Origin of the sequence: Streptomyces sp. NPDC051243 (assembly GCF_044455405.1) — a bacterium.
Taxonomy (GTDB): Bacteria; Actinomycetota; Actinomycetes; order Streptomycetales; family Streptomycetaceae; genus Streptomyces.
Genome location: NZ_JBITES010000027.1, coordinates 57,672 through 105,733, shown reverse-complemented (window position 1 = coordinate 105,733; position 48,062 = coordinate 57,672). Strand labels below are relative to the sequence as shown.

The window sequence follows — 48,062 nt, the reverse complement described above, 5'->3', positions numbered from 1 at the left end:
CCCCCTGGACCCACCGCCTCGGCCTCGATGCCCCCGCACTGATCAACATGTACGGCATCACCGAAACCACCGTCCACACCACCTACCACCGCATCGTCGACCAGGACCTGGCACCGTCCGCGGGCAATCCCATCGGCCACCCCCTCGCCGACCTCACCATCCGACTCCTCGACCGCCACGGCAACCTCGTCCCCCTCGGCGTCCCCGGCGAGATCCACGTCGGCGGCCCCGGAGTCGCCCGCGGCTACCTCCACCAACCCGAACTCACCGCCCAACGCTTCCTCCCCGACCCCTACGGCCCACCCGGCGCACGCCTCTACCGCAGCGGCGACCTCGCCCGCCGCCGCCCCGACGGCAGCCTCGACTTCCTCGGCCGCGCCGACGACCAGGTCAAAATCCGCGGCTACCGCATCGAACTCGGCGAAATCGAAACCACCCTCACCACCCACCCCGCCCTCCGCGACGCCGTCGTCCTCGCCCGCGAAGACACCCCCGGCGACAAACGCCTGGTGGCGTACTGCGTGCCGGGATCCGACGCGACGCCGCCCTCCGGTGCCGAACTGGCCGCCCATTGCGGGCGGACACTGCCGGACTACATGGTCCCTGCGGCGTTCGTCACGCTGGAGGCGATCCCGCTCACCGCCAACGGCAAACTCGACAAGCGCGCCCTGCCCGCTCCCGGCCAGGACGCCTTCGCCCGCTCGGTGTACGTGGCGCCCCGCAACCCCACCGAGGAGCGGATCGCGGCGGTCTGGCGCGATGTCCTCGGGGTGGACACGGTCGGTGTGCACGACGGCTTCTTCGACCTGGGCGGCGACTCCATCAAGGCCGTCGCCGTCGTCGGTGCCCTGCGCGAGGAGTTGCTGGATGTCTCGGTCGGTGACGTCTTCACCTGCCGCACGGTCGGTGAGCTGGGCGAACTCCTCGCCGGGCGGGCCGGACTGGCCACCGGCGACGCGCTGGTCGAGCCGTTCGCGCTGATCTCCGACGAGGACCGGGCGAAACTGCCCACGGGCCTCGCCGACGCTTATCCGATGTCCCAGGTGCAGACCGGCATGGTGGTGGAGATGCTGGGCGGCGGTGACTCCTACCGCAGCTTCATCTCCTACCGGATCTCCGACAGCCACACCTTCTCGGCGGAGGCACTGCGCGAGGCGGCCAGGACGGTCGTCGGCCGGCACGAGATGCTGCGCACCTCGTTCGACCTGCAGTCCTGCTCGCTGCCCATGCAGTTGGTGCACGCCGAGGTGGAGGTTCCGGTCACCGTTCACCGGCTGGCCGCCACGACGTCCGGGGCCGACAGCGACGCCCCCACCGCGGAGCTGATGGGTCTCCTCGCCGCCGAGCGGGACGCCGAGTTCGACCTGGGCCGCGCTCCTTTGCTGCGGGTGGCCGCCTACGTCGGGCCGGACAGCGAGGCGGGCTGGTGGCTGTCGATCGCCCGGCCGCACGCCATCACCGAGGGCTGGAGCCACAACTGGCTGCTCGCCGAGCTGATCGGTGTCTACCGCAGGGTGCGTGACGGTGAGCGGCCGGAGCCGTACGACGCCCCGGCCGTCCGCTACGCCGACTACATCGCCGCCGAACTGGCGTCCCTGCGCTCGGAGGAGGACGCGGCCCACTGGCGGGACGTGGTGGACACGCACACCCCGTTCACCGTGCCCGACGGCTGGGAGCCCGAGAGGGGCGCGGGTGAGAGCTTCGACGTGCGGGTGCCGCTCGACGACATCGAGGGCTCGCTCAGGGACCTGGCGACCCGGCTGCGGGTCTCCGTCAAGAGCGTGCTGCTGGCCGCGCATGTCAAGGTCATGAGCCAGCTCACCGAGTCCCCGGCGTTCCAGGTCGGCCTCGTCTGCGACGCCCGGCCCGAACTGGCCGGCGCGGACCGGGTGTACGGCATGCACCTGAACACGGTGCCCTTCCCGGTGGACCGCTCCGCGCGCACCTGGCGGGAACTGGTCACCCAGGTCTTCGACCGCGAGGCCGAGCTGTGGCCGCACCGGCGCTATCCGTTCCCGGCGATGCAACGCGACTGGCACGGCGGCCGGCTGGTCAACGTCGCCTTCAACTACGTCGATCTGCCCCGGTCGCAGGCGACCGCCCCCGGCACCGCGGCGGACGGCGAGGCCCGCGCGGACGCCCGGTTCGGCGTCTCGCAGACCGAGTTCGACATCACCGTGCACTGCCGCGCCGACCGGCTGAACCTGACGACGAACACGGCCGTCCTGAGCCGGACCGACGGCGAGCGGCTGCGCGGGATGTACCGGGCCGTACTGGAGGCCATGGCCGCCGATGCCGACGGCGACGCCCGCGCCACGTATCTCCCCGAAGGAGAACGCGACCTCCTGCTGGACGAACTGACCGCGACCGGACGTGAGCCCGTCACCCTGGGTGTGCCGGAGGAGTTCCAGCGCCGGGCCGTCACCGCGCCGGACGCCGTCGCGGTGGTCACCGACGACTCGGTGACCACCTACCGGGAGCTGAACGAGCAGGCCAACCGGCTCGCTCACCGGCTGCGGGAGCTCGGCGTGGGACCGGATGTCGTCGTGGGCATCTGCCTGGAGCGCTCGCTGGAGCTGGTCGTGTCCGTGCTGGCGGTGCTCAAGGCGGGCGGCGCGTATCTGCCGCTCGACCCGGAGGCGCCCGCCGAGCGGCTCGGCTTCATGCTCGACGACGCCACCGTGCGTCTGGTGCTGACCCGTCGCGAACTGGCCGACACGGTACGGCGGGACGATGCCGCTATCGTCCTGCTGGACGACGAGGAGACGGTGTCCGGGCAGCCGGCCATCGACCCCGACCCGGCCGGTGCCGAGGACGACCTGGCGTACGTGATCTACACCTCGGGTTCCACGGGACGGCCCAAGGGCGCCATGGTCCGCCGCGACGGCATGGGCAACCATCTGCTGGCCAAGATCGAGGACCTCGGTCTCGGCCCGGCGGAGAGCGTGGTGTTCAACGCCCCGCCGGCCTTCGACATCTCGGTGTGGCAGATGCTGGCTGCGCTGGTCACCGGCGGCCGGGTCCGGGTCGTCGACGGGGACACCGCGCTGGACCCGAGCGGCCTGTTCGGGCGGGTCACCGACGAGGGGATCACCGTCCTGGAGGTCGTGCCGTCCCTGCTGCGCACCAGCCTGGACTTCTGGGACGCCGGGGCGCCCGCGCCCGGACTGCCCCGGCTGCGACGGCTCGTGGTGACGGGTGAGGCGCTGCCCGCGGAGCTGTGCGACCGCTGGCTGGACCGCTATCCGGGCATCCCGCTCGTCAACGCCTACGGCCCCACCGAGTGCTCGGACGACGTCACGCACGCCGTCGTGTCCGCTCCGCCGGGCGAGGGCCGGGTGCCCATCGGCGAACCGGTCAGGAACACCCGGCTGTATGTCCTGGACGCGTGCCTCCAGCCGGTCCCCGTCGGAGTCGCGGGCGAGTTGTACGTCGGCGGCGACGGTGTCGGCCGCGGCTACCTGGGCCGGTCGGCACTGACCGCCGAGCGGTTCCTGCCGGACCCGTTCGGGCCGCCCGGTGCGCGGCTGTACCGCACGGGCGACCTGGCCGCCTGGCGCACCGACCGTGCCCTGGACTTCCTCGGCCGCGTCGACGACCAGGTGAAGGTCCGCGGCCACCGCATCGAGCTCGGTGAGATCGAGGCGGCGTTCGCCACGCATCCCGGGGTGCGCCAGGCCGTGGTGGTCGTACGCGACGAGCGGCTCGTCGGCTACTTCAGCCCGCTGGACGAGGGCACCCTGTCCCCGGCGGAACTGCACGAGTGGCTCGCCAGGACCCTGCCGGACTACATGGTGCCGGCCGCGTTCGTCCGGCTGGCGGCGGTTCCGCTCACGCCCAACGGCAAGGTGGACAAGCGTGCCCTGCCCGCGCCGGACGACGAGTCCTTCGTACGGGGCGAGTACGTGGCCCCGCGCACGGACAGCGAACGGCGGATCGCCGAGATCTGGCGGGACGCCCTCGGGGTCGAGCGGGTCGGGGTCCGCGACGGCTTCTTCGACCTGGGCGGCGACTCCATCCGCGCCGTGGCCCTCGTCGGCGCCCTGCGCGCACAGGGCGTCGACATCGCCGTACGGGATGTTCTCGAGGCCCGTACCGTCGAGCGGCTGTCCGAGCTGATCGCGGACCGGGAGGGTCTGGCGCCGGCCGAGCAGGTCTTCACCGAGCCGTTCGCGCTGATCTCCGGGGCCGACCGGGCGAAGCTGCCCGAGGGCGTCGTCGACGCCTATCCGGTGGGCCGGACCCAGCTCGGCATGCTCATCGAGATGATGGACGGCCGGCGCGGCTCGTACCACATCATCAACACCTTCCGGGTGGCCGACGACAAGCCGCTGGACCCGGACGCGCTGCGGCGGGCGGCCGCGGCCCTGGCGGCACGCCATGAGGTGCTGCGCACCTCCTTCCGGCTCACCGGCTTCTCCACGCCGCTGCAACTGGTGCACGCCACGGCTGAGATTCCGGTGGACGTCCACGACGTGCGCGGGCGCTCCGCGGAGGAGCTCGATGCGGCCCGCTTCGAGCTGGTCAGGCAGCAGCGCGCCGAGTCCTTCGCGATCGACCGGGCGCCGCTGTTCCGGATCGTCGCGCACGACGAGGGCGACGACGCGTGGTGGGTGACCTTCACCCAGTCTCACGCGATCACCGAGGGCTGGAGCTACCACCAGCTGCTGGTGGAACTCCTCGACTGCTACCGGGCGTTCCGCGACGGCGGGCGGCCGGAGCCGTACGAGCTGCCGCGGGTGCGGTTCGCCGACGCGATCGCCGCGGAGCTGTCCTCGCTGCGCTCCGCCGACGACCGGGCGTACTGGCGGCGGATCACCTCCGGGTACGTTCCCGTGACGTTTCCCACCGAGTGGTCGGGCGACACGGACGAGCTCATCTATCGCGAGGTGCCGTTCGACGACCTCGGCGAGCGGCTCAGGAAGTTGGCCACGTCGGCCCAGGTGTCGCTGAAGAGCGTCCTGCTGGCCGCCCATATGAAGGTTCTGGGCCAGCTCACCGATGCGCCCGCCTACCACTCGGGACTCGTCGTGGACACCCGGCCCGAGGCCCTGGGCGCCGACCGGGTGCTGGGCATGTACCTCAACACCCTGCCCTTCGCGGTGGACCGTTCCGCCCGTACCTGGCGGGAGCTGGTCGGCCAGGTCTTCGACCGCGAGGTCGAGCTGTGGGCGCACCGCCGCTACCCGATGCCCGTCGTCCAGCACGAGTGGGGCGGCGGACGGCTCATCAACGCCTACTTCAACTACATCGACTTCCATCAGGTCGACACCGAGAAGGTCGCCACCGGGACCCGCATGACCAGCGCGACCAGTGAGTTCGACTTCACCGTCTTCAACCGAGGAGACCGGCTCTACGTGAACACCCGGGACAGCATCATGAACTCGGCCCAGGCGGGGCGGGTGGCCGGTATGTACCGCGCGGTCCTGGAGGCGATGGCCGCCGACCACGACGGCGACGCCCGCGCCGTGTACCTGCCCGAGGGCGAGCGGGAGCGGCTCCTGGAGCAGGCCGCCGCGGCCGGGGCCGCGGCGCACGGTGTGCCGGGGTCGGGCGGGGACTGTGTGCACGAGGTCTTCGAGCGGCAGGCGGCCCGGACGCCGGACGCGATCGCCGTGGTCGCGGGCGGTGAGTCGCTGACGTACGCCGAGCTCGACGCCCGCGCCAACCGCCTCGCCCACCGGCTGCGCGCCCTGGGTGCGGGACCGGAGCGGGTCGTCGGAGTGTGCCTGCCGCGCGGCGCCGACCTGATCCCCGCCCTGCTGGGCGTCCTGAAGTCGGGGGCCGCCTATCTGCCGCTGGACCCGGCCAACCCGGCCGACCGGCTGGCGTACATCCTGGCCGACGCCCGGGCTTCGGTGCTGATCACCGACGCCGCCTCGCTGGCCCTGGTCGAGGACGCGCACGACGGTCCGCTCGTCGTGCTCGACCGGGACCGCCGGACGCTGGCGGCCGAACCGGCGACGGCCCCCGCGGCCGGGGTGGTGCCGGACAACGCGATCTACGTCATGTACACCTCGGGCTCGACCGGCCGCCCCAAGGGGGTCACGCTCGCCCACGCCAGCATCGTGGGGCTGATGACGAGCGCTCAGGAGCACTACGCCTTCGACGAGTCGGACGTCTGGGCGATGTTCCACAGCTACGCCTTCGACGTGTCCGTGTTCGAGCTGTGGGGCGCGCTGCTGTACGGCGGGACGCTGGTCGTGGTCGATCAGGATGTGGCCCGTGCGCCCGACGACTTCCTGGACCTGCTCGTCGAGCAGGAGGTGACGGTCCTGTGCCAGACGCCGTCGGCGTTCCGCTCGCTGCTCGCTCCGGCGGTCGAGGGCGACCCGCGTGTCAAGCGGCTGTCGCTGCGGGCCGTGGTCTTCGCCGGCGAGAAGCTGGAGTTCGCCGAACTGCGGCCGTGGACGAAGCGGTTGAGCCTGGGCCGGGTGGCCCTGGTCAACATGTACGGCATCACCGAGACGACCGTGTACACGACCTACCACCGGATCACCAAGCGGGACCTCGACGCCGAGTCGGGCAACCCGATCGGCCGGCCGCTGAGCGGCCTCACCGTCCATCTGCTCGACGCGAGCGGGCATCCGGTGCCCGACGGATCCCCGGGCGAGATCCACATCGGCGGCCCGGGAGCGGCACGCGGCTATCTGAACCGGCCGGAGCTGACGGCGGAGCGGTTCGTACCCGATCCGTTCGGTGCGCCGGGGTCGCGGCTGTACCGCAGCGGCGACCTGGGGCGCCGCCGTCCCGACGGCAGCCTGGACTTCCTCGGCCGCATCGACCACCAGGTCAAGATCCGCGGCTACCGCGTGGAACTCGGCGAGATCGAGGCCGCCTTGGCGAGTCATCCGGGGGTCCGGGAGGCCGTCGTCACCGCGCGCGAGGACAGCCCCGGCGAGCAGCGCCTGGTCGCGTATGTCGTGCCCGTCGGCGAGACCCCGCCCGAGCCCGCGGAACTCCGGGCCCATCTCGGCCGCTCGCTGCCGGGGTACATGGTCCCGGCCGCGTACGAGGACATCGACCGGATCCCGCTGACCCCCAACGGCAAGCTCGACACCCGTGCCCTGCCCGCCCCCGGCCAGGACGCCTTCGCCCGGGCCGCCTACGCCGCGCCGCGCACACCGGTCGAGGAACGGGTCGCCGGCATCTGGCGGGAGGCGCTGGGCGTGGACCGGGTGGGTGTCCGGGACGGGTTCTTCGACCTCGGCGGTGACTCCCTCAAGGCCGTGGTGATCGCCGGCGAGATGACGGCGGCCGGGGTGGACGTCACGGCGCGCGAGGTGCTGGAGCACCAGACCATCGACGCCCTGTGCGCCAGGCCGGCCGCGGGGCCGGCGGCCACTCCCGCGGCGGCGGCCGTCGAGCCGTTCTCGCTGCTGAGCGAGGCGGATCGGGCCCGGCTGCCCGAGGGGCTCGTCGACGCCTATCCGCTGACCCAGGCCCAGAACGGCATGCTCGTCGAGATGCTGTCCGGGGACGGCCCGATGAACTACCACCGGGTCTCCTCGGTCCGCATCGGTGCCGCGGAACCGTTCTCCCGCGAACCGCTGCAGCGGGCCCTGCGGGAACTGGTCGCCCGTCAGGAGGCCTTGCGCACCGGCGTGGACACCGAGTCGTACTCCGTGCCCATGCAGTTGGTGCACGCCACGGCGGAGGTACCGCTGCGGGTCGTCGACCTCACCGCCGCGAGCCCGCAGGAGGCGGAGAGGGCCCTGCGGGAGGTGCTGGAGGCGGAGAGCCGCACCCCGCTGGAGCACGGGGCGGCGCCGCTGCTGCGGCTGGTGGTGCACCGCTTCGCGGACGGAGACTGGCAGCTCACCGTCACCCAGTCGCACCTGATCATGGACGGCTGGACGTTCGGGGTGTTCCGCGCCGAACTGCTCGATCTCTACCGCGCCTTCCGCGACGGCCTGGACCTCGCGCCGTACACGCCGCCGCCCGTGCGGTTCGCCGACACCGTCGCCGCCGAGCTGCGCGCCCTGGCCGACGCCGAGGACCGCGCCTACTGGAGCGGCGTCGTCGGGGAGCGCGCCCGGTTCGCCCTGCCCGCCGGCTGGGGCGACCCGGACGGCCCGGACGACCGGCACCGGGTCCAGGTGCCGCTGCACGATCTGCTGGAGGGTCTGCGCGCGGTGGCGTCCGACGCCGGGGCGCCGCTGAAGAGCGTCCTGCTCGCGGCGCATGTGAAGGTGCTGGGCCGGCTCACGCCCGAGCGCCGGTTCTTCACCGGTCTGGTCACCCACTGCCGGCCGGAGGCGCCCGGGGCGGACCGGGTGTACGGCACCCATCTCAACCCGCTGCCGTTCCCCGTCGACCTGTCCGCGACGACCTGGCGCGAGCTGGTGCGGCAGGTCCGCGACCGGGAGATCGAGGCCTGGCCGCACCGGCACTTCCCGATGCACGCCATCCAGCACGAGCTGGGCGACGGCAGCCGGCTCATCGACGTCCGCTTCAGCTACCACGACTTCACCGCGGCCGGTGCGGGCGTCACGGCTCCCTCGGCCTCCGGCGACAGCGGCGGCTTCAGCCGTATCGAGGTGCCGCTGGGCGTCTCGACCGTGGAGGGGGGCCTGCAGCTCAACGCCGACAGCGCCTTCCTCGGCCGGGCCGAAGTGGAGCGGCTGGCCGCCATGTACCGGGCGGCACTTGAGTCGATCGCCGCCGGTGGCGACGGTGACACCCGGACCGCCCTGCTGCCCCCGGGTGAACGGGAGCAACTGCTCGGCCCGTGGGCGAGCGCCCCCAAAGAGCCCGCCGATCCGGTCTCCTGGACCACGCCCGAGGCGTGGCGCGACCAGCTGGCACGGACCCCGGACGCGGTGGCCCTGGCCACCGACGACACGACGATGTCGTACGCGGAACTCGATGTCGCCGCCAACAGGATCGCGCACCGCCTGCGGGCGGCCGGCGTCGGCACCGAGACGGTCGTGGGGGTGCTGCTGGAGCGCGGCACCGAGCTGATGGCCGCCCTGCTGGGCGTGTGGAAGGCGGGCGGGGCGTACCTGCCGCTGGACCCGTCCTTCCCCGCCGGGCGCCTGCGCGACATGCTCGCCGACGGCGGGGCCGAGGTACTGGTGAGCGCCTCCGACCTCGCGGAAGCGGTGGTGTTCGACGGGCCGCGGGTGCTGGTCGACCTGGATCGCGGGGCGATCGCGGCCCTGCCCGGGACGGCACCCGAGCACGTCACGGACCCCGACTCGCTGGCGTACGTGGTCTGCACGTCCGGGTCGACGGGACGCCCCAAGGGTGTGCAGGTCACCCACCGGGGGCTGGCGAACTATCTGCGATGGGCGCTGAGCGCGTACCTGGCCGGTGGAGGCGGTGGCGCCCCGCTGTTCTCCTCGGTGGCCTTCGACCTGGTGGTGCCCAGTCTCTGGGCTCCGCTGCTGGCCGGACAGCCGGTACGGCTGCTGCCCGAGGAGACGGATCTGGATTCCCTGGGGCAGCGGCTGCTGGACGGCGGTCCCTACGGGTTCGTCAAGCTGACGCCCGGTCATCTGGAGGTCCTCTCCCAGCAGATCGCGCCCGAGCGGCTGGCCGAGGTGACGGACGTCGTCGTGGTGGCCGGTGAGGCGCTGCCGGTCCCGCTGGCCGGCACCTGGGCGCGGGTGCTGGGCGACGGACGGCTGCTGAACTCGTACGGGCCGTCGGAGACGACGGTGGCGAGTTCCGGCTGCGCCGTGGACCCGGTGCCCGCGGGCGCCCGCGGGGGCGGGACGGTGCCGGTCGGACGGGCCGTTCCCGGGGCCCGGATGCTGGTCCTGGACGCCGATCTGGAGCCGGTTCCGAGGGGGGCCACGGGCGAGCTGTACATCGGCGGGACCGGCGTGGCCCGCGGCTACGCCGGCCGGCCCGGCCTGACCGCCGACCGGTTCGTGCCGGACCCGTACGGCGAGCCCGGCGGCCGGCTGTACCGGACCGGGGATCTGGCGCGGACGCTGCCGGACGGGAGCGTCGAGTTCCTCGGCCGTACCGACCACCAGCTCAAGATCCGTGGGTACCGGGTCGAACCGGGCGAGATCGAGCGAGCCCTGACCGCTCACCCGGAGGTTGCCGAGGCCCGGGTCGTCCTGCGGGAGGGCACGTCCGCGGGCGACGGGCGGCTCGTCGCGTATCTGACGGCCACGCCGGGCGGGGCACCCGAGGGCGAGGCGTTGCGGAACCGGCTTGCCGACAGCCTGCCGTCGTACATGGTGCCGGGGGTGTTCGTGCGGCTGGAGAGGATGCCGCTGACCGCCAACGGCAAGCTCGACCGGGCTGCGCTGCCGGATCCCGACGAGGAGGTGTCCGCCCGCCCGCCGTACGTCGCGCCGCGCACTGCGGTGGAGCGGACGCTGGCGGCGATCTGGGCCGAGATCCTCCAGGTCGACCGGGTCGGGGTGCACGACCGGTTCTTCGAGCTGGGCGGTCACTCGATCGTGGTGTTCAAGGTGATCGCGGCGGCCCGCCGGGCCGGCGTCCCGCTCTCCCTGCTCACGATCTACCAGGACGACTCGCTGGAGGCGGTGGCCGCGGCCGCCGAGGCGGCGCAGGGTCAGGAGGCGTCCCCGGTCACGGAGGCGCCCCCGGCTCAGGCACCGGCGGCCGAGCGGTCCGCTCCGTCCGCCCCGTCCGCTCCGGCCCAGGCCCCCGGCCCGCTGCACGACATGCCGAACGTGCCCGGTGCGAGCATCGCCGTGATCCGGGACGGCGAGCTGGTGTCCGTCGAGGCCCACGGTGTCCTGGCGGCCGGCGGCAGCGACCCGGTGACCCCCGAGACCGTCTTCCAGGTCGGGTCGCTGAGCAAGCACATCACCGCACTCGGTGTGCTGCGGCTGGTCGACCAGGGAGTCCTGGATCTGGACGAGGACGTCAACGCCCGGCTGCGCGGCTGGCGGATGCCGGACGGCTTCCGCGTCACCCTGCGGCAGTTGCTCGGCCATCTCTCGGGTCTGGCCCCGACGCCGGTCGTGCACCTCCCCCGCGGGCAGCGCACCCCGTCGCTGACGGACCTCCTGCACGGCAGCGGGCCGGGGGTGAGTATGGGCGCCCGCGCCGAACTGGAGCCGGGACAGGTCTTCCGCAAGGCCAACGTCCACTACTCGGTGGTCCAGCAGGTGCTGGAGGACGCCACGGACCGGCCGTTCGCCGAGCTGATGGACGACGTGCTCATGAAGCCGCTGGGCCTGACGGGCAGCAGCTTCGACCCGGCGTTCCCCGAGCGGACGGACCGGCCCGTGGCCCTCGGCCACGACCCGGAGGGCCGGCCGCTCGACGGAGGCTGGCTGGTGCGGCCCGAGCTGGCCGCGGCCGGCCTGTGGACGACGGCGACCGACCTCGCCAAGGTCGCGCTGGAGATCCGCCGTGCCCGCCTCGCCCGGCCGCTCGCGCAGCTCACCGCCGACTCGGCCCGGGAGATGCTCACCCCCCAACACCGCCACAGCTCCTACGGGCTGGGCACGGTCGTCGACGACCTCGGCGCCGACGTCCAGTTCGGGCACGGCGGCGGGGGCGCCGGCTATCACGCCCTGGCCATGTGCCGGGTGGGGCCGGGCCGCGGGTTCGTCGTCCTCACCAACGGCGAGTCCGGGGCCGAGGTGGCCAAGCGCCACACGTCGCTCCTGGAGCCGGACGCCTCCGCAGACCGGTCCCGGTGAGCACCGCCGACGGGCCGGCCCACGCGGCCGGCCCGGGACGGCCCCACGGGCCGCTGCGCGCGAACCGCGACTACCTGTTGCTCTGGCTGGGCGCGGGCGTCGCGGTGCTGGGCGACCGCACGGCCGCCATCGCCTATCCGCTGCTGATGATCTGGCACGGCGGCTCGCCGGCCGACGCCGGTTTCGTGGGCTTCGCCGGGCTGCTGCCCATGCTGCTCGTGCAGTTGCCCGCGGGCGTGCTGGTGGACCGCCTGGACCGGCGCAGGACGATGATCGTCTGTGATGTGGCGGCGTTGCTGGCCATGGCCAGTGTGGCGGTGGCGGTGATCAGCGACCGGCTGTGGCTGGCCCACGTCATGGCCGTGGCCTTCGTCAGCGGCACGGCGTCGATCTTCTACCGGCTCTCCGAACGGGCGGCGGTCCGCAATGTGGTCCACCCGGACCATCTCCCCCCCGCCCTGTCCCGCAATGAGGCCAGATCCCGGGCCGCGGGCCTGCTGGGCCAGCCGCTGGGCAGTTCGCTGTACGGGATCGCGAGGTGGTCGCCGTTCGTGTTCGCGGCGCTGGCCCATCTCGCCGCCCTGCTGAGCCTGTTGTGCATCCGGCGGGACCTCCAGTCCGAGCGCCCGCCCACCGCGCTGCGACTGCGGGCCGAAATGGCCGAGGGGTTCCGCTGGTTGCTGGCGCAGCGCTTTCTGCGTGCGGCGATATCGCTGGTCGCCGTCACCAACATCCTGTTCCAGGTGCTGTCGTTGGCGCTGGTCCTGATCGTCAAGGAGAGCGGCGGCTCCCCGGCGACGATCGGTGTCATCGGTCTGGTGTCGGGCCTGGGCGGGATCGTCGGTGCCGTGTCCGGTTCACAGCTGGTGCAGCGGGTGCGCCCCGGCCGGGTGATGATCTCGATCTTCGGGGTCTGGACGGTGCTGATGCCGATGGTCGCGCTGACCCACGAGGTGTACGTGCTGGCCGCGCTGTTCGCGGGCACGTCCTTCGCCGGGGCGGTCCTCAACCTGCTGGCCGGGGTCTACCAGGTGCGGATGGCCCCGGACGAGATGCAGGGCCGGGTGGGCGGCGTCGCGGGCCTGCTGAGTTCGGGGGCCGGTTCGCTGGGCTCGCTGGCCGGCGGGTTCGCGCTGAGCTCCGTCGGAGCGACCAGGACGGTGCTGGCGGTGGGGGTCGTGATGCTGGCGACCTTCGTGACCACGGCATTGATCCCGGCGGTGCGCGGCGCCCGGCGCATCGACGAGGGCGACACACCGGCCGGGGAGGCCGGCGGGGCGATGACGGAACCGGCCGGCTCATCGTCCGATTCCGCGCGATAACCGCGATATAGCCGCAGTATTGGCCGGTTCAGCAAGATCTCCGCGTGGCGGGCAGCGGGCGACGCGGCCCTGCCCGCGGGGGTGCCCGGGCCCAGGTCCACTGCCGACCCATTGGGAGAGTCGATGAACCACCCGTCGGATCCGTCCGTGGCCGAGCCGCTGCACGAGCTCATCGCGCGCCGGGCCACCTCCTCCGCCCACGCCCTCGCGGTGGTGGCCGGAGGCCGTGCGCTGGCCTACGGCGAGCTGGACCGTCGCGCCAACCGGCTGGCCCACCTGCTGTTACGCGCGGGAGCCGGGCCGAAGGCGCCGGTCGGTGTCCTACTGAACCGAGGCACCCGCCTCGCCGTCGCACTGCTGGCCGTCTGGAAGACGGGCGCAGCGTATGTGCCGCTCGACCCCGGCCATCCCGCGGCCCGTACCTCCGCCCTGCTGGCGGACACGGGCGCCGAGGTGGTGGTGACCGGGCCGGAGACGGCGGAGCGGTTCACGGGCCGGACGGTGCGTGCGGTGGTGCTCGACGCCGACGCCGCGGCCCTCGACGGCCTGCCTCAGCACGCCCCGGCGGTCGAGGTGTCCGGCGCGCATCCCGCGTATGTCCTGTACACCTCGGGTTCCACCGGTCGTCCCAAGGGCGTCGTGGTCAGCCACGCCGGTCTCGCCAACCAGGTCGGCTGGCGGGTGCGCACCCACGGGCTCGGTCCAGGCGACCGCGTCCTGCACAAGACCCCGCTGACCTTCGACGCGGCCGGCTGGGAGATCTTCGCCCCGCTGGCCGGCGGCGGCACGGTGGTGATGGCGCCGGCGGGTGCCGAGCACGACCCCGCCCTGCTGGTCCGCACGGTCGACGAGCACCGCGTCACGGTCCTGCAGGTCGTGCCGTCGGTGCTGCGCATGCTGGTCGACGAGCCGGCCTGGCGGGACTGCACGACCCTCAGGCTGCTCTCCTCGGGCGGCGAGCAGCTGCACGCCGAACTCGTCCAGCGTTTCCTGCGGGCCCTGGGTGACCATGGCGCCGACGTCGAGGTGTGGAACACCTACGGGCCCACCGAGTGCACCAACGAGGTCACGGGCCACCGCTTCGACCCGATCCAGCGTTCCGGTCCGGTGCCCATCGGCACACCCGTCGACGGCATCCGCACGGTGGTCGCCGGTCCGGACGGGCATCCCGTGGAACCAGGCCGGCAGGGGGAGCTGTACCTCGGTGGCGTAGGGCTGGCCCACGGCTATCTGGACCGGCCCGGGCTCACGGCCGAACGCTTCGTGCCCGACCCGTCCGGACCGGCCGGCGCCCGGCTCTACCGGACCGGCGACCTGGTGCGGCAGCGGGCCGACGGCTCGCTGGAGTTCTGCGGGCGGACGGACCACCAGGTCAAGATCAACGGCGTGCGGATCGAGCCCGCCGAGGTCGAGGCCGCCCTCGCCGGTCACCCGGGCGTCCGGGAAGCGGCCGTCGTCCCGTACACGACGCCCCAGGGGACACGGCTCGCGGCCTATGTGCTGCGCCGCCCGGCGGGCGGCCCCACGGCTGCCGAGGAGCTGCGGGAGTTCCTCGCCGGGCGCCTGCCGAAGACCCATCTTCCGTCGCTGTACGTCGAGATGGCGTCGTTCCCCAGGACGTCCAGCGGCAAGCTGGACCGGTCGGCGCTGCCCGCCCCCGACGCGACGGGCGACCCGGAGGCGGCGCCCGCGACCGGGGCCGAGCGGCTGATCGCCGAGGTGTGGCGGGAGCTGCTGCGCACCGAGGACATCGGGGTGCACGACGACTTCTTCCAGCTCGGCGGCTCCTCCCTCCAGCTCACCCGGCTCGCCAACCGGCTGCGCACCGCGACCGGCCGGGACGTCGAGCTGCCGGAGCTGCTGCGCGCGACGACGGTGGCCGCGCAGGCCCGCCTGATCACGGCGGACGACGACGGCGCGGACCAGGACGTCGCACCGCCGGTGCGTCCGGTGCCGCGCACCGGCGGTCTGCCGCTCTCCCTCGGCCAGCGGCGACTGTGGCTGCTGGAACAGATCAACCCGCGCAGCCGCGAATGGGTGACCGGTCTGTTCCTGCGGGTGCCCGCCACCGACGGTGAACCGCTGGTGCGGCGCGCACTGGCCGAACTGACGGCACGTCATGAGGCGCTGCGTACCCGGTTCGTGCCCGACAGCGGCCCGGACGGTGAGCCGGCGCAGGTGATCGACCCGCCCGGGCCCATGGCACTGCGCCGGATCACGGCGCCGCGGGCGAGGGTCGGCGAACTCGTCGAGCAGGACGCCGCCGAGGGCTTCGACCTGGAACACGGCCCCGTCGCCCGTGCGCTGCTGATCGGCGAGCCCGGGCCCGGCGCCGCCGAGCAGACCCTGGTCCTGCTGATGCACCACATCGTCGGCGACGGCTGGTCGGCGACCGTGCTGCGCGAGGAGTTCCACGAGATCCTCGGCGCGCTGCGCGCCGGCCGCCGCCCCCAACTGCCCGAACTGCCCGTGCAGTACGCCGACTACGCCGTCTGGCAGCGCGAGCGGCTCACCGAGGACGTCGTGGCGCGCGAGCTCGGCCACTGGCGGACGGTGCTCGACGGGGCCGCCCCGCTGGCCCTGCGCACCGACCGGCCGCGGCCTGCCGCCCGGGACGCCCGTGGTGCCGTCGTCACCTTCGCCGTTCCCGCCGATGTCGCGGACGCGCTCACCGAGCAGGGACGCCGCGCGGGCGCGACCCCTTTCATGGTGCTGCTCACGGCGTTCACGACGCTGCTGGCCCGGTACACCGGGCAGTGGGACGTGGTGATCGGAACCCCGGTGGCCGGCCGGGAGCGGCCCGAGGTCGAGGGCGTCGTCGGATTCTTCCTCAACAGCCTCGTCCTGCGCTGCCGGCTGGACCCGGCCGCCCCCTTCGAGCAGGCGCTGGAGCAGGTCACGGAGGTCTGCAAGGACGCCTTCGGCCACCAGGAACTGCCCTTCGAGGAGCTGGTCGCAGAACTCGCGCCCGAGCGCGACCTGTCCCGTACGCCGCTCTACCAGGTGGCGTTCGACTACCACGGCGAGGAACTCACCGGCTCGGCGGCCGACGCCGACGAACTCGACGCCGTGACCGCGGTGTCGTCGATCGCGAAGACGGATCTGACGCTCTACATGCGCAGGCAGCCCGACGGCACCGTGGTCGGCGCCCTGGAGTACGCCACCTCGCTGTTCGAGCGCGCCACCGTGGAGCGGCTCGCGGGCCACTTCCGGCAACTGCTGAAGTCGGCCGCCGCCCAGCCGCACGGCCGCCTCGACACCCTGGATCTGCTGCCGGACGACGAGCGCGACGCCCTCTCCCGCCCGGGGCGGCACAACCACACCGCGGCGGCCGAGGTGACGGCGTCGGTGCCGGCGCTGTTCGCGGCGCGGGCCGCGGCGGTGCCGGACGCCACCGCGCTGGTCGCGGACGGCGCGACGGCGACCTTCGCCGAACTGGACGCACGGGCGAACCGGCTGGCCCAGCTGCTCCGTGAACTCGGGGTGGGACCCGAGTCGGTGGTCGGCGTCCTTCTGGAGCGCGGCATCGAGCTGCCGGTGGCGTTGCTCGCCGTGTGGAAGGCCGGCGCCGCCTACCTTCCGCTGGACGCGTCGTTCCCCGCGGATCGTGTCGGCCGGGTCCTCGCCGACGCCGGGGCACGGGTGCTGGTGACGCGCTCGGAGCACCGCAAGCGGCTCGGCGACGTCTTCGCCGGGCGGTTCGTGACCACCGACGGCGACGCGGACCTGATCGCGGCCCGGCCCGCCGCACCCCCGGAGCATCCGGCGCTGCTGGACCCCGAGCACGGCGGTGACCTGGACCTGTTGGCCTACGTGATCTACACCTCCGGCTCCACGGGCCGGCCCAAGGGAGTGCAGATCACCCATCGTGGGCTGGCCAACCATGTCCGCTGGGCGGTCGAGGAGCTGGCCCTGAAGGGCAGCGGCGGCGGCGCGGTGTTCTCGTCGGTGGCCTTCGACCTCGTGGTGCCGAACCTGTGGGCGCCGCTGCTCGCGGGACTGCCGATGCATCTGCTGCCGCAGGACCTGGACCTGGCCGAGCTGGGGCCGCGGCTGGCGAAGGCCGCGCCGCTGTCGTTCCTCAAGCTGACGCCCGGTCACATGGAGATCCTCGCGCAGCAGCTCGATCCGGAGCGGCTGGCCGAGCTGGCCGAGGTGATCGTGGTGGCGGGTGAGGCGCTGCCGGTTCGCCGGGCCGACCGGTGGGCCCGGACGCTGGGCGCGGGACGGCTCATCAACGAGTACGGGCCCACCGAGGCCTCGGTGGGCACCTGCGTCTACCCGGTGACGGCTCCCGTGAGCGGAGAATCGGTGCCCATCGGGCGGCCGTTGCCCGGCGTGACGATGCATGTCCTCGACGATCTGATGCGCCCGTCGCCGACGGGGGTCGTCGGCGAGCTGTATGTCGGCGGCCTCGGCCTGGCCCGTGGTTACGCGGCCCGTCCCGAGGCGACCGCCGCGAGCTTCGTACCGGACCCTTACGGACCGGCGGGGGCGCGGCTCTACCGCACCGGCGACCTGGTCCGGCTGCTGCCCGACGGGCATGTCGACTTCGTCGGCCGGCGTGACGGGCAGGTGAAGATCCGCGGTTACCGGGTCGAGCCGGACGAGATCAGGAGCGTGCTGGACACGCACCCGGCGGTCGCGGAAGCGATCGTGATCGCCGTCCGGGACGCGGACGGCAACACCGGGCTGGCCGCGTACTGGGTGCCCGCCCCCGGGAACGAAGAGCCGGCGCGGATGCGGGAGGAACTCGCCGCGCACGTGGCCGACCGGCTCCCGGACTACATGGTGCCGCGCGCGTTCACGCCCATCGGGCGCGTCCCGCTGAACGCGAACGGGAAGCTGGACCGGGCGGCACTGCCGGATCCCCAGGAGGCGACGGCGGACGACCTGGTCGAGCCGCGCGGGGTCGTGGAGGAACGGATCGCGGAGATCTTCGAGAAGCTCCTCGGCACCCGGGCGGGCGCGCACAGCCACTTCTTCCGCGGTGGCGGCAATTCGATTCTGGCGATCCGGCTCATCGCGGAGATCCAGCAGGCATTCGACATCGACTTCCCCACCCGAGCCGTCTTCGAGGGCGGCACCGTCGCCGAACTGGCCGAGGTGGTGGAGGCAGAGGTCCGGGCGGAGATCGATCAGATGTCGCAGGAGGACCTGGCCGCGGAGGCACTGGAGTGGGACGAGAACCCCTCGCCGAACGGCAACACGTGAAATCCCCGGCAGCGCACAGAAAGCGAGAACCCATGACCGAAGAAGACTATGTTTCCGCGCTCGTCAAGTTCATCGGAGAGGAATTCCTCCAGGGCGACGACCGGGACAACCTGAACGATGTGTCCCCGCTCATGGAATCGGGGGTCCTGGACTCGCTGCGGGTCGCACTCCTGCTGACCTATATCCGTGACGAGCTGGGCCTGTACGTCTCTCCCGCGAAAATCGACATCGATCATTTCAAGGACATCCGGACCATCGCCGGAATGCTGCACGAGCTGTCGCTGGAAAACAACGCCCAGGAGGAGAAGGCATGAAAGCCGACTTCGACGTCGCGATCATCGGTGGCGGGCCGGCCGGCTCGACCATGGCCTCCTATCTCGCCAGGGCCGGGCTCTCCGTCGTCGTGTTCGAGGGCGAGACGTTCCCGCGGCCGCACGTCGGCGAGTCGCTCGTCCCGGCGACCACCCCGGTGCTGCACGAGATCGGCGCCCTCGAGAAGATCGACGAGGCAGGGTTCCCGAAGAAGTACGGCGCCTCCTGGACCTCCGCCGAGTCACGGGACATACCGCGTATGGGATACAGCGGCCTCAGCCACGGCTGGACCGCCGACATCGCGTTCGTGGAACGTGACCAGCCCGGTGTCGACCGCGACTACACCTTCCACGTGGACCGCGGCAGGTTCGACGCGATTCTGCTGCGGCACGCCGACGAACAGGGCGCCACCGTCCTGAACGGCGCCCGGGTCCTGAAGGTGGACTTCGACGACCCCGAACTGGTGCGGCTGACCGTCCGGCTGGCGGCCAAGGAGACCGACTACACCGCCCGGATGGTCGTCGACGCCTCCGGCCGCGGCACGCTGCTCGGGCGTCAGCTCAAGGTGAAGGTCGCCGACCCGGTCTTCGACCAGTACGCCGTGCACACCTGGTTCGAGGGCCTGGACCGCACGGCGATCGCCGCCGACGCCGCCCAGGCGGACCACATCTTCGTGCACTTCCTGCCCATCAAGGACACCTGGGTGTGGCAGATCCCGATCACCGACACCATCACCAGCATCGGTGTGGTCACCCAGAAGAAGCGCTTTGCCGCCGCGGCCAAGGACCGCGAGGGGTTCTTCTGGGACTTCGTCTCCAGCCGGCCCGAACTGCGCGACGCCCTCAAGAACGCCGAGCGGATCCGGGAGTTCAAGGCCGAGGGCGACTACAGCTACGCGATGAAGCAGATCTGCGGCGACCGTTTCGTGCTCATCGGGGACGCGGCGCGCTTCGTCGACCCGATCTTCTCCAGCGGGGTGAGCGTCGCCCTCAACAGCGCCCGGATCGCTGCCCAGGACATCATCGCGGCACACGAGGCGGGCGACTTCGCCAAGAAGCGGTTCGAGACCTACGAGACCAAGCTCCGCCGTGCGGTGCGGTACTGGTACGAGTTCATCTCCATCTACTACCGCCTGAACGTCCTGTTCACCGCCTTCGTCCAGGACCCGCGCTACCGCATCGACGTGCTGAAGATGCTCCAGGGCGACGTCTACGACGGGGAGGAGCCCAAGGCCCTCGCGGCGATGCGGGAGATCGTGGCGGAGGTGGAGGGCAACCCCGGCCACCTGTGGCATCCCTACCTCGGCACACTCCGGGCCCCGGCGTCGGCACCCGGCTTCTGACCGAGCGGGCCGTCCGCGGGCGGCCCGCTCTTCACCATCACCAGGGGCGAGCATGCAGAGAGTTCACTTCACCGCGGCGGACCTGGCCCGCACCCGGCTGCGGAGCACGCTCGGCCCGGTCGCCGAGGGAGCCTTCGCGCTCGGTGTGCTGACCGGATCCGGCCATGCCGACTATGCGCGATGGCGGGACGAGGCCCGTCGCCGCCTGCCGTTGCAGACCCCGCCCTGGACGACCTCGGCCCGGCTGCCGCGCACCGTCGACGCCCCGGACGACCTGCTGTTCCTGCTGGAGCGAAGGCCGGTGACGAGCGGCGGGCCGCCCGTGGGGCTGACCCGCGCGGACGCGTTCCGGCTGGCCGTGGACGTGTGGCGGGCGGCGATCGCCCCGTACTGGGGCCGCATCGGCGAACGGCTCGAAGCCGAGTGCGAGGCACGCGGCCGGATCATCATGACCGGCGGCGTCGAGGAGCTGCTCGCCACCCTGCATCCCAGAATCGTGTGGACCGGCTCGGTCCTGGAGATACCCGACGGCCCCGACCGCGAGATCCGCCTCGACGGCCGGGGCATGTTGTTGTGTCCCTCGGTGTTCCTGCCCGGCAAAGTGGGCCGGGTCGTCGAGTGCGAGCCGGGCACCGGCATGGCGGCGCTCGTCTTCGCCGCCCCGTCCGCCGGCCACCGGGCCGCCGATCTGTGGGGCGGCCCGGAGCCCGACGTGCAGGCCCTCGGCGCCCTGGTCGGCCAGACCCGGGCGGCCGCGCTGCGAGTGCTGATGACGGCCGCCTGCACCACCGGCCAGCTCGCCGCCCGCCTGGGCATCTCGTCGGCGGGCGCCAGCCAGCACGCCGCCGTACTGCGCCAGTCGGGGCTGATCACCACGCGCCGGGTACGGAACAAGGTGCTGCACACGGTGACGCCGCTGGGCCTGGCCCTGCTCGGCGGCCGGCTGCGCGAGCGGACGCCGGTGGTCAGTGCTCCGGCCATGGCCGGAACTGCCTCAGGCCGTACAGCAGCGGGATCCGGTCACCTCGCCGGGTGACCCTGCGGATCTCCCCGTACACCGTCACATGGTCGCCCACCGGCTGGGCCGACAGCACCGCGCAGTCCGCGACGGTGTGCGCGTCCCGCACCAGATGCGGCCCCGCGGCCTGCGGGTCGGCCTGCCAGGCGACCTTGGCGAAGCGCTGCGGATCACCGGAGGCGAACAGCTCGGCCGTCGGCCGCGCGTCGGCGTGCAGCAGGTTCACCGCGAACGTCCGGGAGTCCAGCACCCCCTCCAGCGTGGGGCTGCCGGCCCTCAGGCACACCAGCAGCACCGGCGGCTCCAGCGACACTCCGCACAGGGACGAACAGGTCATTCCGCGCTGTACGCCGGCCGCGTCGGTCGCGGTGACGACGGCCACCCCCGTGGGAAAGCCGCTCATCAGCGTCCGGAACGCGTCGGGGGTCGCCGAGAGCTCGGTCCGGATGGTCGATTCGGTCATCGCGCTCCGCTTTCTGCCGTACGGCCGCTCGCGGGAAGCCCGCCGTGGCGGGCCCGCGCCTGCGGCCCCGCCACGGACATCGGGAGCCGGCCCGCCATGGGGCGTCAGCCCAGCTGGGTGAAGTAGTCGTAGGCCGCGGGCAACGTCCTGGTGAGCTGCTCGGTCTTCTCCCGGATCGCCTCGAACTCCAGCTGCGCCGCGGTGGGGTCGGCGAGGGCGAGCGCGGGGGACGGCTTGAGGTCGATGCCGCCCATGCCGAGCAGGATGCACATGTACGAGTACGGCGGCAGCCCGTGGTAGTAGGGGTACACCGTCTCGCTGTCCGGCAGCTGGGTGCGCCACTTCTCGATGCGCTCGGCGAGCCCGTCCGGCAGCGGGCGTGTCTTGGTGTCACGCCAGTACTGCGTGTCCGACCGCTTGGCCGCGGCGTAGTGCAGTGCCAGGAACTCCCTTACGCCGTCCATGACATGGGCGATGGCATCGTTGTACCGGTCGCGGTGGGTGGGGTGCCAGTCGGCGCCGGGGAAGTTCTTGGTGAGCTGCTCGATCGCGTGGTGGATGAAGAAGATGCCGGTCGACTCCAGCGGCTCGACGAACCCGCTGGCCAGCCCGATGGCGACGCAGTTGTTCACCCAGGAGTTGCGGCTGCGGCCGATGCGCATCCGGATGTGGTTGGCCTCGACGTCGGCCGCCGCGGGGCCGACGAACTCGCGCAGGGTGCGCTCGGCCTCCTCGGGGGAGAGGTAGTCCCTGGCGTAGACGTAGCCGGTGCCGACCCGGCCCGTCAGCGGGATCGTCCAGATCCAGCCGGCGTCCTGGGCGGTGGCCGTGGTGCACGGACGTATGCCGCGCCGCTCCATGTCCATCGGGACCTGGAGGGCGACCGCGCTGTCGTTGGGCAGGGTGTCCTGGTAGGAGATGAACGGCTCATCGAGGGCCTTGTTGAGCAGCAGGCCGCGGAAGCCCGTGCAGTCGACGAACAGATCACCGGTGAGCTCACCGTGCCCGGCCGTACGGACCGAGCTGATCCAGCCCCGCTCGTCGAGGTCCACCTCCTCGACGTCGTCGATCACATGCCGGACACCGCGCTCCACGGCGTACTTCGTCAGGTACTTGGCCAGCAGCGCGGCCTCGAAGTGGTAGGCGTACGGGAACTGGGTCTTGCCCTGGTGCTCGGACATCGTCAGGCCCTGCATTTCCTCCGCGTTCTCGTCGAACGGGGTGTCGAGCAGGGTGCCGTCGAGCTTACGGGGGCTGAGCCCGGCGTCGATGACCGAGGCCATCACGAAGCAGTCCTTGTCGAACCGCCCGGTGGGACCGTCCTGCAGCCACCAGTCGGTCAGCGGATATCCGTTGACCGACCGCATCTGCTCGAACGGGTGGTAGAAGTAGTGGCCCTTCTCACGCCAGTTCTCGAACCGCACCGCCAGTTTGTACGTGGCGTTGCAGGCCGGCATCCAGTCCTTCTCCTTGAGCCCCAGGAACTCGAAGAAGTGCCGGATGTCGCTGAAAGTCGCCTCCCCCACGCCGATGGTGCCGACTTTCCCGGACTCCACCAGCGTGATGTCGATCCGGTCGCCGAAGGCGGCCTTGAGATAGGAGGCGGTCATCCAACCCGCCGTACCGCCTCCCACGATCACGACTCTGTTGAGCATGCGCACTTCCCCCATCCAGTTGGGCCGCAAAGGCCGGACAGAATTCGAGATTAGGTTCGCGGCGGAACCCCCGGAAGGCCCTTAAGCGACCAGTGAAAGTCGCAGGTGATACGCAGTGCTTCGCCGACCGCAATCCGGTGCAATTCACCCGACCCCGCCCGGGCATTCCGGAACAGGGGTTTACGATCCAGGCGCACACTTTCCCGGAATCCCGAAGAAGGAGTTCTCGGATGTTACGCACCATCAAGACGGCCGGGGTCGCCACGGTGGCGACGCTGGCCCTGACGGGCGTCGCCGCCACCCCGGCGACGGCGTCGGTGTCGGCACAGGCGCGGGTGACCTCTGTCTGGACGGACTGCGACCACTTCGATTCCTACGCGGAAGGCTTGGGCTACCAGCCGGGCCAGACCATCGTCGTCTCGCACGAGTGGTTCGACAGTCTGATGGGGGACACATACACCGCGCCGGACGAGACGCTGACAGTGAAGGCCGACGGCACCTGGCAGACCAAGCACGAGTACCCCTCCTTGAACAGCACGTACTACGTCACGGTCAAGGACACCCAGGGCACGGAGCTGGGCTCCGACGACGGCGGCTACTGCGGTATCTGGTGACGCCGCTGACAGCGCACACGTTCCTCGGAACATCCCGACGGAGGAGTTCTCGGATGTTACGCACCATCAAGGCGGCCGGGATCGCCACAGCCGCGGCCCTGGCCCTGGCCCTGGCCCTGACGAGCATCGCCGCGACCCCGGCGACGGCGTCAGTGTCGGCACAGGCGCCGGTGACCGTGGCCCATCACGACTGCGACCACGCCGAGGTCGACGCGAGGGGCTTGGGCTTCCAGCCGGGCCAGACCATCATCGTCGAGCACACGATCCGCGACGATTTCGGGGGACCGTCCGAAACCCTGCCGAGCGACACCCTGACGGTCAAGGCCGACGGCACCTGGGCGACGCCCACGCGCGACGGGGGCGGCGCCGGCACCAGGTACATCGTCACGGTCAAGGACACCCGGGGCACTCAGTTGGACACCGACGACAGCTACTGCGGTATCTGGTGAACCGCTGACGGCGTGCAGACGAAGCCGCCCCCCGCTCCGGCCGGAGCGGGGGGCGGCTTCGTGTGCGGTGGGCTCATTCCGCCGACAGCAGCTCCGCGACGTGCTCGCTGATCGCCACCACCGTCGGCTGGTGCCACAGCAGCGTGGCGGGCAGCTTGTGGCCGAACCGCTTCTCCAGCCGCCTGCGGATGACGATCGTCATCACCGAGTCGAGGCCCTGCTCCACCAGCGAGCGGCGCACGTCGAGCGACGCCACCGCAAGCCGCATCTCGCCGGCGATCTGCCCGGCGATCTCCTCGGTCAGCCGCTCACGCAGTTCCTCGCCCGACAGCCCGGCGAAGAGGTCGCCTCCGTCCTGGCCCGCACCGGCCGCCGCGGGCTCCGCCGTGCCGATCTCCCGCAGCAGCGGCAGCGGTTCGGCGCCGGCCTCCAGCGGGGCCGTGCGCAGCACCGGGAAGTGCCCGGTGCCCCGGCGCGCCGCGTGGTCCCACGCCGCGAACGCCTCCGGCAGCGAGATGTCGGTGACGCCCCGCTCGCGCAGCTCCAGGTCCACGACCTCGTTCACCGCCATGCCCTGACCGCGCCAGGAGGTCCAGCCGAAGCTCGTGGTGTCACCACGGTGGTGCGCCAGGGCGTCCAGGAACGCGTTGGCCGAGCCGTAACTGGCCTGGCCGGGAAGACCGAGGAGCTGGCCGCAGGACGAGAAGAGCACGAAGAAGTCCAGGCTGCCGTCCGGGAACAGCTCGTGCAGCACCCACGCGCCCTGCGCCTTGGGCCGCATCACGGCCCGCAGCGACTCCTCGTCCACGTCCGGCACCATCCGGTTGTCGAGGACACCCGCCGCGTGCACGACGCCCCGGATCGGCGGCATGCCGAGGGTGTCCGGCGTGAGCATCCGGCCCGCGGCGTCCGCGTCGGCGATGTCCAGGGCGACCACGCGCACGGTCACACCGAGCGCCTCCAGGGCCCGCACGCCCGCGATATGACGCCGCGTCACCTCGTCCGTGACGCCGTCCCACCGCGCGCGCGGCGGCAGCCCACGCCGGCCGGCCAGCACCAGGCGCCGGGCGCCCCGTTCGGCCAGCCAGTGGGCGACCTGAAGGCCCAGCACACCGAGACCACCGGTGATCAGATACGTACCGTCGGACCGGCAGGCCACGGCGTCGCCCCGCTCCTCCCGCTCGGTCCGGACCAGCCGGGAGACCTCGACGGCACCGTCCGCCCGCAGCGACACCACGTCCTCCCGCGGCGCCGCCCGCACCACGTCGAGCAGCGGGCCCGCCACCGCGTCCACGGTCCCCGTGCCGGCCGGCGGCAGGTCGACGACGCCGCCCCACAGCTCGCCGTGCTCACCGGCGACGACCCGGCCGAGGCCCCACAGGGCGGAGTGGGCCGGCCCGGTCGTACCCCGGCTCTCACGCACCCCCGTGGTCACCGCCCACAGCCGGGGGAACCGCACCGTGTCCAGCGCGGCCAGCCGCTGTGCCGTCTCCAGCAGCAGCCAGGCGTTCGCGGCCGCGGCGTCGGGCACCGCGTCCTGCGGGGCCGGCTGCGGCGGCAGGACGACTACGTCCGTCTCGGCGTCGAGCCCGGCCGTCGGCCCGTCGAGGTCGGCGGGCCGCTTCAGGGCGAGGAACCGGCGCCCCTCGGCGGTGACCCGCTCACGCAGCGCATCCGCCAGCGGATGGTCGACGGCACCGATCAGCACCATGTCCCGCCCGGCAGGGGCCGCTTCGGGCACCGCCCCCGGGGCCGGCGGACGCCATACGATCTCGTGGACGAGGGCACGCGGATGCGCGGCCACCATCGACTCCTGGCCGATCGTCGCGTACCGCACGCCGGTCAGCGCGGCCAGCACCCGGCCGTCGGCGTCCGCGATCAGCACGTCGACCGTGTCGGCCGCCGCGTCGTGGGTGACCCGGACGTCGGCCACCGCCGGCACGGCCCCCTCCACGCGCAGCTCGGCGAGGCCGGCCACCATGCGCAGGGTCGCCGGGCCGGGGTAGGCACGAGGCGCGATGGACAGGGCGGCGTCGAGGAGCGGGGCCCAGGTTGCCGCCGCGCGCTCCGGCTGCTCGGGGCGCACGCGGGCGTGCAGGGTGCCCTCGGCGAGGAGCAGGTCCTCGATGGTCCAGTCGAAGCCCATGCTCGGTACGCCGACCGAGGCGAGGTGCCGCTGGATCTCGCCCGGGTCCGCCGCGGCCGACCCGTCGGGGAGCGGGGGCAGTCCGCCCAGGGGTGCGCCCGGGGCCGGCCCGGTGGCGGCGGTCGTGTGGGTGAGCCAGGTTCCGTCGCCCTCGGCCGGCCGGGAGGACAGCTGGAGCCCTTCGTCCTCGTGCACGACCTGCAGTTCACGGCGCTCGGACAGCGCCAGCGGCAGTCGCAGCGCGACGTCCCGCAGCCGGCCGGAGGTCGTTCCGCCCGAGGCGGCCAGGAAGGTGTTGAGCAGCACGGCGGCAGGGACGATCTCGGTCCCGTTGATGGTGTGGCTGCCCGGATAGGGCCGGTTGGTGTCCTCCAGGAGCGTCCGCCACAGGCGCAGGGAGCGGCCGGAGACGGCCACGGGTTGCCCGAGCAGGTGGTGCGCGTCGACGTCGTGGCCGCGGCCCTGGCCGGCGCCGGGGAAGGACGTCTCGCGCCAGTGCGGCCGGCGCTGCCAGGCGACCCGCGGGAGGGTGACCAGCTCACCGGCCGGCTGCAGCCGGGCCCAGTCGAGCGCGACGCCGTGGGCGTGCGCGGCGGCGAGGGCGGACAGCAGGGTGTCGGGCTCGGGCCGGTCGCGGCGCAGCGAGGAGCCGACGAAGGCGTCCTCGATGCCCTCCTCGGCCAGCGTCTCGCCGATCGAGTGGGCCACCACTGGGTGGGCCGAGATCTCCAGGAACGCGCGGTACCCGTCCTCCGCCGCGGCCCGGGTGGCCGCCGCCAGCCGGACGGTGTTGCGCAGGTTGGCCGCCCAGTAGGCGCCGTCGGCGGCCGGCGTGGTGCGCGGATCGGGGTACGCGGTCGAGTACATCGGGACGCGCGCCTCGCCCCGCCCCAAGTCGCTTGCGGCGGCCGCGAGTTCGTCGAGAAGCGAGTCCATCTGCGGGCTGTGGAAGGCGACGTCGGACGCCACCCGGCGCATCTGCACGCCCTCCGCCTGCCACGCCTCGACGAGGGCCTCGACACCGGCGATGTCGCCCGAGATCACCGTGGAGAGCGGCGATGCCGCGATGGCGGCCACCACATCGGTGCGGTCCCCGAGTCGCTCGGTCGCCTCCTCCAGGGAGAGCGACGCCATCGCCATCGCGCCCCGGCCGGCCACCCGGCGCAGCAGCTTCGACCGGCGGCAGATCAGCCGGGCGCCGTCGGCGCGGGAGAGCAGGCCGCAGGTCACGGCGGCGGCTATCTCGCCGACGGAGTGGCCTATCACGGCGTCGGGCTCGACTCCGTAGGACCGCCAGACCTCGGCGAGTCCCAGCTGGACCGCGAAGATCATGGTCTGGATGCGGTCCACCGTCTCGAAGTCGCCGTCCAGCAGGACCTGTCGGGGGGAGAAGCCGATCTCCTCCCGGAAGACCGGCTCCAGCTCGTCGATGACGGCGGCGAACACAGGCTCCGACGCCAGCAGTTCGCGTCCCATGCCCGCCCAGTGCGAGCCGTGCCCCGAGAACACCCACACCAGGCCCTTGCCGGGGTCGGCCGGGGCCGTGCCGACGACCGCCTCGCGCGACTCGTCGCCGTCGGCGATCGTCCGCAGCCCGGCCGCCAGTTCCTCCCGGTCCCGGGCGACGACCGCGGCCCGGGCATCCAGGTGCGAGCGGCGCAGCGCCAGGGTGTGCCCGAGGGAGTCCAGGCCGGTCTCGCGGCCTTCGTCGGCCAGCCATCGGGCGAGTTCGCCGGCCTGGGCGCGCAAGCCGGCCGGCGACCTCCCGGACAGCGGGAACAGCCGTGGGCCCGCCTGCGGTCGCGGGGCCGGTGCGACGGCGGTGGGCTCGGGCGCCTGCTCCAGGATGACGTGGGCGATGGTGCCGCCGTAGCCGAAGCCGGAGACACCGGCGCGGCGCGGCCGGCCCCGCTCGGGCCACGGGGTCCGCTCGGTGACGACGCGCAGTCCGGCCGAGTCCCAGTCGATGGCCGGGTTGCCCCGGGTGTGGTTGAGGGTCGGCGGGATCTCGCCGTGGGCGAGGGCGAGCGTGGCCTTGAGCAGGCTGGCGACACCCGCGCCGGCCTCCAGGTGGCCCACGTTCGGCTTGACCGAGCCGATCAGAACCGGCTCGTCGGCGGGCCGCCCGCTGCCGTACACGGCGCCGAGCGCGCCCGCTTCGAGGGGATCGCCGAGCCGGGTGCCGGTGCCGTGGGCCTCGATGTAGTCGACCGATGCCGCACTCACGCCGGTGCGGCGGAGGGTCTCCGCCAGCAGTCGCTGCTGGGCCGGCCCGCTGGGGGCCATGATGCCGTTGGTCCGGCCGTCCTGGCTGACATGGCTGCCCCGGACGACGGCGAGCACCCGGTCGCCGTCCCGCTGGGCGTCGGCCAGCCGCTTGAGCACGAGGACCGCGCCGCCCTCGCCGCGCCCGTAGCCGTCGGCCGAGGCGTCGAAGGGCTTGCAACGGCCGTCGGGGGCGGTGGCGCCGGCGGACGCCAGCGTGGCGGACAGACCGGGCGAGATGATCAGGTTCACGCCGCCAACGAGCGCGATGCCGCTCTCCCCCGCGCGCAGGCTCTGGCAGGCCAGATGGGTGGCGACCAGCGACGCCGAGCACGCCGTGTCCACCGCGACGCTCGGGCCGTGCAGATCGAGCGCGTAGGAGATCCGGTTGGCGGCCGCGCACATGGCGCTGCCGATACCGGTCCAGGCCTCGATCCTCGGCAGGTCCTCCAGCAGCCGTCGTCCGTAGTCGTCCGAGCCGATACCGACGAAGACGCCGGTGTCTGCGCCGGCGAGGCTCTGCGGCGGGATGCCCGCGTCCTCGAGTGCCTCCCACACCACTTCCAGCAGCAGTCGCTGCTGCGGGTCCATCAGCTCCGCCTCGCGGGGCGTGAGACCGAAGAAGGCGGAGTCGAAGCCTTCGATGTCGCTGATGAAGCCGCCCGGCACATCGGCGCGGCGGACCACGGCACTGTGTTCGGGCCCCAGGTCCCGGTAGATCTCCCAGCGGTCCTGGGGCATGTCGCCGATGCCGTCGCGGCCCGACAGCAGCATGTCCCAGAACTCGCCGGGGGAGTCGGCGTCACCCGCGAGCCGGCAGCCGGTCCCGATCACGGCGATCGGTTCCGGCGGGGTCACGGATGAGGTGGTGCTCTGCGCCCCGGCCACGGCCGCGGACTCGTCTCGATCGGACACGACTTCGGTCTCCTTAGCCTTGGTCAACCGCACCACGGGGCGATGTCACGGATCCGCACGACAGCGCACGACAAGGTGACGCCCGGCCCGACGCCGAGCATCAACAGGTGGTCTCCGACACCGAGTTCACCGGTGCGCACCAGGTGGTCCAGGGACACGACCTGGTCGCTCGCGCCGAGATGGCCGACCGTCCGGCCGAACTCCCAGGTCGACTTCTCCATGGGCAGGCCGAGCGCGGCCATGCAGCGCTGCTCGACGATCTCCCGGGAGTAGTTCATGTACGCGACCCGGGTGATGTCGGCCATCCCGACGCCGGCTTCCTCCAGCGTCCGCTCCACCAGCGCCAGCGTCTTGCCGTGGACCTTGACCAGTGCCCCGGTGCCGGTGCCGTCGGCGAGGGCGGCCTGCTTGAACTCGGCGTTGCGGGCCCGGAAGTCGAGCGGACGGCCGACGGTGGGGCCGGGCGGGAACAGCGGCTCGTCCCCGCGGTGCATCTGCTCGGCCTCGGACACGGCGACCGAACCCACCGCGAGCAGCTGGGCGAAGGACGGCTCGGTGGTGAGGAGGACCGCGCTGGCGGCGTCCCCGGCCACATAGCCCGGGCCCATGCTCCAGCGGTTCATCATCGGCGTGCCGAAGTTGTCGGAGGCGACGAGCAGCGCGGCCGTCGCCGGGCCGCCGTCCGCCGGCGAGGGCCGGCCGCACAGATAGCCGGCGGCCAGTTGCAGCGCGGCGAACATGCCGTTGCAGCCCTGTCGTACCTCGACGGAGAGCACCTCGTCACCGACCAGGTGCCGTTGCAGGTAGTACTGCGGCTGCCAGCCGTCGGGCCCCTGGTGCCAGGAGTCGGCGTACAGCAGCACGGCGGTGTCCTCGGGACGGTGACCGCAGCGCTTGTACGCCTGCTGCGCGGCGCGCAGGGCCATTTCGGGCGCCGGGGTCCGGCCGGCCACGGCCGCTCCGGCCAGCTCGTGCAGTTCGACCTCGACGGCGGGGTAGTGCCCCTGCGCGACGGCCTCCTCGATGGCGACCGGGTCGGGCACGAAGGTGCCGAGCCCCTTGATGAATACGTCGGGCGTCCGCAAGGCCGCCTCGCCTCCTCGGGATGGGGTGGGGATGATGCGGGCGATCGGTGCCGGCCGGTCAGGGCGCCTCGGGAAGGGCCTGAAGCGTGTGCACCAGCCGGGTGAGCAGCCGCTCGGCCTCGGCGTGGGAGAAGACGTCGGGCCGGTGGCCGAGCCGCAGGGTCAGCGTGCGGCCCGACACGGCGACCAGCCGCAGCGGGTAGTGGGTGCCGTCCGTCACGTCGAGGGCAGCCAGCCGGAGCCCGTCGATTCCCGTCGGCCCGCCCGCTTCCAGGGAGCGGTTGACGAACGTGATGGCGGTGTCGAAGAGCGCGCCGCCGCTGTAGCGGAGCCCGGCGCCGCCCCCCGGGTCCGCCGCCTGCCGCTGGATGTCGGCGAGCGCCAGATGGTGGTGGGGCACCAGGGACAGCTGCTCCTCCTGGAGCCGGACCAGTGTCGCGCTCATGGTCTCGCCGGCTCGCAGCCGCAGCCGGACCGGAACCGTGTTGGTGAGCAGTCCGACGATGTCCTCGACGCCCGGCAGCTGCGCCGGACGCCCGGAGACGGAGGTGCCGAACAGCACGTCGTCGCTTCCGGTGATCCGGGAGAGCAGCAGCCCCCACGCGGCGTGCACGGCGGTGCTCAGCGTGACGCCGTGGTCGCGGCAGTACGACGAGAGCGCTTCGCTCAGGTCGGCGTCGAGTTCGTGGGTGAGGTGCTCCTGGTGTTGCCCGGCCGGTGTCGTCACGCCGTCCGCGACATATGTGGGACCGGTCAGGCCGCTCAGCGCGGCGGCCCAGGCACGCCGGGACGCGGACCGGTCCTGGGCCCAGAGCCAGGCCAGGTAGTCACGGGGCGTACGGGCGGGGGGCAGCCCGGCCCGGTCGCCGCCACGGCCGTACAGCGTGAACAGTTCGCGTACGACGATCGCCGTGGACCAGCCGTCCCACAGGATGTGATGTGCCGTCAGGATCACCCGGTGCCGGTCGTCCGCCAGCTTCAGCACCAGGAACCTCAGCAAGGGGGGCGCCGTCATGTCGAACGGCCGGCCGCGTTCGTCCGCCGCGAGGCGCAGCGCCTCGGCCTCCCGCTCGTCCTCGGCCATCCCCGACAGGTCCCGCTCCGCCCACGGGGGCCGCAGCCCTTCGCAGACGATCTGTACGGGCTCCTCGGTGTCGGCGTGCCGGAACGCCGCCCGCAGCCCCGCGTGCCGCTCCAGCAGCGAGGTGGCGGCCGCGCGCAGCACCGCCGTGTCCAGCCGGCCGTCGAGGTCGAAGCGCAGCTGCGCCGCGTAGGAGTCGACGGCGCCCCTGGACAGGAGGTTGTGGAAGAGCAGGCCCTCCTGCAGGGGCGTCAGCGGCAGTACGTCGGACAGTCCGGGGTGGGCGGCGACCAGCGCGTCGATCTGCGCCTGGTCCAGCCGGACCAGCGGAAGGTCGGCGGGTGTGAGCCCGGCGGCGCCCACCGGCCGGCCGTCGCCCGGTGCCCCCGGACCGCTGCCGGCCGCGGCCGCGTCGGTGCCGTCGGTGGCGTCTGTTCCGTCGACCGCGCAGCCGACCATGCCGGTGTGCGGGGCGAGTTGGGCGACGGTCGGGTGCCGGAAGACGTCGCCCACCTCGAAGACGACGCCGGCCCGGTGCGCCTGGGCGACGAGTTGCAGGGCGAGGATGCTGTCGCCGCCGCGCCCGAAGAACGAGTCCTCCACACCGAACCGGTCAAGGCCGAGCACCTGCGCGAACAGCGCGCACAGGATCTCCTCCCGGTCGTCGCGCGGCGGCCGCCCGGTCCCGGCCGCGGAGAAGTCCGGCGCGGGCAGGGCGCGCCGGTCCACCTTTCCGTTCGGCGTGACGGGCACGGCGTCCAGTTCGACCACCATCGGCACCATGTGGTCCGGCAGCGAGCGCGCGGCCCCGCGGCGTACCTCGTCGAGGTCCAGCACCGCGCCGGGCGCGGGCACCACGTGGGCGACCAGCCGCTTGCTGCCCGGCCGCTCCTCCCACACCGTCGCGACCGCCGCCCCGACCTGCTCCTGGCGTGCCAGCACCGCTTCGATCTCACCGAGTTCGACGCGGACGCCGCGGATCTTGACCTGGCTGTCCGCGCGCCCGATGTATTCGAGCTGCCCGTCGTCGCGCCAGCGCACGAGATCGCCGGTGCGGTACATGCGCGACCCGGGCGGCCCGTACGGGCAGGGCACGAACCGCCGCGCCGTCAGCTCCGGCCGGCGCAGATAGCCCCGGGCGACCCCGGCTCCCGCGATGTACAACTCCCCCACCGCGCCGTGCAGTACCGGCAGCATGCCGCCGTCCAGCACGAATACCTGGGAATTGGCGATCGGAGCGCCGATCGCCGGTGCGGCGGCAGGATCCAGCGGCGGACTCACGGTGGTGGTGACCGTCGACTCGGTGACGCCGTACTCGTTGAAGATCCGCCGGCCGGTGGCCCACCGGCGCAGCGTCTCGGGGTCCGCGGGCTCGCCGCCGGTGATCAGCACGCCGAGTTCCGGCAGGTCCTCGGACGGGACCCGGGTCAGAAAGACCGGGGGGATCGCGGCCTGGGTGATCCCGTGCTCGCGCAGCAGTGCGGCCAGTTCGTCGCCCGAGAGGGTCCGCCCCTCGGGGGCCAGCACCAGCCGGCCACCCGCCAGCAGGGTCGGCCAGATGTCGGCCATGGCGACGTCGAAACTCGGCGACACCAGCTGCAGCACACGGCTTCGGGCGTTCAGGCCGTAGCGCCGTACGCGGTCCTCGACCAGGTTCCGCAGACCCCGGTGCGGCACGACGACGCCCTTGGGCACCCCGGTGGAGCCGGATGTGTAGATGACGTACGCGGACTGGTCCGGGACGGGGTCCGGCAGCCGCCCCGCGAGGCGGGGCCGGCCCGGGGGGACGTCCGTCGCGTCGAGGAGGATGCGCGCGGTTCCCTCGGGGAGTCTCGTCTCCTCGCTCGTCGTGATCACATAGGCGGGGGACGAGTCTTCGAGGGTGTGCAGGAAGCGCTCCGTGGGATAGGAGACGTCGACGGGGACGAAGGCGGCGCCCGCCTTGAGCACGGCCAGCATGGCGACGACGAGTTCCGGTGACCGCGGCAGCGCGAGGGCCACGAGGTCTTCGGGGCCGATGCCCCGGCCGGCCAGTTCATGGGCCAGCAGTTCCGAGTTCGCCTCGAGTTCCCCGTACGTCAGGCTGTTCGGGCCGTGGACGAGCGCGATGGCCGACGGGGTCGCGGCCGCCCGCTCCCGGAAGAGCCGCGGCACCGTCTCGTCGCTCAGGGGCAGTTCGGTGGCGTTGCGGTCCACGAGGAGTCGCTGCCGTTCCGCCGCGCCGAGCACGTCGATCGAGTCCAGGGCGGTCTCCGGAGCCGCGGCGACGGTGCGGATGAACGCCAGCAGGCGCTCCTGGTGCCCCGCGAGGCTGTCCAGGTCGTGGGTCTCGGGGTTGCCGTCCAGGACCAGGGACATCGCCTCGCCGCCGGGCTCGGGGCGGAAGGTGAAGAACAGGTCGAGAACCGGGCCCGAGGCCAGGTTGTGGCTGGTGGCCGGGGCTTCCCCGAAGCGAAGCGGTCCGCCGTACGGCATGAGGTTGACGATCGGCCCCATCAGCGCGCCCACCCCGTCGTTCGGAGCCAGTTCGCGCTGCAGGTCCTCCAGCCGGAAGCGTTCGTGTTTCAGCGCCTCGCCGACCTCCCGCGTCAGGCGCGGTACCAGATCCGCCAGGCTCTGGCCGGGTGTGACGGCCAGACGCACCGGGAGGCTGTTGGTCGCCATGCCGGGAATCCGGCGCGCCGGGACACTGCGCCGTCCCGTCACCGGCACTCCGATGACGACGTCCTGACGGCCGGTCACTCGGTGGGCGTAGGCCCCGACGACCGTCATGAGCAGAATCTGCCACGTGGTGCCGGACACGACGGCCGTCTTACGCAGGAGTTCCAGGTCGGCTTCGGGCAGCGAGGTCGTCAGCCGCAGCCGCAACCGCTCCTCCGGCAGGCCCGGTCCGGCACCTCGGCGCCCGGGCATCCGCAGCGGTTCGGGCCGGTCGGCGAAGTGCTCCACCCAGTACGCGCGGTCCGCCGCGAAAGCGTCGGACGCACGGTATTCGGCTTCGTCGTCGAGAAGGTCTTTCAGAGGACCGAATACACGGGTGACCTCGGTCTCCCCTGCGGCCAGCGCGGAATATATCTCGGCCAGTCGCCGGCCGAGCAGATGAACCCCGTATCCGTCGATGACGACATGGTGAATCCGGTAGTAGAACAAGAACCTGGTGTCGGAGAGCTTGATCAGGGCGAAGGACGAAATGGGGCCCCTGCTCAGATCGACCGGACGCCGGACATCGTCGCGCATCCACCGCTGCGCCCGCGCCTGCGCGTCGGCGTCGGCCGAGAGGTCGATCAGCGGCAGGTCGGCCACCTGTTCCGGGTCCATGACCTGCCAGAGGCCGTCGTCCTGGACGATGCGGTCGATGCGTACGACATCGGCCTCGGCGCTCAGCGCCGCCCAGGCCGCGCGGAACAGGGCGACGTCGACCGGTCCGTCGACAGCGATGTACTCCGCGCAGTTGTAGGTCCGCCCGGTGGAATCCATCTGGTGGGCGAACCACACCCCTTGCTGGCCGGCGGACAAAGGAAGCCGGACAGCGTCCCGGTCGATCATTCTCGACTCCGTCGCTCGCTGTTTCCAGGAATCCCGCGCAGAGAGCTGCACGGTAAAGACCACCCTGGACATCGCGGCTATAGACCGCCTATACAACGTCCGGTTCCGAGCGGACCGATGGGGCGGGAGAGGACCGATAGACCGGTTAGTGAAGAAATATAGGCGCCGTCTGAAGGGTCGGACCGACCGAGGTCCCGCCGCGAGGAGAAGCCATGACGGACGGTTACAGTGCCTGGGCGCCGCTTGTCGTCACCCCGGCCGACATCGGGGCCGAGGCCGCCCCGGAAAGCCTGATCGGCCATCTGCGCGAACTCGCCGATCTGGACGCCCTGCTGGTGCGGGAGAAAGCCCTGGTCTTCCGCGGTTTCCAGGTCGGCACGGCCGAGTTGGACACGGTGCTGGACCTGCTGCTGCCGAATCGGCTGGCCTACGTCAACGGCAACTCGCCCCGCACCAAGGTCGGACAGAACGTCTACACGTCGACGGAGTACCCGCCGGAGTACACCATCTCCATGCACAACGAGCTGAGCTACGCCCATCAGTGGCCGGCCCGGCTGGTCTTCTTCTGCGAGCAGGCCGCCGAGACGGGCGGCGCGACGCCCGTCGTGGACGGTGTGCGCTGGCTGGAGGCGCTCGATCCCGAGGTGCGCGAGGGCTTCGCCGACGGGGTCCGCTACACGCAGAACCTGCACGGCGGCACGGGCTTCGGCAAGAGCTGGCAGGACACGTTCGAGACGGACGACCGCGACGAGGTCGAGCGGCTCCTCACCGGTACCGGCGCAGACCATGAGTGGACGCGGGACGGCGGGCTGCGGGTGTGCCAGACACGGCCGTCGACGCTCAGGCACCCGGTGACCGGTGCCGAGGTCTGGTTCAACCAGGCCGACCAGTGGCACGCAGCCGGACTGGGCGACGAGACGGCGGCCGCGCTGCACCGGATCATGCCGGAGAAGGACCTGCCCCAGTCGGTCACCTTCGCCGACGGCTCGCCCATCCCGGCGCGGTACATCACCCAGATCCGCGACCGCGGTCTGAACAGCGCCGTCGACGTCGACTGGCAGACCGGTGACGTGCTGCTCATCGACAACATGCTGGTCGGTCACGGCCGCCGGTCCTTCACCGGCCGGCGCCGGGTCCTCGTCGCGATGTCCGACTGAGGGGCGGGAGCAGCTCCATGCTGATCGCAACCGAGCCGGTGCCGCCCCTGGGCGGCCATCCACTGGCCATGTTCCTGGTTCAGGTCGTGCTTCTGCTGCTGGTCGCGACCCTCCTGGGGCGGCTCGCGGCGCGATGCTCGCTGCCGCCCATCGTCGGCGAGCTGATGACGGGCATCGTCCTGGGGCCGTCCCTGCTCGGGCACACACTGCCGCAGGTGTCCGACTGGCTCTTCCCCGATGTGCCGGAGCAGGCCCATCTGCTGGATGCCATGGGCCAGTTCGGCGTCCTGCTGCTGGTCGGCCTGACGGGTCTGCAGATGGACACCCAGCTGATCCGCAGGCGAGCCGCCACAGCGATACGGGTCAGTCTGCCCGGCTTCGTCATTCCGCTGGGCCTGGGCATCGCCGCGGGCTGTCTGCTGCCCGCGGCGATGCTCGCGGAGGGCTCCGACCGCACGGTCTTCGCCGCGTTCCTCGGCATCGCGATGTGTGTCAGCGCGATCCCGGTCATCGCCAAGACGCTGATGGATCTCGGCCTGCTGCACCGCAACGTCGGGCAGCTCATCCTCATCTCGGGGACGGTCGACGACGTGCTGGGCTGGCTCGGTCTCTCCGTGGTCACCGCGATGGCGACGAGCGGACTGGACGCCGGGAGCCTGGTGCGGACGGTCGTCTTCCTCGTGTTGTTCGTGGCGGGCGCGGCGCTGATCGGCCGTCCGCTGGTGCACCGCGCCATGCGGGCGACCGCCGGATCGGCCGAGCCGGGGGTCACCCTCGGGGTGGCCGTGGCGCTCGTCATCGCGTTCAGCGCGATCACCCACGCGATCGGATTCGAGGCCGTCTTCGGCGCACTGGTCGCCGGGGTCCTGATCCGCGGGGCGGGCAAGGACGTACTGACCCGGCTGGCCCCCCTGCGCACCTTCGTCGTGGCGGTGCTGGCGCCGGTGTTCTTCGCGACGGCGGGGCTGCGGATGGATCTGACCGCGCTGGCCGATCCGACCGTGCTGGTCACCGCGCTGGTTCTGCTGGCCATCGCGGTCCTCGGCAAGTTCGCGGGCGCGTTCATCGGCGCCTGGGCCAGTGGCCTGAGCCGCTGGGAGGCGATCGCGCTCGGAGCGGGCATGAACGCCCGCGGTGTGGTCGAGGTGATCGTGGCCATGGTCGGTCTGCGCCTCGGGGTCCTGAACACGGCGATGTACACCGTCATCGTGCTGATCGCGGTGGCGACCTCGTTGATGGGACCGCCGATTCTGCGCCGGGCCGTGGGCCGCATCGAACTGACCGCCGAGGAGGAACTGCGAAGGTCCGAGCTCCGCTCCACCCTGCACAAGGACGACCTCAAGCCTGTGGAACAGGCGTAGCCCCACCTCACCCCGCCGAGCCAGCCGAACCAGCCGAACTCGCGCGAAAGGCAGCCATGAACCAGCCCGCCCCCTCCCCCGTCCCTTCCTTCAGCGTGATTTCGGGCGCCCAGGTGCACGAGGTGATCAACGGGAAGGAGAACGAGGTCACGCGGATAGTCGAGGCCGCCTACCGGCTGCACGGAAGCGGCCGGACGGTGAACCCCGACTCCTATTTCCTGCGGTTCGAGGACCGCCCGTCGTCCCGGATCATCGCGCTGCCCGCCTCGCTCAGTGGCGAGGAGCCCGTGCACGGGATCAAGTGGATCTCCAGCTTCCCGGAGAACGTGGCCGCCGGAATTCCGCGCGCTTCCGCGGTCCTGATCCTCAACGACGCCCGGACCGGGTATCCGTTCGCCTGTCTGGAGAGCTCCATCATCAGCGCGGCGCGCACCGCGGCCTCCGCCGCGCTGGCGGCCGTCGAGCTGAGCGCGCAGCGGGGCGGGCGCCCGACCCGGGTGGGGTTCTTCGGCACCGGGCTGATCGCCCGCTTCATTCACTCCTATCTCGTCGGCAACGGATTCGTCTTCGACGAGCTGGGCGTTCACGACCTCTCGGCCGAGCACGCCAAGGATTTCCGCGGCTGTCTCGAACGCACCGAGCGGGGAACGATCACCGTCCATGAGACGGCAGAGGAACTGGTCAGGTCCTCCGATCTCATCGTGTTCGCCACCACCGCGGCACACCCTCATGTGACCGACCCGCAATGGTTCGCCCACAACCCCCTGGTCCTGCACATCTCGCTGCGGGACCTGTCACCGGAGATCGTGCTCGCGTCGCACAACGTCACCGATGACATCGAGCACTGCATGAAGGCCAACACCTCGCTGCATCTGACCGAGCAGCAGGTCGGCAGTCGCGCGTTCGTGGCCGGCACCCTGTTCGACGTGCTGACCGGACAGCTGGTCTGCCCGCCGGACCGTCCGGTCGTCTTCTCCCCGTTCGGCCTCGGAGTTCTGGACCTGGCCGTGGCGCACCACATCTACGGCTCGGTGCGCGGGAAGGGTGCCCTGCATACGGTCCCCGACTTCTTCAGCGAGCTGAAGCGCTACGGGTGACCGATCCCGTTCGCCGCGAGGAAGGACTCGGGGTGCTGCAGAAGGTCGTCGCCGACAGCGTCGTGGCCCGGCAGACCGACCAGGACCTCCCGCTCCATCTCGTCGACGCTACCGGTGAGGATCGCCTGGTACGTGCGACGCAGCGCGGAACCGGGGTCCACCCCGAGCTCCTCGTCCAGCAGCTGCCGGCCCTCATGGAAGACGGTGAAGGCGTCGGCCTGCCGGTCACTGGCGTAGAGGGCCAGCATGAGCTGAGCCCGCAGCCGCTCGCGCAGCGGATGCGCGTGTACCAGGCCGACCAGCTCCGAGGTGAGCTGGGCATGGTGACCGAGGGCCAGGTTCGCGGAGATGCGGGTCTCCAGCGTCTCCATGTAGGCCTCCTCGATGCTCGGTCTCTCGGTGTCCCCGAGATGCTCGGTCACATCGGTGAGGGTGGGTCCCCGCCAGAGGCCGAGTGCGGCGCGCAGCAACTCCGCGGCCCGTACGAATCTGCCTTCCCGCAGCGCGGAACGACCGGAGCGGGACAGCATCACGAAGTCGCCGTAGTCGAAGCGGCCGGAGGTGATCCGGAGCAGATAGCCGGACCCTTTGCGTATTATCTCGGCGTGATTTTCCAGATGCTGGCGGAGCCGCGAGGCGTAGGTGTATATCTGCGCCTGGTAGGTGCCCGGCGGCTCTTTCCCCCACAGTGCCTCGCCCAGGCGATGGTCGGGGAGCACGCGTTCGCCGGCCAATAATAAGGCCGCGAGCATGGTGCGCTGCTTGGTTCCATTGAGCGGAATCTCTGTGCCCGCCACCCATGCTCCCACGGGGCCGAGAATCCGAAATTCCATCACGTTTGAACTCCTCCTTGGTCACATCAGAGCCAGATGGTCACGAAGGTAACGTTGTCAGCCGGCATGAATATGGAGAGCATGCGCAATGGGCGGTATATTTCGAAATGCGCACTCCGGTCGGCCGAATACCGAGAGAAGACGTCGGCGCCGCGCTACGGCATTCTGAGCGCCGTGATCGCCGGATGAGCAGTACGCGCATGAACACGCAAAAGTGACATCGCCCCGTCCCCGTTCCCCGTTACCCGTACAGAAATATGCACGGCTCCGCGGTCGATACATCGCCGCTTCAGCGACTGTAGGCACGGCCGGGAACCGGAGTCAAGGATCACCAGATTAAGGGGAGCTGCCGTTCAGCCCGACATCCGGGCAGCTTGAGTGGCCAAATCGAGCGGGGTAGATTCACTTTGAACATTCACGTAGCAGGCAGGTCGTCACAGTATGTCTGAATCATGACGGTAATAACCTACGGAGCCAGGAACAACACCTGCTCAGCGAGCCGCAAATATTAGTTTGCACCTACCTGCAATCAATACTTGGCAGGTGTGCATGCCGGGCGAACCCTGCCCGCCCTGCCGGAGGCCCGACCGTCGGCTTCGCACACCGGAGCCGAGGAAGGCTGTGAATTGCCCATGGCTCCGGCGGCGGTGAACCGGAGCAGGACCCCGTCCCGTCAATAGGCCTCGTATAGGTCAAATATTGCAGCAATTGCGAGCATCGCTGCACGAGACGACGAGAGCCTCTAGACGAGAATGGGTTGCATTACGTGACGGCTATCATCTCGAATCCCATGGACTTCAATGTCGAGGATCTCTACGTCGATCTCCGGCCGAGCGTGGGACGCCGGCTCTTTCTGAAGTGCGAGGGCTTCAACTTCGCCGGCTCGATCAAACTGAAGGCCGCCACCGAGATGGTGGAGGCGAAGGAGCGCGGCGGGGAACTCGTCCCCGGGGCGACGCTGATCGAATCGTCCTCGGGCAACATGGGCGTCGCGCTGAGCGTCGTGGCGGCGAGCCGCGGCTACCGGTTCGTCTGTGTGACCGACGTGCGCTGTACGCCCGCGGCCCGGCGACTGATGGAGGCCCTCGGCAGCGAGGTGCACATCATCACCGAGCCCGACCCGGACAACGGGTTCCTCGGAGCCCGGCTGGCGTACGTGCGACGAGTGTGCGCAGCGAACCCCGACTATCTGTGGCTCAACCAATATGCCAACGAAGGCAACTGGATGGGCCACTACCGGACCACGGGCGCCGAGATCGCCAAGGCGTTTCCCACGCTCGACGTGTTGTTCGTGGGAGCGGGGACGACCGGAACGCTGATGGGGTGCGCCCACTACTTCCGTGAGAACCAGCCGTCGGTCACCATCGTGGCCGTCGATGCCGTCGGCTCCGTGACGTTCGGCACGCCCTCGGACCGGCGCCTGATCCCGGGCCTGGGCACCAGTGTGCGGCCGGGGATCCTCGACATGTCGTACGTGGACGACATCGTCCACGTCTCCGAGGCCGAGACGGTCAGGATGTGCCGAAGGCTCGTGAGCCGCGGCTTCCTCTTCGGTGGCTCGACGGGAACCGTGGTCAGCGGCGCGCTCGCCTGGATGACGGCGAACGGCATGGGCGACGACGTCACCGCGGTCGCCATCGCGCCGGACCTCGGGACGAACTACCTGGAGACGATCTACAACGACGAGTGGCTGGCCCGGTCGTACGACCCGCCGCCGCTGTCGGACCAGCCCATGTGGACGGACCGGTCGAGGGCCGACCGGCCGCGTGCCACCCGTTGACCTCGGATCAGGAGCGGAGACATCTGGATGACCCCGGAAACCGCCATACCCCAGCCGACCGGCCTGCCCGTGCGGTTCCAGCCCGGCCGGCCGCCGATCCTCCGGACACCGCGGTTGGCCGGCCAGGCCTCCGCGCAGGCCTGGGTCACGGAGCACATCGAGGCCATCCGGGCGGAACTCCTGCGCCACGGGCACCTGCTGATCCGAGGCCTGCCGATCGAACGGCAGGAGCACTTCGCACAGCTGCGCGACATCCTGGTGCGGCAACGGGCCACCTACAAGGAGAAGGCCACGCCCCGCAGTGACTACGGCGCCGACGTGTACTCCTCGACGGACCTCCCTGCGATCCAGCCGATCCGCCAGCACAACGAGAACAGCTACACACTGGACTTCCCCGGCCTGCTGCTCTTCTGCTGCCTCGACGCTCCCGACGAGGGCGGCGCCACCACCGTCGCCGACGTCCGTCAGGTACGAGCGGCCCTGCCCTCCGACCTCGTGGAGCGCTTCCGGACCACCGGCTGGCTGCTGACCCGCAACTACCACGACCACGCCGGTCTTCCCTGGCAGACGGCATTCGCCACCGAGGACCGCGAGGAGGTGGCCGCGTACTGCGAACGCAATCTCATCGGCCACTCCTGGCAGACCGGCATGGGGCTGCGCACCGTCCAGCGCCGCTCGGCGCTCGTTCGCCATCCGCGGACCCATGAGGAGGTGTGGTTCAACCACGCCGCGTTCTGGAGCCGTTGGTCGCTGGACAAGGACGTCCAGGAGGTCATGGAGATGACCTACGGCACGGACGGACTGCCGTTCGACACGTCGTTCGGCGACGGCGAGGCGCTGACGGCCGAGGCCGTGGACATCCTCAACGAGGCCTATGACTCGGCCACCCGCCGCGAGAGCTGGCGGCCGGGGGACCTCATGCTTGTCGACAACGTCCTCTCGTCGCACGGCCGCGACGCCTACCGCGGCACCCGCAGGATCCTCGTCGCGATGGGCGAGCCGATCACCCTCACCGACTGCGAGCCGACCGTCCGGCCTTCCCCGGGCCTGCTCACCTGACCTGCGGGCCCCGTGCGAAGGCAGACATCGGTGCCCGACGGGCCGGCACCCTCGAATGTTTGACAATTCCACGTCAGGAACGCGTCAGCCATGCCACGGTGGGGCATACACCGAATCCAACTCCTGTCCCCCACCGGCACTTCAGGGAGTCCCCCCATGCTGCGCGGCATCGACGTAAGCGCGTACCAGTCCTCGTCCTACGACACCGACGGCCTCTCCTTCGTCTTCATCAAGGCGACGGAGGGCCGCTCCTACGTCAACCCCAAGCTGACCGCCCAGACCAAGAGAGCCCGCGACGCCGGACTCGTCGTCGGTTTCTACCACTTCCTCTGGCCGGGCAACCTCTCGGCCCAGGCGGAGTACTTCGTCAAGCACGCGCCGGAGAAGGCCGGTGACATCCTCGCCGTGGACTGGGAGACGACGAGTGACGGGACGCATGCGAGCAACGCGGAGAAGGATCTCTTCATCCGGAAGGTGAAGGAGAAGCGCCCCGACAACCCCGTTGTGCTGTACTGCAATCGGAACTACTGGCTCAACGTGGACACCACGTCCTACGCCGGCGACGGCCTGTGGATCGCCGACTACGTGACGGCGGGCAAGCCCCGCATCAAGGCGAAGTGGCGCTTCCACCAGTACACCGACAACCCGCTCGACCGGAACGTCGCCGACTTCTCCAGCAAGGCCGCTCTGCGCGAATGGGCCGAGAGCGCATGACGAAGGGGCGCCCCTCCGCCGCACAGGCGGACCGGGCGCCCCTTCCCCGCTGTCACTTGTTCAGGAAGGCCCAGAACTCGTCGAACGACAGGAGCTTGTCGCCGTTCAGGTCGCGGCTGCTGATGATCGCTTCGGCGACCGCCTCGGTGACGTTCCAGTCGCCGCCCTGGGCCAGGGCGGTCTTGAACTCGGCGGCGGTGATGGTGCCGTCACCGTCCGCATCGATGCGCTCGAACTGCTTGCGTGCTTCGTCGATGTCGATGTTCGCCACCGGTCCGCCCCTTTTCGTCGTACCTTGATGTCCTACTGCCGCAGGTCAGATTAACCGCCCGCCCGCACCTCCAGCGCGGCGACCACCCAGGCGAACTCCGCACGGCGCGCCGACGCGGGCTCCTGGCCCTTCACCACGGCCAGCAGCTCGCGGTAGCGGGAGACCTTGTCGTTCGCGGTGGACCTCAGGCGTTCGAGTACGGCGGCCGGGTCGGCGTCGCCGAGCAGGTCCCGCAGGATCCGCTCGGCCTCGGGCGAATCCGGTGCGACGCCCCGCTGACGGGCCTCGGCCGCCAGGTGCACCAGCTTCCGGGCGAACCACATCGACGCTCCCGCGGGCGTCTCGGGCCCACGGCCGGCCGCGTTGAACTCGGCCACCGTGCGCATGTGCGCCCGGAAGTCCGCGTCCTGGAGCAGTTCGGCCAGCTCCACCCAGGCGTCCACCTGTTCAAAGGTCGGCTCGTCCGGCAGGTCCACGGCCATCTCCCGCATACGGTCGCGGATCACGGGATCCGCCGTATCCAGTCCGTGGAACATCTCGTCCACGAACTCCTCCAGGATCCGTCGCCGTTCGGCGGCCGACAGTCGGGCCAGTTTGTTCATGAGCGTCATCTCCTCCGCGGTCGAGCCGCGTCGCGCCACGGTCGACAGCACCGCGCGGGTCACCTTCAGCGACCGGATCTGCGCGTCCAGGGCGGCGACGTGCGTTGCCGCGACCGACGCCACGTCCTTCTCTCCGCTGAGCACCTTCCGTACGTCGTCCAGGCCCAGCCCCAGTTCCCGCAGCGTGCGGATCAGCTCCAGGCGGGCGACGGACTCGGCGTCGTACAGCCGGTAGCCGCCGGACGAGCGGGTGACCGGGTGCAGGACGCCCTCGTCGGACCAGTAGCGGATGGTCCGGACGGTCAGTCCGGTAGCCCGGGCCAGCTCGCCGATGGTGAAAAGTCCGGTGCCGTCTTCGATCATGTCTGCGAGTGTGGGCCTTCCAGCGGGTGGAGACTCAAGAGCGGAGGGTGGGGGTGACCGCCGTGGCGGAGATCTTGCGGGACATTCTCGACGCGGCGGCACGTGGTGTCTTCCCGCCCGCGGACGGCGGTACGACCGTCGTGCCCCAGCCCTCGCCCCGGCACGCCGGTGTCCTCTCCTTCACCGCGCACTCCGTCGTCGTCACGGACGAGGATCCCGACTGGATCCACGACACTCTGCGCGAGGTGGACTGCGACGGACTGGCCGCGACGCTGAACCCACGGTTCCTGGCGGCCCTCATGGAGCGGACGGGGCGCTGGTCCGAGACCGTCGACGCGGTCCTGGTCGGCTCCCCGCTGCCGGGTGAGCCACCGCTCGCGCTGAAGGAGATCGAGGACGCCGCTCACCCCCGGATCCGCTACACCCGCAGGCGGCGCGACGACGTGCGCGCGTGGGCGGCGCAGGGGGGTGTGGTGGTCCTGGGGCGCGGGGTCGCCGGGCGGCTGGAGGTGTCGGTCGAGGTGGAGGAGTCCGTACGGCAACGGGGGCTGGGGCGGCTGCTGGTGAGGGCCGCCCGGCATCTCGTCACGGAGCCGCTGTGGGCGCAGATCGCGCCGGGGAACGCCCGCAGCGTGCGGGCGTTCCAGGCGGCCGGCTACCGGCAGGTGGGCGCGGAGCTGCTGCTGCACGCCCGGTAGGGATCTCGGTGCGGGGTCCTCCGCGCCGGGTGCTCCTTACCGGGCCCTCGGTACCCGGCGCTCAGTGCCAGGCCTCGAAGTGCGGGTTGCTCTGGCAGCCGCTCATGATCTCGACCTTGGTCGTCTTGTTGACCGGGCAGACGCCGATGATGTACTTCCGGTCGATGCCGCCGGGGAAGGCGACCTCGACCTGGTCGGCCCATTTGTGGGTGTCGCCGATGGTCTTGTTGACGTCGATGCCGCCGGGGGCGTCGATGTAGTAGTTCCAGCCCGACTTCCACCACCTCTTGTACAGGTCGTGGTCGTACGTGGTGGACACGTACGGAGAGGGCTGGTTGACCAGGACGTACTGCTCCAGGTCGTACTGGCCGTTCACGACGTCCTTGGGCTTGAAGCCCTCCTGGAAGACGATCTCCGGGCCGCGGCCGTCGGCCCGGTAGAGCGTGCCGCAGGTGGTCCGCCACGCCGGGTCGGGGGTGATGCGGTCCACGTCGACGCGGCGGTCGGCGGCGGCCTTGACCTTGTCGTCGTACTGGACGGGACAGGCCGCCGGGGCAGGGGCGGCCTTGGTCACCGTCGTGAGAGCGGGGGCGGGGAGTCCGGCGATGGCGGCGGGGAGGTCGGCGACCGAGGTGCGGGGGGCCTCGGGAGCCGTGGCGGCCGTCGTCGCGAGGACGGCCGAGAGGGACAGGACGGCGGCAGCGGCCCGCCGTCGCAAGCGAGTTGTGATCATGGGAGTACCATCCCGGGCCCACGGCGGTGGGGCGCGGAGCGTCACTCGTACGGCGGCGTGTCCGCTGACCGCCGGTCAACCAGCTGTCGGCTAGGGCCTGTCGGATCAGGTCGGCTGAGAGGAACTGCGCTTTTTCAGCCGCCCGCGACGCCGGCATGATCCGAACGACAGGTCCTAGGCGTGTCCGCAAAGTCCCGTCGTCCGCCCGGAGGGCGGGCCCCGCGGCGAGAGTGCGTGCCAGGCGTCGCGGGGCAGGCGGGACTTCGCGGACACGGCCTAGCGGAAGATGCCGGTGTGGCCGAGGGAGTAGCGGCCGGGCTGCGGGTAGACGGCGAGGCCGTGCGGGCCGCTGCCGACCGGGATGCGGGCGAGCTGTTTGCCGGTGCGGGTGTCGATGGCGTACACCTCGGAGTCGTAACGGCCGGACAGCCACAGCACTTTGCCGTCGGCGGAGACGCCGCCCATGTCGGGGCTGCCGCCGTCGGGGAGGTGCCACTTCTTGGTGAGCTTGTTCTTCGTGAAGTCGAAGACGGAGACGCTGCCCTCGCCGCGGTTGGAGACGTACATCTCGCGTGAGTCGCGGCTGACGTAGAGGCCGTGGCAGCCCTTGCCGGTACGCAGGAGGGTGGGCTCGGTGAACTTGTCGCCGTCCAGGACCCACATGCCGTCGGCCATCATGTCGGCGATGTAGAACCTCTTGCCGTCCGGGGAGATCTTCACGTCCTGGGGCATCGCACCGTCGAAGGGGAGCCGCTGCTGGCCGACGACCTTCATCTTCTGGGTGTCGACCTTGAGCAGTTCGCCGCTGAACTCGCAGGAGACGATGAAGTACCGGCCGTCGGCGGAGAAGTCGGCGTGGTTGACGCCGTAGCAGGTGACCGGCTCGGTCTTGATCCGCTTCATGGTGTGGGGGTCGCGGAAGACGAGTTCGCGGTCGAGGGAGGCCATGACGACGGCGTACTTGCCGTTGGGGGTGAAGTAGAGGTTGTACGGGTCGTGGACCTTGAGCTCCTTGCCCGCCTTGCCGGTCTTCGGGTCGATGGGGGTGAGGGTGTGGCCGCGGTTGTTGTTGACCCAGAGGGTCTTCATGTCCCAGGAGGGCACGACGTGCTGGGGCTGGCGGCCGACGGGGATGGTCTCGATGATCTCGTACGTCTTCGGGTCGATGACGGAGACGGTGTCGGACTCGCTGTTCGGTACGTACACGCGGGACGGGAAGTCCTTGACGACCGGGGAGAGCTTGTTCGGGCGGTCGGCGGCGTAGACGTCCTTCGGATCGAGGACGGGGGGCATGCCGGGGAGGCCGTCCACGGGCTGCTTCTTCGGTGGGGCGGGGACGGCGGCGGCCTGGGTGCCGGGGGACTCGGCGGCGGCACGGTTTCTGTCCTTGGCCGACTCGGTGCCGCAGGCGGCGAGTGCGAGGAGGCCGAGGCCGGCGAGGAGGGTGCGGTGGATGACGTTCATCGGCGGCTCTTCCGTACGGCGGGGTGGGAGGTGGGGTGGGGCGCGGGAGCGGTTTGTCGTCCGGTGGGCAGTCGATCTAGGGCACCGGACTATTTAATGAGGAATGCGTCGAAAAACGCACGATTCACCCGATAGGCGGCCCACCACGGGTCGCCGCCCATCCCTGGCGGCCAGGCCGGCCCCGAATGCCCCACCCTGACAACTGTCAGGGCCGCGACATCCCTGGCGCGCCCTACGCTTCGAGGCGCCGACTCGGGGGAGCTCGCGGCCGCTACGGCATCCGGAGCAGCAGATGTGAGCGCTCCGGTCGGGTAACGGCAGCAGCCGCGGTGACGACATCTCACCGTTGGAACGGCTGCATCGGTTGCGACCACAGAGGAGATCACATGCGCTGGGGAAGACTCAGAAAACGGGCGGCTGCAATGGTCGTGGCGATGATCGCCGCAGTCCTTGTTCCGCTGGCGGCGCAGGCACCAGCACAGGCAGCGCCGAACGCCGCGGCCGGCACGAGGGCATGGACACCGCAGATCTACCCGCTGTTCTCGGGCGAGTGGGTACAGCGGGATGTGTCGAGTGCCGATCGGAACTACTGGCTGGCCGGCTGCGCCGCAGCAGATGGCATCGCCTGCGTGTCGGTTGGCCAGGGCGATGGCAAGCACAGCGTCTTCCACCTGTTCAAGTGCGATACGCGGTCGCTCTCGAACTTCATCGACGCGCTCGCTGTTCTCAACAACCAGACCGGCGGAGCCGAAGTCCGTTTCTGGGGGCCCAGGTACCGGGTCAACATCCCCGCGAACGGCGAGATCCGCACGGTCGAGGACTACGCGACCTACGACTTCAATAACCTCGACCTCTGCTGAGGGC

The 48,062-nt window shown here is 71.4% G+C and carries 26 protein-coding genes; 16 read left to right on the top strand and 10 right to left on the bottom strand.

The features are described 5' to 3' along the window. Window positions 1-38 precede the first annotated feature (38 nt). The 6 genes from ACIBAG_RS43970 to ACIBAG_RS43945 all read left to right on the top strand — a co-directional run bounded on the left by ACIBAG_RS43970 (window position 39) and on the right by ACIBAG_RS43945 (window position 20,865). Window positions 39-11,639, top strand: coding sequence for an amino acid adenylation domain-containing protein (locus ACIBAG_RS43970; RefSeq protein WP_399113561.1), 11,601 nt, complete (start codon window positions 39-41; stop codon window positions 11,637-11,639). Continuing rightward, entirely contained in the window at window positions 11,636-12,961 is a 1,326-nt protein-coding gene (locus tag ACIBAG_RS43965; protein WP_399113554.1) for an MFS transporter, read from the top strand. The genes ACIBAG_RS43970 and ACIBAG_RS43965 overlap by 4 nt, the downstream gene beginning before the upstream one ends. A 123-nt stretch (window positions 12,962-13,084) precedes the next feature. After that, window positions 13,085-18,175 (top strand): amino acid adenylation domain-containing protein, encoded by a 5,091-nt coding sequence (locus tag ACIBAG_RS43960; protein ID WP_399113552.1) that lies wholly within the window; start codon window positions 13,085-13,087, stop codon window positions 18,173-18,175. 32 nt (window positions 18,176-18,207) lie between these two features. Then, a complete protein-coding gene (locus ACIBAG_RS43955) occupies window positions 18,208-18,489 on the top strand; it encodes an acyl carrier protein (protein WP_399113550.1) in 282 nt (93 codons plus the stop codon). Beyond that, a complete protein-coding gene (locus ACIBAG_RS43950) occupies window positions 18,486-19,829 on the top strand; it encodes an NAD(P)/FAD-dependent oxidoreductase (RefSeq protein ID WP_399113548.1) in 1,344 nt (447 codons plus the stop codon). The genes ACIBAG_RS43955 and ACIBAG_RS43950 overlap by 4 nt, the downstream gene beginning before the upstream one ends. Before the next feature lie 52 nt (window positions 19,830-19,881). Then, complete coding sequence (locus ACIBAG_RS43945; protein WP_399113546.1) at window positions 19,882-20,865, top strand: ArsR/SmtB family transcription factor; 984 nt, start codon at window positions 19,882-19,884, stop codon at window positions 20,863-20,865. On the opposite strand, the gene ACIBAG_RS43940 is transcribed toward ACIBAG_RS43945, so the two are convergent. Beyond that, window positions 20,795-21,310: a flavin reductase family protein gene (locus tag ACIBAG_RS43940; protein WP_399113544.1), complete on the bottom strand. Its 516-nt coding sequence runs from the start codon at window positions 21,308-21,310 to the stop codon at window positions 20,795-20,797. The genes ACIBAG_RS43945 and ACIBAG_RS43940 overlap by 71 nt on opposite strands. A gap of 104 nt (window positions 21,311-21,414) precedes the next feature. Next, complete coding sequence (locus tag ACIBAG_RS43935) at window positions 21,415-22,965, bottom strand: tryptophan halogenase family protein (protein ID WP_399113542.1); 1,551 nt, start codon at window positions 22,963-22,965, stop codon at window positions 21,415-21,417. A 230-nt stretch (window positions 22,966-23,195) separates the two neighbouring features. Between ACIBAG_RS43935 and ACIBAG_RS43930 the strand changes: the two genes are divergently transcribed. Both ACIBAG_RS43930 and ACIBAG_RS43925 read left to right on the top strand, forming a co-directional pair. Then, entirely contained in the window at window positions 23,196-23,579 is a 384-nt protein-coding gene (locus tag ACIBAG_RS43930; RefSeq protein WP_399113541.1) for a hypothetical protein, read from the top strand. A 53-nt stretch (window positions 23,580-23,632) separates the two neighbouring features. Next, entirely contained in the window at window positions 23,633-24,028 is a 396-nt protein-coding gene (locus tag ACIBAG_RS43925) for a hypothetical protein (protein WP_399113540.1), read from the top strand. A 73-nt stretch (window positions 24,029-24,101) separates the two neighbouring features. Here ACIBAG_RS43925 and ACIBAG_RS43920 read toward each other — a convergent pair whose 3' ends face one another. From ACIBAG_RS43920 to ACIBAG_RS43910, 3 genes are read right to left on the bottom strand one after another with little or no spacing between them, the layout of a single operon-like run. Beyond that, entirely contained in the window at window positions 24,102-29,354 is a 5,253-nt protein-coding gene (locus ACIBAG_RS43920; RefSeq protein ID WP_399113538.1) for a type I polyketide synthase, read from the bottom strand. A gap of 23 nt (window positions 29,355-29,377) precedes the next feature. Next, the gene (locus ACIBAG_RS43915) at window positions 29,378-30,439 is read right to left on the bottom strand and encodes a ketoacyl-ACP synthase III family protein (RefSeq protein ID WP_399113536.1); all 1,062 of its coding nucleotides are present in this window, start codon (window positions 30,437-30,439) and stop codon (window positions 29,378-29,380) included. A gap of 58 nt (window positions 30,440-30,497) precedes the next feature. Continuing rightward, on the bottom strand, window positions 30,498-35,066 hold the full coding sequence (locus tag ACIBAG_RS43910; protein ID WP_399113534.1) for an amino acid adenylation domain-containing protein: 4,569 nt from the start codon (window positions 35,064-35,066) through the stop codon (window positions 30,498-30,500). Window positions 35,067-35,278: 212 nt separating this feature from the next. Between ACIBAG_RS43910 and ACIBAG_RS43905 the strand changes: the two genes are divergently transcribed. From ACIBAG_RS43905 to sbnB, 3 genes are read left to right on the top strand one after another with little or no spacing between them, the layout of a single operon-like run. Next, window positions 35,279-36,223 carry a TauD/TfdA family dioxygenase gene (locus ACIBAG_RS43905; RefSeq protein WP_399113532.1) on the top strand — a complete coding sequence of 315 codons (945 nt, stop codon included), beginning with the start codon at window positions 35,279-35,281 and terminating at the stop codon, window positions 36,221-36,223. A gap of 17 nt (window positions 36,224-36,240) precedes the next feature. Next, the gene (locus ACIBAG_RS43900) at window positions 36,241-37,584 is read left to right on the top strand and encodes a cation:proton antiporter (protein WP_399113530.1); all 1,344 of its coding nucleotides are present in this window, start codon (window positions 36,241-36,243) and stop codon (window positions 37,582-37,584) included. Window positions 37,585-37,640: 56 nt separating this feature from the next. Next, window positions 37,641-38,681 carry a 2,3-diaminopropionate biosynthesis protein SbnB gene (sbnB, locus tag ACIBAG_RS43895; protein ID WP_399113528.1) on the top strand — a complete coding sequence of 347 codons (1,041 nt, stop codon included), beginning with the start codon at window positions 37,641-37,643 and terminating at the stop codon, window positions 38,679-38,681. Here sbnB and ACIBAG_RS43890 read toward each other — a convergent pair. Continuing rightward, window positions 38,672-39,478 (bottom strand): BTAD domain-containing putative transcriptional regulator, encoded by an 807-nt coding sequence (locus tag ACIBAG_RS43890; protein WP_399113526.1) that lies wholly within the window; start codon window positions 39,476-39,478, stop codon window positions 38,672-38,674. The two genes, sbnB and ACIBAG_RS43890, sit on opposite strands and share 10 nt — an antisense overlap. Before the next feature lie 826 nt (window positions 39,479-40,304). Here ACIBAG_RS43890 and sbnA point away from each other — a divergent pair. From sbnA to ACIBAG_RS43875, 3 genes are all read left to right on the top strand, one after another. Beyond that, the gene (gene sbnA, locus ACIBAG_RS43885; protein WP_399113524.1) at window positions 40,305-41,294 is read left to right on the top strand and encodes a 2,3-diaminopropionate biosynthesis protein SbnA; all 990 of its coding nucleotides are present in this window, start codon (window positions 40,305-40,307) and stop codon (window positions 41,292-41,294) included. Between the two features lie 27 nt (window positions 41,295-41,321). Continuing rightward, the gene (locus ACIBAG_RS43880; RefSeq protein ID WP_399113523.1) at window positions 41,322-42,353 is read left to right on the top strand and encodes a TauD/TfdA family dioxygenase; all 1,032 of its coding nucleotides are present in this window, start codon (window positions 41,322-41,324) and stop codon (window positions 42,351-42,353) included. A gap of 156 nt (window positions 42,354-42,509) precedes the next feature. Beyond that, complete coding sequence (locus ACIBAG_RS43875; protein WP_399113521.1) at window positions 42,510-43,067, top strand: glycoside hydrolase family 25 protein; 558 nt, start codon at window positions 42,510-42,512, stop codon at window positions 43,065-43,067. A 52-nt stretch (window positions 43,068-43,119) separates the two neighbouring features. Here ACIBAG_RS43875 and ACIBAG_RS43870 read toward each other — a convergent pair whose 3' ends face one another. Further along, window positions 43,120-43,338, bottom strand: coding sequence for an EF-hand domain-containing protein (locus tag ACIBAG_RS43870; protein ID WP_399113520.1), 219 nt, complete (start codon window positions 43,336-43,338; stop codon window positions 43,120-43,122). Between the two features lie 50 nt (window positions 43,339-43,388). Next, window positions 43,389-44,303: a MerR family transcriptional regulator gene (locus tag ACIBAG_RS43865; protein WP_399113518.1), complete on the bottom strand. Its 915-nt coding sequence runs from the start codon at window positions 44,301-44,303 to the stop codon at window positions 43,389-43,391. A gap of 62 nt (window positions 44,304-44,365) precedes the next feature. Here ACIBAG_RS43865 and ACIBAG_RS43860 point away from each other — a divergent pair, with 62 nt between their 5' ends. Further along, complete coding sequence (locus ACIBAG_RS43860) at window positions 44,366-45,001, top strand: GNAT family N-acetyltransferase (RefSeq protein ID WP_399113516.1); 636 nt, start codon at window positions 44,366-44,368, stop codon at window positions 44,999-45,001. Window positions 45,002-45,062: 61 nt separating this feature from the next. On the opposite strand, the gene ACIBAG_RS43855 is transcribed toward ACIBAG_RS43860, so the two are convergent. Both ACIBAG_RS43855 and ACIBAG_RS43850 read right to left on the bottom strand, forming a co-directional pair. Next, window positions 45,063-45,734 (bottom strand): ADP-ribosyltransferase, encoded by a 672-nt coding sequence (locus tag ACIBAG_RS43855; protein ID WP_399113514.1) that lies wholly within the window; start codon window positions 45,732-45,734, stop codon window positions 45,063-45,065. Window positions 45,735-46,010: 276 nt separating this feature from the next. Then, window positions 46,011-47,198 carry a YncE family protein gene (locus ACIBAG_RS43850; RefSeq protein ID WP_399113512.1) on the bottom strand — a complete coding sequence of 396 codons (1,188 nt, stop codon included), beginning with the start codon at window positions 47,196-47,198 and terminating at the stop codon, window positions 46,011-46,013. Between the two features lie 386 nt (window positions 47,199-47,584). Here ACIBAG_RS43850 and ACIBAG_RS43845 point away from each other — a divergent pair, with 386 nt between their 5' ends. After that, window positions 47,585-48,058 carry a hypothetical protein gene (locus ACIBAG_RS43845; RefSeq protein WP_399113510.1) on the top strand — a complete coding sequence of 158 codons (474 nt, stop codon included), beginning with the start codon at window positions 47,585-47,587 and terminating at the stop codon, window positions 48,056-48,058. Window positions 48,059-48,062: the final 4 nt, after the last annotated feature.

What these genes read in the sequence shown, in the direction of transcription:
- ACIBAG_RS43960 (WP_399113552.1), top strand. Translation starts at nt 13,085, where the DNA reads ATGAACCACCCGTCGGATCCGTCCGTGGCCGAGCCGCTGCACGAGCTC.
- ACIBAG_RS43955 (WP_399113550.1), top strand. Translation starts at nt 18,208, where the DNA reads ATGACCGAAGAAGACTATGTTTCCGCGCTCGTCAAGTTCATCGGAGAG.
- ACIBAG_RS43950 (WP_399113548.1), top strand. Translation starts at nt 18,486, where the DNA reads ATGAAAGCCGACTTCGACGTCGCGATCATCGGTGGCGGGCCGGCCGGC.
- ACIBAG_RS43945 (WP_399113546.1), top strand. Translation starts at nt 19,882, where the DNA reads ATGCAGAGAGTTCACTTCACCGCGGCGGACCTGGCCCGCACCCGGCTG.
- ACIBAG_RS43940 (WP_399113544.1), bottom strand. Translation starts at nt 21,310, where the DNA reads ATGACCGAATCGACCATCCGGACCGAGCTCTCGGCGACCCCCGACGCG.
- ACIBAG_RS43935 (WP_399113542.1), bottom strand. Translation starts at nt 22,965, where the DNA reads ATGCTCAACAGAGTCGTGATCGTGGGAGGCGGTACGGCGGGTTGGATG.
- ACIBAG_RS43930 (WP_399113541.1), top strand. Translation starts at nt 23,196, where the DNA reads ATGTTACGCACCATCAAGACGGCCGGGGTCGCCACGGTGGCGACGCTG.
- ACIBAG_RS43925 (WP_399113540.1), top strand. Translation starts at nt 23,633, where the DNA reads ATGTTACGCACCATCAAGGCGGCCGGGATCGCCACAGCCGCGGCCCTG.
- ACIBAG_RS43910 (WP_399113534.1), bottom strand. Translation starts at nt 35,066, where the DNA reads ATGATCGACCGGGACGCTGTCCGGCTTCCTTTGTCCGCCGGCCAGCAA.
- ACIBAG_RS43905 (WP_399113532.1), top strand. Translation starts at nt 35,279, where the DNA reads ATGACGGACGGTTACAGTGCCTGGGCGCCGCTTGTCGTCACCCCGGCC.
- ACIBAG_RS43900 (WP_399113530.1), top strand. Translation starts at nt 36,241, where the DNA reads ATGCTGATCGCAACCGAGCCGGTGCCGCCCCTGGGCGGCCATCCACTG.
- sbnB (WP_399113528.1), top strand. Translation starts at nt 37,641, where the DNA reads ATGAACCAGCCCGCCCCCTCCCCCGTCCCTTCCTTCAGCGTGATTTCG.
- sbnA (WP_399113524.1), top strand. Translation starts at nt 40,305, where the DNA reads ATGGACTTCAATGTCGAGGATCTCTACGTCGATCTCCGGCCGAGCGTG.
- ACIBAG_RS43880 (WP_399113523.1), top strand. Translation starts at nt 41,322, where the DNA reads ATGACCCCGGAAACCGCCATACCCCAGCCGACCGGCCTGCCCGTGCGG.
- ACIBAG_RS43875 (WP_399113521.1), top strand. Translation starts at nt 42,510, where the DNA reads ATGCTGCGCGGCATCGACGTAAGCGCGTACCAGTCCTCGTCCTACGAC.
- ACIBAG_RS43865 (WP_399113518.1), bottom strand. Translation starts at nt 44,303, where the DNA reads ATGATCGAAGACGGCACCGGACTTTTCACCATCGGCGAGCTGGCCCGG.
- ACIBAG_RS43855 (WP_399113514.1), bottom strand. Translation starts at nt 45,734, where the DNA reads ATGATCACAACTCGCTTGCGACGGCGGGCCGCTGCCGCCGTCCTGTCC.
- ACIBAG_RS43850 (WP_399113512.1), bottom strand. Translation starts at nt 47,198, where the DNA reads ATGAACGTCATCCACCGCACCCTCCTCGCCGGCCTCGGCCTCCTCGCA.
- ACIBAG_RS43845 (WP_399113510.1), top strand. Translation starts at nt 47,585, where the DNA reads ATGCGCTGGGGAAGACTCAGAAAACGGGCGGCTGCAATGGTCGTGGCG.